Origin of the sequence: Glaciibacter kafniensis (genome assembly GCF_039538945.1) — a bacterium.
GTDB classification, from domain to species: Bacteria; Actinomycetota; Actinomycetes; order Actinomycetales; family Microbacteriaceae; genus Cryobacterium; species Cryobacterium kafniensis.
In genome coordinates, this window is the sequence record NZ_BAABCN010000015.1 from 115,100 (window position 1) to 172,770 (window position 57,671).

The 57,671-nt window shown below is 65.5% G+C and carries 32 protein-coding genes and 1 pseudogene (2 of these 33 running past the window's edge); 17 read left to right on the forward strand and 16 right to left on the reverse strand.

Annotated features, from left to right (window positions below):
* Positions 1 to 781 carry the 5' portion of a dienelactone hydrolase family protein gene (locus ABD791_RS18335; RefSeq protein WP_345069323.1) on the reverse strand. It extends 95 nt beyond the left edge of the window, so 781 of the gene's 876 nt are visible here — the first part of the coding sequence; the start codon lies at positions 779 to 781; its stop codon lies beyond the left edge, outside the window.
* 400 nt (positions 782 to 1,181) lie between these two features.
* Here ABD791_RS18335 and ABD791_RS18340 point away from each other — a divergent pair, with 400 nt between their 5' ends.
* Positions 1,182 to 1,955, forward strand: a complete 774-nt coding sequence (locus tag ABD791_RS18340; protein WP_345069324.1) for an ABC transporter permease — start codon at positions 1,182 to 1,184, stop codon at positions 1,953 to 1,955.
* A gap of 101 nt (positions 1,956 to 2,056) precedes the next feature.
* Here the strand turns inward: ABD791_RS18340 and ABD791_RS18345 are convergent, their stop codons facing one another.
* Positions 2,057 to 2,494, reverse strand: a complete 438-nt coding sequence (locus ABD791_RS18345; protein ID WP_345069325.1) for an Lrp/AsnC family transcriptional regulator — start codon at positions 2,492 to 2,494, stop codon at positions 2,057 to 2,059.
* 215 nt (positions 2,495 to 2,709) lie between these two features.
* Between ABD791_RS18345 and ddaH the strand changes: the two genes are divergently transcribed.
* The gene (gene ddaH / locus ABD791_RS18350; protein ID WP_345069326.1) at positions 2,710 to 3,567 is read left to right on the forward strand and encodes a dimethylargininase; all 858 of its coding nucleotides are present in this window, start codon (positions 2,710 to 2,712) and stop codon (positions 3,565 to 3,567) included.
* 544 nt (positions 3,568 to 4,111) lie between these two features.
* Here the strand turns inward: ddaH and ABD791_RS18355 are convergent.
* Together ABD791_RS18355 and ABD791_RS18360 are read right to left on the reverse strand one after the other, a co-directional pair.
* A pseudogene (locus ABD791_RS18355) lies at positions 4,112 to 5,359 on the reverse strand (alpha-hydroxy acid oxidase); the annotation flags it as partial.
* A gap of 3 nt (positions 5,360 to 5,362) precedes the next feature.
* Positions 5,363 to 6,190, reverse strand: a complete 828-nt coding sequence (locus ABD791_RS18360) for a FadR/GntR family transcriptional regulator (RefSeq protein ID WP_345069327.1) — start codon at positions 6,188 to 6,190, stop codon at positions 5,363 to 5,365.
* A gap of 230 nt (positions 6,191 to 6,420) precedes the next feature.
* Here ABD791_RS18360 and ABD791_RS18365 point away from each other — a divergent pair, with 230 nt between their 5' ends.
* Positions 6,421 to 7,383 (forward strand): aldo/keto reductase, encoded by a 963-nt coding sequence (locus tag ABD791_RS18365; protein WP_345069328.1) that lies wholly within the window; start codon positions 6,421 to 6,423, stop codon positions 7,381 to 7,383.
* A gap of 58 nt (positions 7,384 to 7,441) precedes the next feature.
* Here ABD791_RS18365 and ABD791_RS18370 read toward each other — a convergent pair whose 3' ends face one another.
* On the reverse strand, positions 7,442 to 8,239 hold the full coding sequence (locus ABD791_RS18370) for an SDR family NAD(P)-dependent oxidoreductase (protein WP_345069329.1): 798 nt from the start codon (positions 8,237 to 8,239) through the stop codon (positions 7,442 to 7,444).
* A 54-nt stretch (positions 8,240 to 8,293) separates the two neighbouring features.
* Between ABD791_RS18370 and ABD791_RS18375 the strand changes: the two genes are divergently transcribed.
* A complete protein-coding gene (locus ABD791_RS18375) occupies positions 8,294 to 8,914 on the forward strand; it encodes a TetR/AcrR family transcriptional regulator (RefSeq protein WP_345069330.1) in 621 nt (206 codons plus the stop codon).
* Positions 8,915 to 9,009: 95 nt separating this feature from the next.
* On the opposite strand, the gene ABD791_RS18380 is transcribed toward ABD791_RS18375, so the two are convergent.
* The 4 genes from ABD791_RS18380 to ABD791_RS18395 form a co-directional block, all read right to left on the reverse strand.
* On the reverse strand, positions 9,010 to 9,936 hold the full coding sequence (locus ABD791_RS18380) for a 2-hydroxyacid dehydrogenase (protein WP_345069331.1): 927 nt from the start codon (positions 9,934 to 9,936) through the stop codon (positions 9,010 to 9,012).
* Positions 9,937 to 10,261: 325 nt separating this feature from the next.
* Positions 10,262 to 11,773 (reverse strand): rhamnulokinase, encoded by a 1,512-nt coding sequence (locus tag ABD791_RS18385; RefSeq protein WP_345069332.1) that lies wholly within the window; start codon positions 11,771 to 11,773, stop codon positions 10,262 to 10,264.
* 145 nt (positions 11,774 to 11,918) lie between these two features.
* On the reverse strand, positions 11,919 to 14,012 hold the full coding sequence (locus ABD791_RS18390; RefSeq protein ID WP_345069333.1) for a bifunctional aldolase/short-chain dehydrogenase: 2,094 nt from the start codon (positions 14,010 to 14,012) through the stop codon (positions 11,919 to 11,921).
* 139 nt (positions 14,013 to 14,151) lie between these two features.
* Entirely contained in the window at positions 14,152 to 14,910 is a 759-nt protein-coding gene (locus ABD791_RS18395) for a DeoR/GlpR family DNA-binding transcription regulator (RefSeq protein WP_345069334.1), read from the reverse strand.
* A gap of 260 nt (positions 14,911 to 15,170) precedes the next feature.
* Between ABD791_RS18395 and ABD791_RS18400 the strand changes: the two genes are divergently transcribed.
* Together ABD791_RS18400 and ABD791_RS18405 are read left to right on the forward strand one after the other, a co-directional pair.
* Positions 15,171 to 15,971: an SDR family NAD(P)-dependent oxidoreductase gene (locus ABD791_RS18400; protein WP_345069335.1), complete on the forward strand. Its 801-nt coding sequence runs from the start codon at positions 15,171 to 15,173 to the stop codon at positions 15,969 to 15,971.
* Between the two features lie 68 nt (positions 15,972 to 16,039).
* Positions 16,040 to 17,479 carry a rhamnulokinase gene (locus tag ABD791_RS18405; RefSeq protein ID WP_345069336.1) on the forward strand — a complete coding sequence of 480 codons (1,440 nt, stop codon included), beginning with the start codon at positions 16,040 to 16,042 and terminating at the stop codon, positions 17,477 to 17,479.
* A 292-nt stretch (positions 17,480 to 17,771) separates the two neighbouring features.
* Here the strand turns inward: ABD791_RS18405 and ABD791_RS18410 are convergent, their stop codons facing one another.
* Positions 17,772 to 18,752, reverse strand: coding sequence for a sugar-binding transcriptional regulator (locus ABD791_RS18410; RefSeq protein WP_345069337.1), 981 nt, complete (start codon positions 18,750 to 18,752; stop codon positions 17,772 to 17,774).
* Positions 18,753 to 18,932: 180 nt separating this feature from the next.
* On the opposite strand from ABD791_RS18410, the gene ABD791_RS18415 reads away from it, so the two are divergent.
* The 6 genes from ABD791_RS18415 (at position 18,933) to ABD791_RS18440 (ending at position 25,396) form a co-directional block, all read left to right on the forward strand.
* Positions 18,933 to 19,952, forward strand: coding sequence for an NAD(P)-dependent alcohol dehydrogenase (locus tag ABD791_RS18415; RefSeq protein ID WP_345069338.1), 1,020 nt, complete (start codon positions 18,933 to 18,935; stop codon positions 19,950 to 19,952).
* Positions 19,949 to 21,586, forward strand: coding sequence for a sugar ABC transporter ATP-binding protein (locus ABD791_RS18420; protein WP_345069339.1), 1,638 nt, complete (start codon positions 19,949 to 19,951; stop codon positions 21,584 to 21,586). Before ABD791_RS18415 ends, ABD791_RS18420 begins: the two co-directional genes overlap by 4 nt.
* Complete coding sequence (locus ABD791_RS18425; protein WP_345069340.1) at positions 21,583 to 22,599, forward strand: ABC transporter permease; 1,017 nt, start codon at positions 21,583 to 21,585, stop codon at positions 22,597 to 22,599. The genes ABD791_RS18420 and ABD791_RS18425 overlap by 4 nt, the downstream gene beginning before the upstream one ends.
* A 109-nt stretch (positions 22,600 to 22,708) precedes the next feature.
* Positions 22,709 to 23,779 carry a substrate-binding domain-containing protein gene (locus ABD791_RS18430; protein ID WP_345069341.1) on the forward strand — a complete coding sequence of 357 codons (1,071 nt, stop codon included), beginning with the start codon at positions 22,709 to 22,711 and terminating at the stop codon, positions 23,777 to 23,779.
* 139 nt (positions 23,780 to 23,918) lie between these two features.
* Complete coding sequence (locus ABD791_RS18435; protein ID WP_345069342.1) at positions 23,919 to 24,530, forward strand: TetR/AcrR family transcriptional regulator; 612 nt, start codon at positions 23,919 to 23,921, stop codon at positions 24,528 to 24,530.
* Positions 24,531 to 24,634: 104 nt separating this feature from the next.
* Positions 24,635 to 25,396, forward strand: a complete 762-nt coding sequence (locus ABD791_RS18440; protein WP_345069343.1) for an SDR family NAD(P)-dependent oxidoreductase — start codon at positions 24,635 to 24,637, stop codon at positions 25,394 to 25,396.
* Between the two features lie 357 nt (positions 25,397 to 25,753).
* On the opposite strand, the gene rhaI is transcribed toward ABD791_RS18440, so the two are convergent.
* The 6 genes from rhaI to ABD791_RS18470 form a co-directional block, all read right to left on the reverse strand.
* A complete protein-coding gene (rhaI, locus tag ABD791_RS18445; RefSeq protein WP_345069344.1) occupies positions 25,754 to 26,923 on the reverse strand; it encodes an L-rhamnose isomerase in 1,170 nt (389 codons plus the stop codon).
* Positions 26,924 to 27,023: 100 nt separating this feature from the next.
* Positions 27,024 to 27,395, reverse strand: coding sequence for an L-rhamnose mutarotase (locus ABD791_RS18450; protein ID WP_345069345.1), 372 nt, complete (start codon positions 27,393 to 27,395; stop codon positions 27,024 to 27,026).
* Positions 27,396 to 27,557: 162 nt separating this feature from the next.
* Positions 27,558 to 28,619 (reverse strand): rhamnose ABC transporter substrate-binding protein, encoded by a 1,062-nt coding sequence (gene rhaS, locus ABD791_RS18455; RefSeq protein WP_345069346.1) that lies wholly within the window; start codon positions 28,617 to 28,619, stop codon positions 27,558 to 27,560.
* A 59-nt stretch (positions 28,620 to 28,678) separates the two neighbouring features.
* Complete coding sequence (locus ABD791_RS18460; protein ID WP_345069347.1) at positions 28,679 to 29,746, reverse strand: ABC transporter permease; 1,068 nt, start codon at positions 29,744 to 29,746, stop codon at positions 28,679 to 28,681.
* Entirely contained in the window at positions 29,739 to 30,800 is a 1,062-nt protein-coding gene (locus ABD791_RS18465) for an ABC transporter permease (protein WP_425562272.1), read from the reverse strand. The genes ABD791_RS18460 and ABD791_RS18465 overlap by 8 nt, the downstream gene beginning before the upstream one ends.
* A complete protein-coding gene (locus tag ABD791_RS18470; protein ID WP_345069348.1) occupies positions 30,797 to 32,320 on the reverse strand; it encodes a sugar ABC transporter ATP-binding protein in 1,524 nt (507 codons plus the stop codon). The genes ABD791_RS18465 and ABD791_RS18470 overlap by 4 nt, the downstream gene beginning before the upstream one ends.
* A gap of 377 nt (positions 32,321 to 32,697) precedes the next feature.
* Here ABD791_RS18470 and ABD791_RS18475 point away from each other — a divergent pair, with 377 nt between their 5' ends.
* From ABD791_RS18475 to ABD791_RS18495, 5 genes are all read left to right on the forward strand, one after another.
* A complete protein-coding gene (locus tag ABD791_RS18475) occupies positions 32,698 to 36,816 on the forward strand; it encodes a family 78 glycoside hydrolase catalytic domain (RefSeq protein ID WP_345069355.1) in 4,119 nt (1,372 codons plus the stop codon).
* A 272-nt stretch (positions 36,817 to 37,088) separates the two neighbouring features.
* Positions 37,089 to 43,697: a family 78 glycoside hydrolase catalytic domain gene (locus ABD791_RS18480; RefSeq protein ID WP_345069349.1), complete on the forward strand. Its 6,609-nt coding sequence runs from the start codon at positions 37,089 to 37,091 to the stop codon at positions 43,695 to 43,697.
* A gap of 7 nt (positions 43,698 to 43,704) precedes the next feature.
* Positions 43,705 to 49,293 carry a family 78 glycoside hydrolase catalytic domain gene (locus tag ABD791_RS18485; RefSeq protein ID WP_345069350.1) on the forward strand — a complete coding sequence of 1,863 codons (5,589 nt, stop codon included), beginning with the start codon at positions 43,705 to 43,707 and terminating at the stop codon, positions 49,291 to 49,293.
* A gap of 197 nt (positions 49,294 to 49,490) precedes the next feature.
* Positions 49,491 to 56,663, forward strand: a complete 7,173-nt coding sequence (locus tag ABD791_RS18490; RefSeq protein ID WP_345069351.1) for a family 78 glycoside hydrolase catalytic domain — start codon at positions 49,491 to 49,493, stop codon at positions 56,661 to 56,663.
* 354 nt (positions 56,664 to 57,017) lie between these two features.
* Positions 57,018 to 57,671 carry part of the coding region annotated (locus ABD791_RS18495) for a GDSL-type esterase/lipase family protein (protein ID WP_345069352.1) on the forward strand (this coding region is incomplete at its 3' end). The annotated region continues 1,384 nt past the right edge of the window, so 654 of the 2,038 annotated nt are shown.

Consider the following 57,671-nt stretch of genomic DNA (forward strand, 5'->3'; position numbering starts at 1 on the left):
TAAGCAGCGAGTGAGCGCCGGTTGTGAAACCGGCCGGGTTGCCAGGGGAGGAGTCGAGTTCGATGACCTCGAAGGCGTCGCCGAGCCGTGCGCGCAGGGTGTCGAAACGGGCGCGGGGCGACGTGACGTCCTCGCTGAAACGCAGTCCGAGCACGCAGAGGTTGTCGTTCTTCGTGCGCTCTGCGATGCGGTCGAGCGCGGCCGGGCTCACCCCCGGGTCGAGCTGGCGGGCTCGCCCGACGGGGAACGGAACCGATGGTTGGCTGACCACGGGAGCCAGCACAACGTCATCCACTGCCGTGGCCAAGGCGAAACCGCCGGTGAAGCACATGCCGATCACCCCGACACCTGGCCCGGGGGTTCGAGCGGCGAGGTCGGCGGCGACGGCACGCAGGTAGCCGGTGATCGGGCGCTCTGCACCCACCGCGAACGCGCGGAACTCGGCCGAAACGCACAGGCGGGTGATGACCTTGGCGATGTAGCCGGGGGTACCCAGTCGGCCTGGCGTGCCGAAAGGGGAGGGAACGACAACGGTGAAACCGTTGGCGATGAGGTGGTCGGCGAGGGCGAGCACCTCTGGCGTGATCCCGGGGATCTCCGGGATGAGCACCACCCCCGGACCACTGCCCTTTTCGAAACAGTCGTGGGTCAGGCCGGCTGCCGTGAACGGCGCGCGGCTCCAGCCGGTGAGATCAGACCGGGGCGGCGTGCTGCTCTGGGCGCTCTGATCGCTGCTCTGATCGGTGCTCTGATCGCTGGCGGATGCGGCGCTGTCGGTCATAGGAGTCCTGTCGAGTGTCGTGAACAGCAAGGTCGTGAAACTGGGAGGCTCTGAAATGCAATGCCAGTGAACAACAGCGTTCGTGATGAGCATCGAGTCGAATTCCCTAGTGTTGCAGCGATCCCGCGGATCTGGGAGGAATCGTGCGGGTGAACCTTGAGAATCGAACCCCCCGTTCTGGGCCCCGGCGTCCTCGGTCCGCTCGCCGTTTGAGGTAGCGCCGTCGAGCTGCGCGGGTGCGGTGCCGGCGCGCGGGTCGGATGCCTCGTCACTTTCGCGCAGAATGACGTCGCGCGGGTCCGGTGCCGCTGCGCTGGTCGGCCCCAGCGCGCGCGCCGGCACCCGACCCGCGCAGTGGCCTATGGCGGGCAGAGGGACCGCCGCTGAGTAGTCTCAAACCATGACGTGGCCGGCCGAACTGCTCGCTCAACTGGGCGTGCTCCTGCCGACCCTGCTGGGGCTGCTGCTTCTGATCGCGATTGTCGTGATCGTGCTGCGCGGCTATCGCACGCCGAAACCGTTCGCGCCGGCGTGGGCGCTGCTCCGCGGCATCCTGCAGCTCGGGGCGATCAGCCTGATTCTCGGCGGCGTCATCTCCAGCCCGCTCTGGGTGGCAGTCGGCCTGACGGTGATGTTCGCGGCGGCGGTCGGCACCGTCACACGGCGCATCGGATGGTCGTGGCCGCACCTCGGCGGGGTCACGTTCGCGATGGGGCTGGGCATCGCAGTCACCCTGACCATCGTCTTCGCCACCGGGGCGATCGACTTCACGCCGCGCTATGTACTGGCCTACGGCGGAATCGTGATCGGAAACGCCATGTCGATCGCGACGATCGCCGGGCGCCGCTTCGGTGAAGCGGTCGGCGAGCACTGGGACGAGGTCGAGGGCTGGCTCGCGCTCGGCGCGACCCCGCGCCAGTCGACCCGCGAGCTGGCGTCGCGCGCCGTTCATTTCGCGATGATTCCGTCGACCGACCAGACGAAGACCACGGGACTGGTCACGCTTCCCGGCGCGTTCGTCGGGGCAATCTTCGGCGGGGCCTCGCCGCTGGAAGCCGGGCGGTTTCAGGTCGTGGTGCTCGCCGGCATCCTGTGCGCCGGGTCGATTGCCGCTGTCGCCCTGATCCACGTTCTGTCGCCGGTGGCGCAGAAACCGGTGCCGGTCACGAATTAGAAGTCGGCCGACCGCGTCTCGACACGCTCGACCAACGCGTCTCGACACGCTCGACCAACGCGTCTCGACACGCGGTCGGCCGACGGGGTGGCCGCCGAGGCTTAGTCGACGGTGCGGTGAATCAGCCGGGTGAGAACGATCGCGCTGCGCGTGTGGTCGACGTTCGGCGCCATCCGTACCTTTTCGAGCGCTGCCTCGAGGCCGGGGATGTCGCGCGCCCTGATGCGAACGATGGCATCGGCACTGCCGGTGACCGTGCCGGCGTCGACGACCTCGGGAACCCCCGACAGGATGCGCAGCAATTCGTCGGGGGCCACGGTGCCGCGGCAGAACAGCTCGACGTACGCTTCGGTGGCCATGCCGTCGACCGCCGGATCGACCTGGATCGTGAAACCACGGATGACTCCGTCAGCAACCAGGCGGTCAACTCTTCGTTTCACGGCCGATGCCGACAGGCCGACCGTCGAACCGATGTCTCCGTAGCCGGCCCGCGCATTTTGGCGGAGGAGGTCAAGGATGCTGCGGTCGAGGTTGTCCATTAGGTGAGTATAGCTAGATCCTTGCGCTGTCCCCATGCATTGCGCGGATAATCTGCGCGAATGTGCGCGAAACGTTGAATCATGTCGTGTGAGACTGGTTCCGGCGTCTCGATGTGGCCGAGCAATCGGTGGCAACGGGCTCTCGTGAGTGACCTGGTCCGCCATCTAGTGAAGTCTGCAGCGTGAGCGCTGTCGACACCGATGAAGGAGTCGCTATGTCCATTGATCTCGATGAAGCCACCATGTCCGCCGTGCCGACGCGCATCCCCACCGCCCGCACGGTGCTGATGTGCAAACCGAGCTACTTCACTGTCGTCTACCGGATCAATCCCTATATGGACCCGGCGCTGCCCACCGACACCGCGCTCGCCGTCGCCCAGTGGCAGACCCTGTACGACACCTACGTCGGCCTCGGCTTCGACGTGCACCTGATCGACCCGATCGAGGGCCTGCCCGACATGGTCTACGCGGCCAACGGCGGCTTCGTCATCGACAACATCGCCTATGGCGCCAAGTTCACCTATCCAGAGCGCCAGCCGGAGGGGCCCGCCTACATGGACTGGTTTCGCAGCGCCGACTTCGACGTGCGCGAGCCGGTCGAAACCAACGAGGGAGAGGGCGACTTTCTGCTCGTCGGCGACGTCATCCTCGCCGGCACCGGCTTTCGCACGGCGTCGAACAGCCACGTCGAGCTGGCCGAAATCTACGGCCGCCCTGTCATCACCCTGAACCTGATCAACCCGAGTTTCTACCACCTCGACACCGCCATCGCGGTGCTCGACCCCGGCGCCGCCGACGGCAATATCGCCTACCTGCCGAGCGCGTTCGACGAACCGAGCCTCGAAATTCTGCGCACGCGCTATCCGGATGCCGTCATCGTCAGCGAAGAGGATGCCGCGATCCTCGGCCTCAATTCGTTCTCCGACGGCTACAACGTCGTGATCGCCTCTCGCGCCAAGGACTTCGAGCGCCAACTGCGCGAGCGCGGCTACAACCCGATCGGGGTCGACCTGTCCGAGCTGCTGCTCGGCGGTGGCGGAGTGAAGTGTTGCACGCTGGAGTTGCGGCGCTGATTTCGGCCGCTGCTCCGTGCGGATTCTGCGCATCGTGACCCGCGGCTTCCGCCGAGCTTGACAGTTGCGGTCGACTTTCCCTGCTGAGCCGGGGATTCTCGACCGCAAGTGTCAAGCTCGGCGAGGGGATGACGGGTGCCGAGATGACCCGTTCGTGCCGAGAATCGCCGCTGTAGCGGCGACTATCGGCAGCAGCGGCGACTCTCGGCGAGGGCGAGGGCGAGAGCGAGAGCGAGAGCGAGAGATCGCGGTGAGGTTACTCGGCGGCGTCGGCGGCGTCGTCGGCGTCGGGCGTCGGCTTCGGCATCGTGGCCTTCTTCGCGGCCAGCTTCTTCGGAGCGGCGGTGGTCGCGCCGGCGACCTTCGCGGCAGCGGTCTGGGCCGGCGCCTTCTTTGTCGCGGTCTGCGCGGCAGCGGAAGCCGTGGCAGCCGCGGCCTTCTTCGCCGCCGGAGCCTTCGCTGCTGCGGCAGCGGTGACGGTTGCGGCGCTGGTGCTGGCCGGCGCCTTTCTGACCGGTGCCTTCTTGGTCGGAACCGCGGCGACGGCATCCGCCATGGGCTGAGCCATCGGCATCAGACGAGCCAACTGCGTGACATGGCCAGGCTCGAGTTCGTCGAGTGTGGCGACGCCGAGCAGCTTCATGGTGCGGCGGATCTCCTCGGAGAGGATGGCGATCGTGCGGTCGACGCCCGGGCGGCCACCGGCCATCAGGCCGTAGAGGTAGGCGCGGCCGATGAGGGTGAAGCGGGCGCCCATGGCGACGGATGCGACGATGTCGGCACCGTTCATGATGCCGGTGTCGAGGTGAACCTCGGTCTCGGTTCCGACCTCGCGCACCACGCTCGGCAGCAGGTGGAAGGGGATCGGGGCGCGGTCGAGCTGGCGTCCGCCGTGGTTGGAGAGCACGATGGCGTCGGCGCCGAGCTCGACGGCCAGGCGGGCGTCGGCGACGGACTGGATGCCCTTGACGACGAGTTTGCCCTTCCAGGTCTCGCGGATGTACTTCACTTCGTCTGGGCCGACCGTCGGGTCGAACATGGTGTCGATGAGGGCGGCAACGGTGCCGGACCAGCGGTCGAGGCTCGCGAAGGCGAGGGGCTCTGTGGTCAAGAAGTTGATCCACCAGGCCGGGCGGGGGAGTGCGTTCAGCACGGTCTTCGGGGTGAGTGCCGGCGGAATCGAGAAGCCGTTCTTCACGTCGCGCAGGCGGGCGCCGCCGACGGGGGTGTCGACGGTGACCATCAGGGTGTCGTAGCCGGCGGCTGCCGCGCGGTCGACGAGCGCGAGCGAACGCTCCCGGTCGGCCCACATGTAGAGCTGGAACCAGTTGCGGCCGTTCGGGGCTGCGGCGGCGACATCTTCGATCGAGGTGGTGCCCATGGTCGACAGCGAGAACGGGATGCCCGCAGCCTCGGCGGCGGTCGCTCCGGCGCGCTCGCCCTCGGTCTGCATCATGCGGGTGAAGCCGGTCGGGGCGATACCGAACGGCATCGCGCTGACCTTGCCGAGCACCTCGCGGGTCGTGTCGACGTTCGACACGTCACGCAGCACCGAGGGGTGGAACTCGATGTCCTGGAACGCCTGACGCGCCCGCGAGAGCGAAATCTCGCCCTCGGCGGCGCCATCCGTGTAGTCGAACGGAGCCTTCGGGGTGACGCGCTTGGCGATCGTGCGCAGGTCGTCGATGCTCGTCGCGCTTGCGAGGCGGCGCGTGCGCGCGTTGAACTCTGGCTTCTTGAACTGCATCAGCGGCATGAGGTCGCGGGGCTTGGGGAACTGTCTCTTCACCATGGGTTAGTTTCCTTCTGTGCTGGCGGTGGGTTCTGTGCTGGCGGTGGGTTGGGCGATCGAGGCGATCGGTGATTCGGGGGTCGAGCCTGGCAAGGCACGGTTGGTCAGTGGGGCGTCGGTCAGCTGGGTCTCCGCGTAATAGCGGGTGATGTGGGACTGCATCGCGGCCCGGGCGAGCGCGGGGTCGGCCGCGGTGATCGCCGCGAGAATCTCGCGGTGCTCCTGCATCAGGCGAGCGGATGTCGCAGGCCACGAGGCGAGGCCGGGCACGCCCGCACGCACATAGCCCTCAATTGCGGTGCGGAGCCCGGCCATTGTCGCGGTGATGACCTGGTTACCGGATGCCTCGGCCAGCGACAGGTGGAACTGCGCGTCGAGGGCGAGAAACTCGGCCTCGGTGAGGTCGGGGGATTCCATGGCGTCGAGGAGGTGGGCGGAGTCGGAGAGGGCGGGCGTAGTGGCGTTTGGGGCACCCGCCGCCTCGGCGAGTTCCGTGACGATCGAGGCTTCGAGCACGAGGCGGGTCTTGACGATGTCGGCGACCGGGAATCCCTGCGCAGCGACCTGCAGGCGCATGAGCGCGGACATCCCGCCGCCCGGCAGCGCGACGATAATGGCCCCTGAACTCGGCCCGGAACCCGTGGCCGTGCGGATGAGCCCGAGCACCTCGAGCACGCGGATGGCCTCACGCACGCTGGATCGGCCGACGCCGAGATCGGTGGCGAGGGCGCGCTCGCCGGGCAGGCGGTCGCCCGGGCGCAGGCGACCCTCGAGCAGGTCACGCTCGATGCTCTCGAGCACAACTTGCCAGGCGCGGCGGTCGTCGCTCACGGGCGCCTCCTTCGGTGGTCGGGTTGTCGGTGAATTCAGTGAAATCTGCGATTTCACCCTGCTGTGGTCGGACCACAGTGGTCAGACCACATAGTTTACAGAGTGTGACGGTTTTTTGCACGACATTCCTGCCAGTGGGAATCTTCTCGGCCAGGCTTGGTTATGACCAGTGCGCGGATGCATCCCGTCCGTTCTCAATCTGAACTTGCTCAATCTGAAGGAGACATGTCATGGCAGGGACCTCGCTCAGCGCCACCACGACCAGGATCGGCGACTCGGATCTGGAGGTGTTTCCACTGGTGCTCGGTGGCAACGTCTTCGGCTGGACGGCCGACGAGCCGACCTCCTTCGACGTTCTCGATTCCTTCGTCGAAGCGGGCGGCAACTTCGTCGACACCGCCGACGGCTATTCGGCCTGGGTGCCCGGCAACACCGGGGGCGAGAGTGAGACGATCATCGGCAACTGGGTGTCGGCCCGCGGCAACCGCGACGATGTCGTGATCGCGACGAAGGTCAGCACCCACCCGCAGTTCGCCGGGTTGGCGGCCGACAACATCCGGCTCGCGGCCGACGCCTCCCTGGCCCGCCTGAGGACCGACCACATCGACCTCTACTACGCCCACTTCGACGACGCGTCGGTGCCGCTTGAGGAGACCATCGGCGCGCTGTCCGAGCTCGTCGACGCGGGCAAGGTGCGTTACATCGCCATCTCCAACTACTCGCCGGAGCGCATCGACGAGTGGTTCGACGTGACGGCGGCAAACGGGTTGCACCGTGCTGTCGCTCTGCAGCCGCACTACAACCTGGTTCACCGCGACTTCGAGCACGGCCTCCGCGAGCGGGCGGCGCGCGAGAATCTCGCCGTGTTCCCCTACTTCTCGCTGGCCAAGGGGTTTCTCGCGGGCAAATACCGGGACGACACGGTGTCGGACTCCGACAGCCCTCGCGCCGATGGCGCCCGTGCCTACCTCGATGAGCGGGGTCTCCGCGTTCTCGGAGCGCTCGATGCCGTCGCTGCCGCGCACGACGTCTCCGTCGCGTCGGTGTCGTTGGCATGGCTTCGCCAGCAGCCGACGATCACGGCTCCGCTCGCCAGTGCGCGCACCGTCGAACAGCTGCCGGATCTGGTGGCATCGGCCGCGCTGACGCTGACGGATGCCGAACTCGCGTCGCTCGACGCGGCATCCGCTTAGTTTGTGCGCCGGACCGGCGCGAGACGTCACCTCGCCTCCGCCGGTCATTGTGCGTGGCTCAGCCGACCCGGGTGTTGACGATGCCGCCGTCGACGTCGAGCAGGATGCCGTGCACGAAAGACGCTTCGTCTGACACGAGGAAGCGCACCGCGAACGCAATGTCGACCGGACGAACTGGACGCCCGGCGACGGTTCCGGCAGTCATGGCTGCGAGCATGTCTGCACCGTCTGCATTGCCCGGAGTGCTCGTCACGCCCGGTGCGACGGTGTTCACGTTGACCCCGTTCGGCCCGAACTCGGCCGACCAGACGCGGGTCATCTGTTCGAGCGCGGCCTTCGAAGCGCTGTACGCCGAGCCGAGGGGCAGGCCGACCCGCGACGTGAACGAACCGATGTTGACGATCGATCCGCTGCCGCGCTCCGCCATCGCGGGGGCGAGCTCGGCGACCAGAACGTGAGGCGCGCGGATGTTTGTGGCCAACACGGAATCGAGCTCGGCATCGGTCAGGGTGACGGTGGGCACGGTCGGGTAGATGCCGGCGTTGTTCACGAGGATGTCGACCCGGCCCCCCAGGGCGGATGTCGCACCGACGACGATCTGTCGGATGTCGGCATACGACCCGCCGAGGTCGCCGACGACCGCGTGTGCGGTGCCGCCGGCGCCGACGATCGCGTTGACGACCGCCTGAGCACGACCGGCGTCGCGACCGTTCACTGCCACCTCCGCCCCGGATGCGGCGAGCACGTGGGCGATGGCCTCGCCGATGCCGCTGGTGGATCCGGTGACGAGTGCCGTGCGGCCGACGAGCCGGGAATCGCGATGCAGGGTCTGGATTTCTTCGCTATTGGACTTCATGGTCCATTCGTAGCACACTATGGACCACTCGGTCCAATGCGCTACCATCGATGTATGGGCGAAACGAAGATCACTGACCGCGGCAGGGTCACGCGACAGCGGATCATCGAGGCCACCGGGGAACAGATTCTCGCCGCCGGGATCGGCGGGACCACACTCGACACCGTGCGTGCCGCCACGCTCACGAGCAAGAGCCAGCTTTTTCACTATTTCCCCGGAGGGAAGTCCGAACTGGTGCGCGAGGTCGCCAGCTGGGAATGGACGCAGCTGGTCGCAGCGCAGGAGCCGTTCATTCGCGACCTGAGCACGTGGGAATCGTGGGATGCCTGGCGTGCAGCGCTCGTGGACTACTACCTCGGGCTCGGCAGATGGGCGTGCCCGATCGGTTCGCTCGCGACGCAGGCGGCAACAACAGATCCCGAACTCGAAATCCAAATAGGTGCGGCCATGGAGATGTGGCGCAATTGGCTGGCCAGCGGTGTCGAGAGAATGCAAGCGGCCGGCCGCGTCGAAGCGTCGGTCGATCCTCAGCGCATCGCTATCGTCATGCTCGCAGCGATCCAAGGCGGGCTGGTTCTCAGTCAGCCGCTGCGGTCGGCGTGGCCACTTGAGGCGGCCCTCGAGGCGGCTCTCGGTTCTCTGCATCGAGCATCCACAACCTCCGCCGGCTCATGACGCCGTGAACGTGCCCGGAGTGCGGCGATGGTCGAGGTGGAGAACTCTGCGTTATTGTGACAGCGCGCACAATCCGACTCAGCGGACCGACTCAGCTAGCTGCGCACGACCACATTGACCGGTGGCTCTCCGGCCAGCATCAGGTCGATTTGACGACGCAGCAGCCGGGCCATCCGCGGCATCATGGCGGTGGATGCGCCGCCCACGTGCGGGCTGATCAGCACGTTGGGTAGGGCGAAGAGTGGGTGACCGGCGGGCAGCGGCTCTGGATCGGTCACGTCGAGGGCGAGACGCAACCGGCCGGATGCTGCGTGCCTGAGCAGGGCATCCGTGTCGGCGACTTTGCCCCGCGCGATGTTCACGAGCAGAGCGCCGTTTGGCATCAGGGAGAGGAACGCCTCGTCGACGAGGTGCGCCGTCGCCGCGCTGAGCGGAACACCGACGACCACGATGTCGGCCTGCGGAAGGAGTTCGGAAAGCTCGTCGAATCCGTGGATCGGGCCGCGCTCATCGGTGCGTGCCGTGCGGGCGACGCGCACGACGTTCGTCTCGAAGGCGAGCAAACGCGTCTCGATGGCTTGACCGACGCCGCCATAGCCGAGCAAGAGCACAGTGCGGTCGGCCAGGCTTTCGTGGCGAGCCGGCGCCCAGCGGCCTTCGCCCGCGGCGCGCACGAAGTCGGGGATGCCCCGCTGCGACGCCAGAATGAGAGCGAGGGTGAGCTCGGCGGTGGACGTCTCGTGCACGGTTGCGGCGTTCGCGAAGACCTGACCGGCCGGGAGTACTGCCTCGACCCCGTCGTAGCCGATCGACTGGCTCTGCACGAGGCGCGTCGTCAGGCCATCGAGCTGTACGAGGCGTTTCGTCGCCCCCATGTACGGCTGCACCACGATGTCGATCGACGTGACCGGGGCCGGACCGGTCATGTCCCATTCGACGATCTCGACGCCGTCGGGCACCTCGCCGAGTGCGGCGCGCAGCGCGTGTCCGGGGAGGCTGACGAGGAGTCGTGGTGTGGTCATGGTTCGAGCCTAAATGGATGAGGCGCCGGTGCGCGCGAGTGGGTGTGTGTGTGTGTGTGTGTGTGTGTGTGTGTGTGTGTGTGTGTGTGTGTGTGTGTGTGTGTGTGTGTGTGTGTGTGTGTGTGTGTGTGTGTGTGTGTGTGTGTGTGTGTGTGTGTGTGTGTGCGTGTGCATGCGCGGCGGCATCCGTGGTCAGTGTCCCCTGTCGCAGAAACCGCAACTGTCACCGGATGCCGCACGACCGGTGGGGTTTTCGATGACAGTTGCGCAATCCCAACGGTTTTTGCTGACACTCACGATTGGTCGGAGCGTGCGCCGAGCTGTCCTAGCCGCGCCGCTCAGCCGCGACCCGCGGCTGGTACCGCACCGGTGCGAAGGTGCGCGCGACGAGGCCGCGCAACGATTCGAGATCCCCGGTGACGAGACCCTGCGTGCGCGCCTGCACGAGCACATTGCCGATGGCCGTCGCCTCGACCGGGCCGGCCAGCACCGGCACTCCGAGGCGATCGGCTGTGAGCTGGCAGAGCAACTCGTTCTGCGACCCGCCACCGACAATGTGCACGACATCGACGCGGCGACCCGAGAGTTCTGACGCGGTGCGCACGGCTGAGCCGAAGGCATCCGCGAGGCTCTCGATGATGCTGCGCACGAATTCGGCGCGACTCTGCGGCACCGGCAACGCGTGTTCGCTGCAGTAGTCGGCGATGCGTGTCGGCATGTCGCCTGGCGCCATGAACCGGGGGTCGTCGGCATCGAAAATCGCTACCGGCGTGGTCACTGCCGCTGCCGCAGCGAGCAGCTCGGTCAGACTGATCGTCTCGCCGCCGCGTTCCCAGGTGCGCACCGATTCAGAGAGCAGCCAGAGGCCCATCACGTTGTGCAAGAAGCGCACGTGTCCGTCGACGCCGCCCTCATTGGTGAAGTTCGCTGCGCGGCTGGCCTCGGTCAGCACGGGGTGCTCGAGCTCCAGCCCGACCAGACCCCAGGTGCCGCACGAGATGTAGGCCGAGTTCTCCGACTGCATCGGAACGGCGACGACAGCGGATGCCGTGTCGTGCGACCCGACGGCGACCACGTCGAGCGGGCGGCGCGCTCCGATCTCTGCGGCGACTGCGGGCAGCAGGGAGCCGACCGTTGACCCGGCGTCGATAAGCGTCGGGAAGATGCTGCGTGGGAGGCCGAGGCGTTCGATCAGGGTGTCGTCCCACTGACCGGCACCGGTGGTCGAGCCGGCCGCGGCCGAGCTTGCTCCGATTCGCAGCAGCCCGGTGGTCGAGGCGTTCGTGCGCTCGGCTGCCCGGGTGCCGGTCAGCCAGTAGTTCAGCAGATCGGGGATTAGCAGCATTGAGTCGGCACCGTCGAGGCCGCCGCTCAGGCGCTCGGCGGCGAGCTGGTACAGCGTGTTGAAGTGCAGAAACTGCAGGCCGTTTGCGGCGTAGAGTTCGGCCGGATCGATCAGCGCATGGGTGACGGCGACGCCGTCGGCCGAGCGCTCGTCGCGATAGTGAAACGGGTTGCCGAGCATCCGTGAGCCGCGCATCAGCGCGTAGTCGACCGCCCAGGAATCGACACCGACACTCGCGATTCCGGGCTCATCGCGCAGGGCGCTGGCCAGGCCGGCCACCGCGTTGCGGTAGAGCTCGAGCACGTTCCAGTGCAGGCCGTCGATGGTGCGCACCGGGTTGTTCGCAAAGCGGGCGACCTGGCGCAGGTGAAGTTCGTTGTGGCCGACGTGGCCGAGCATCACGCGTCCGCTGGTGGCGCCGAGGTCGATCGCGGCGACCGAGCCGGCTGCGGTGCCGGTGCCGCGGGAGATGCTCGTTCCGTCGGCGCTCACGCCACACCTCCGGCTTTCGCGACGCGGGCAGCGCCGAGTTTGACTGTTCCGGTCCAGTTTGCCCGGTGTGCCGGGGTATCTCGACCGCAACGGTCAAACTCGGCGAGTGCGACGGAGGCGCGCGCCATCTGGGGGAGCGAGCGAATCATCGGAGGAAAGCCGCCGCCACACCCGCGTCGACGGGAATGTGCAAGCCGGTCGTGTGCGAGAGGTCGCTGGAGCAGAGCGCGAACACGGCGTTGGCCACGTTCTCGGGCAGCACCTCGCGCTTGAGCAGCGTGCGCTGCGCGTAGTAGGCGCCCAGTTCCTCCTCTGGCACCCCGTAGACCGCGGCACGCTTGGCGCCCCAGCCACTGGAGAAGATGCCGGAACCGCGCACAACACCGTCGGGGTTGATGCCGTTGACCTTGACGCCGTGCTCGCCGAGCTCGGCCGCGAGCAGTCGCACCTGGTGCGCCTGATCGGCCTTGGTCGCCGAGTACGCGATGTTGTTCGGGCCGGCGAAGACCGAGTTCTTCGAGGAGATGTAGACGATGTCCCCGCCGAGCTTCTGGTCGATCAGCACGCGCGCCGCGGACCGCGACACCAGGAAAGAGCCCTTGGCCATCACGTTGTGCTGCAGGTCCCAGTCGGCGACGGTGGTCTCCAGCAGTGATTTCGAGAGCGAGAGTCCTGCGTTGTTCACGACGAGGTCGAGTCCGCCGAACGCGAGAACCGCGGCGTCGACGGATGCCTGCACCTGGTCTTCGTCTGTGACGTTCGCCTGCACGCCGATGGCGACATCCGTGCCGCCGATCTGGGCCGCAGCAGCCTGCGCGTTCGCGAGGTTCAGATCGGCGATGACGACGCAGGCGCCCTCGGCGGCCAGGCGTGTGGCGATGGCCTTGCCGATTCCGGATGCGGCGCCGGTCACGAGAGCGACACGGCTCGCCAGCGGCTTCGGTTTCGGCAAGCGCGCGAGCTTGGCCTCTTCGAGGGCCCAGTACTCGATGCGGAACTTCTCGGCCTCATCGATCGGGGCGTAGGTGGAGAGGCCCTCCGCGCCGCGCATCACGTTGATGGCGTTGACGTAGAACTCGCCGGCCACGCGGGCGGTCTGCTTGTTCGCGCCGTAGCTGAACATGCCGACGCCGGGGATCAGCACGATCAGCGGGTCGGCGCCACGGATGGCCGGCGACGCGGCATCCGCGTGGCGGTCGTAATAGGCCTGGTAGTCGACGCGGTACTGCTCGTGCAGTTCCTGCAGGCGTTCGATCGACTCCTCGACCGACGCGTCGGCGGGCAAGTCGAGCACGAGCGGGGTGACCTTGGTGCGCAGAAAGTGGTCGGGGCAGCTCGTGCCGAGCGCGGTCAAACGCGGGTGTTCGGTGCTGCCCAGAAAGTCGAGAACCACTGCGTCATCATCGAAGTGACCCACCTGCGCGCGGTCAGTCGAGACCAGGCCGCGGATGGTCGGGGCCAGGGCCACGGCCTTCGCGCGTCGTTCTGCCTCGGGTAGGGCGCCGTAGCCGTCGAGGGCCGGGCCGAAGGGCTCTGCCTTCGAGTGCGCGGCGATGTAGGCGGCGGCGGTGTCGATGATGAAGAGCGAGTTCGTCTCGGCCTCGGCCGAGGTGTCGCCCCAGGCGGTGATGCCGTGGCCGCCGAGGATGCAACCGATGGCCTGCGGGTTCGCCTCTTTGATGGCGGCGATGTCGAGGCCGAGCTGGAAGCCAGGGCGACGCCAGGGAACCCACACCACCGTGTCGCCGAAGATGGTCGCGGTGAGTGCTTCGCCGTCGGCGGCGGTCGCGATGGCGATGCCGGAGTCGGGGTGCAGGTGATCGACGTGGGCCGCGTCGACGAGACCGTGCATGGCCGTGTCGATCGAGGGGGCAGCGCCGCCCTTGCCGTGCAGCGTGTAGTCCAGAGCCGCCACCATCTCGTCTTCGCGGTCGAGACCGGGGTAGACGTTGACGAGCGAGCGCATCCGGTCGAGGCGCAGAACGGCCAGGCCGTTCTCGGTGAGCGTGCCGAGGTCGCCGCCGGAGCCCTTGACCCACATCAGCTCGACCGATTCGCCCGTGACCGGGTCGATCTCGGTGCCCTTGGCCGAGGTGTTGCCGCCGGCGTAATTGGTGTTCTTGGGGTCGGTGCCGAGGCGGTTCGAGCGGGCGATCAGCTCTGCTGCGGTCGGGTTCGTGGCGCCGAGGTGCGTGGCGGCGAGGTTCACAGCGGCGAGGTTCGTGGGCGTGCCGGACATTCGTACTCCTTCGTCGGCGCACACGAGCGCCATAGTCATACTGTTCAATCGTGTTAAGTATCACAAGAAGCAACTGAATGCGCAATGAGGGGTCCGCTGTCGTCGTGGCCACGCGGGGACGACTGGCGAAAAGGGGGTGCTAGAGCAACTCGACGAGGCCGCGATACGGGTCGAGGAGCGGGTGCGCGATGTCGAGCTCGGTGACGAGAAGGTCGACGCCCTCGAGCGCGAACCCGACGGCCATCGCCCGCTGCCCGAGCTTCGACGCCGTGGCCAGGAGTACGGTTTCGTCAGACGCCCGCGCGAACGCCTGCTTCACCTGGGCTTCCTCGAGGGTGACCTCCGAGCTGCCGACGATCGGGTCGACGGCCGCTGCCGAGAAGAAGAATCGACGGTAGAGGAGCGATCCCGCTGCCTGGCAGGCGATGGGTCCGATGAAGCTGTCGGTGCGCGACTCGGCCTGGCCGCCGATGAGGATGGCGGTGACGTCGCGGTTCTCATCGGCGAGCAGAAAGTTCGGGTAGGAGTTGGTGGCGACAGTGAGGGCGGATTCGCTCAAAAGCCGGCCGATCCCTCCGGCCGTGCTCGATGCATCGATCGCGATGGCGCCGTCTGTCGGGATGAGCGTGCGCACCTTCTCGGCGATGATGCCCTTTTCGCGGATGCTTGTCGCCGAGCGCTCGGTGAACGTCTTGGGGCGGAGCGTCGGGATGGCCCCGCCGCGCACGCGACGCAGGATGCCGGCCGCTTCCAGATCGGCCAGGTCACGGCGCACGGTCATCGACGAGACGTCGAGCTCCTGGGCTGCGTCGTCGAGACGGATGGCGCCCTCGCGTTCGAGAATTGCGGTGAGGTGGGCGCGGCGGTCCTCAGCCCCCAGTGTGCCGGTTGTTGCCATCGTGTCCCTCTGATCTTCTCTGCCGATGCGCTGCCACGTCGGCCCGTGCGCATCCTGTGCATCGGCTGCCGCACTTTCGCACACTGCCCGGGTGGGTGACTGGCGCGTCGCGTCGTTCAAACCTGTGCGCTCCAACAGAATGTCACATCGTCGACATCGGTCCAGGGGGCATCTCAACTCAACCGGCCCGAGCACGTGAGCGAGTTTGCTCAAATGAGCGGCGAATGTTTGCGTATGAGCATTGTGCCTACACTGACGGTATGTCAACGATCGAACCATTGCTCGCCGGCCGACGTGCCGTGATCACCGGTGGGGCGCGGGGCCTCGGCTATGCCATGGCGAAGGCCATTGCCGCGTCAGGGGCCTCCATTGCCCTTCTCGACCGACTCGACACCGTCGAGTCCGCGGCCGCCCGGTTGGCCGACGAGACGGGTGCCGACGCGATCGGCGTCAACGTCGACGTGACCGACGAAGCATCGGTCGAAAGCGCGTTCGACGCCGTGACAGCACGATTTGGCACCGCGGACATTCTGGTCAATAGCGCGGGGATGACCCTTGGGGCGCCGGCCATCGACACCGAAGTGGCCGACTGGAACCGGCTGTTCGAAGTCAACGTGGCCGGCACGTTCCTCACCTCGCGCACCTTTGCGCGGGCGTTCGTGGCTGCCAACGCCGGCCTTCCGGGCGCCGAGCGCGGAGTCGCGAGCATCGTGAACGTCTCGTCGATGTCGGCGTTCGCCGTGAACATCCCGCAGACCCAGGCCGCCTACAACACCTCGAAGGCGGCCGTCTCGATGCTGACGAGCAGCCTCGCGATCGAATGGCTGCCGCTCGGGATCCGCGTCAACGCGATCGCACCCGGCTACTTCGCGAGCGACATGACGCGTGACTTCGTGGCCGAGAATCCTGACATGGCCGAGGCGTGGATCTCGAAGATCCCGTCAGGGCGGATGGGGCAGCCGGATGAGCTGGGCGACCTCGTCGTGTACCTCGCGAGTGAGCGCTCTGCGTATGTCGTGGGTCAGAGTTTTCGAATCGACGGCGGCTACACCGTCGTCTGATCGGGCACGCCGGTCGCCGGTGTGCGGGGGGCTCAGAGCGGGCCGTGGCGTGCGGCTACGCTTGATTCATGCCGAAGAAGGGTCGACCAGCTGCCTCGACCCGCGTCGCGGCGTGTGACTTCGGCGGCTCGAGCGGGCGGGTCGTTGCGGGGCGGGTGAGCTCTGACGCGATCGTGATCGAGGGCCTCCACCGCTTCCCGAATGTGCCGCTGGTCACGCAGGGCGAGTTGCGTTGGAACCTCGACCGGCTCCTCACCGATGCCGCCGCTGGGCTGCGCGAACTACGGGGCGGCGAGGGGTTCGCTTCGATCGGCATCGACTCCTGGTCGAGCGACTATGCCCTGCTCCGAGACGACCGTTTTCTCGAACCGCCCTACCACCAGCGCGAACCGCGCACGCTCTCGGCGTTCCGAGACGTACATGACCGAATCGGGCAACGCGAACTTTTCGAGCGCACTGGCCAATGCGCCTTGCCGTTGATGACTCGATACCAGCTCGTCGCCGATCGTGATCGCGGGGCTCTCGAGCGAGCAGATCGGATGCTGCTGCTGCCGGATGCGATCGCTTTCCAGTTGACGGGCACGGCCGCCGCCGAGTCGACGAACGCGTCAACGACGGGTCTCGCCGACTGGCGCACTGGTTCGTGGGACGCCGAGCTGCTCAGGGAGCTTGGCCTCCCGCTGCGATTGTTCGCGCCGGTCATCGCGACCGGCTCTGACTATGGAGTGGTAAACGCGGCAGCGGCGGATGCGTTCGGCCTGGATGCGGGGACGGCCGTGATCGCGGTCGCCACGCACGACACGGCATCCGCCGTCGCTGCGATTCCCACCCCCGATGACGACGTGGCGTTCGTGTCGTCCGGCACCTGGAGTCTCGTCGGAGTCGAGACGAGGAGTCCGGTTCTGAGCGAGGCGGCGAGGCTCGCCGGGTTCACGAACGAAGGCGGTGTCGATGGCCGCAACCGCTTTCTCAGCATCTCTCCCGGCCTGTGGATTCTCAACGAATGCCTGCGGGAGTGGGGTGTCGGTCGGCCAGGGGAAAGCGCCGCTGCCGACGCGCTGCTGACCGCCGCCGGGGCTGCACCCTCGGCCGAGGTGCTCATTGACCCACGGTCCCCGGTCTTCGTGGGGCCCGGATCCATGCTCGATCGCGTGCGCTCCGAGCTCGCCGCGCAGGGTGCGCGGATACCCGACGAACGCGCCGAGCTCGTGCGCATCGTGATCGAGAGCCTCGCTGACACCTTCGCGCGGGTCGCCCTGCAGGCGGCGAGTCTCGCGGGCAAGCGTGTGCGGGCGATTCACATCGTGGGTGGCGGGTCGCGCAACGCGCTTCTCTGCAGAATGGTGGCCCAGCGCAGCGGACTGCCCGTACTCGCCGGCCCTGCCGAGGCCACGGCCATTGGAAATCTGGTGGTCCAGGCGCGGGCCAACGGTGCCATCGAGGGCGATATCACCGAGCTGCGTGACCTCGTGCGGCGCAGTTTTCCGCCCATCGTGCACGCGCTCTGAGGGGCGCCTGGCCACGTCGTTGGTCGAGGAACGAGCGCCAGCGAGCGTCTCTGAGGCAAATGGCCACTTCGTTGATCGAGGAGCAGCCGACGAAGGAGGCCGCATCTCGAGATCTCGCGAGCCAATCCTTGAACTCGGGTTGACTTCGAACATCGGCTCGCGAGGTCTCGAGACGGCCGCGGGCGGCCTCCTCGACCAACGAAATGGTCTCATTCGCCCACCACCATGCCGCGTAGCGGCCGACTCCGTCGGGCGCTACGCGATCAACGAAATTGAGTCGTCTGACCGGCTCTCAGCGTCGAGAGCGACCGGATGCGCGGGGCTCAGGTTCGCTGAGCAGCCGCTGGGCGAGCGCGGCATCGGTGATGAGCGAGGTGACAAGCCCCGACCGAAGCGCCGCGGCAACGGCCGCCGTCTTCAAGGTGCCGCCCGCGACGGCGATGACGTCAGCGATCCCACGCAGCTGGTCGGTGCCGATCGCAATCGACCGATCTTCGATGCCCTCGACCACGTTGCCGTCGCTGTCGATGAGTGTGGAGCAGATCTCAGCTTGCACGCCCTGGGCCAGGAGCTGGTCCAGGATGCCCACCTGCCGTGCACTCTCGTAGAGCTGTGAGTCAGGCGGACTCCAGCTGCCGATGGCGACGACGGCCTTCGTGACCGCGGGGAACCGCCGCATCGTATTGCGAATGCCCGGTTCGTTGCGGAGGGCGCGAGCGGTGGTGGCGTTGTCGACGATGAGCGGGGCGAAGATGGCATGCGCGCGTCCGCCAGACACGCGACTGAATTTGCCCATCACCTCGACTCCGTTCTCCGGGGTGGCCGCGGCGACGCCGGCGAGCTGCACGACCTCGCAGTCCGCGAGCGTCATGAGATGGGATGCCGTCGCGGTGAGAGTGCGCCCGGCGGTGACCCCGAGAACGTCGCCGTCGACGATGATTTCTTGCAGCAGTTCCGCCGCCGCGCGACCCAGGGCATCCTGAATGGTTTCCGGGCGCTGCTCCGGCGTGATCACGGCGAGAGCGCGGTTCAGCCCGAATCGGTCGCGGAGCCCGATCGAGAGGTCGAGGTCGACGGAGGCGTGCGGTTCGATCGTGATCGTCACGATTCCATGCTCTCTGGCCGATTCGAGCATGCGCGCGATCTTGAACCGGGAGACCCCGAGTTCATCGGCGATCTCCATGCGGCTGAGTCCGTCGATGTAGTGGCGTTTGGCCGCATAGGCGATCCGCACCCGTTCATCCGGACCCATGGTCGTCCCCGTTTCGCTCATCAGCACTCCATCGTGGTGCGCCCTCTGCCGGGCACTCCCCTCAGTCTATGCGCTCATACGAGCGCACCTCAATCTCATTCGTGAAATTGTTCTAGAGTGACCCGTTAGCACCGGCGCTTCTGCCCGGTGTGACAGCACCACTACCGACGCAGGCGGCCCCGGCCGTGAAGGGACATCGCTATGACGACACCGGTGAACATGAGGGCGAGCATCCTCGAACACACCCGATCGCTGATCGTGGCCGACGTTCCGGTGCCGGCGCTCGCCACCGACCAGGTTCTGGTCCGCATCGCCGCGGTCGGTGTCTGCGGCTCGGATGTGCACTACTTTCACGAGGGCCGGATCGGCGATTTCGTCGTCGAAGAGCCGCTGATTCTCGGCCACGAAGCCTCCGGCACCATCGTCGCGGTCGGAGCGGATGTCTCGGCTGACCGGGTGGGCGAGCGGGTGTCGATCGAACCCCAGCGTCCGTGCCGTCGCTGCCGATTCTGCACAGCCGGCCGGTACAACCTCTGTGATCGCATCGAGTTCTACGCGACTCCGCCCATCCACGGCGCCTTCGCCGAGTACGCCGTGATTCAGGACGACTTCGCACACTCCGTGCCCGACAGCATCAGCGATGACGCGGCGGCCCTGATGGAACCGCTCTCGGTCGGCATCTGGTCCTGCCGGAAGGCGGGCATCGCGCCGGGCACGAGCGTGCTGATCGCGGGCGCCGGCCCGATCGGGATCGTGATTGCCCAGGTGGCCCGCGCATTTGGGGCGACCGACATCGTGGTCAGCGATCCCGTGGCCGAGCGCCGCGAGCTTGCCCTTCGTTTCGGCGCGACGCGCGCGATCGATCCGATCAATGACGGCATCCCCAGCGCCGCGTTCGATGCGTTCATCGACGCCTCCGGTTCGTCCATCGCGGTGAAACAGGGGATCGGATCCCTTCGCGGCGCGGGCATTGCTGTACTCGTCGGGATGGGGGCAGACGACGTCAGTCTTCCGGTCTCCACCATTCAGAATCGTGAACTCGTCGTGACCGGCGTCTTTCGCTATGCGAACACGTGGCCGACGGCGATCGCGCTCGTCGCCTCGGGCGCCGTCGACCTCGACGCACTGGTCACCGGGCATTTCGGCCTCGACGACGTCGAAGCGGCACTTGAATCCACGAACTCGCCGGCCACTCTCAAGAGCATGGTGGTGCCGTCGTGACAACCGCAGCCACCGTCACCAGTGAGCACGCCACGCCCGCGCTCTCCGACGACGCACCGGTCATGCTCGAGTGCATCGATCTGCAGAAGTCCTTCGGCGGCGTGCCGGTTCTCCGTGGCGTCTCGCTTTCCCTCGCGCCCGGCACGATCACGGCGCTGTCCGGCGAGAACGGCGCCGGCAAGTCCACCATGATGAAGATCGCGTCAGGTCAATACAAGCCGGATGTGGGACGCGTGCTCGTGCGCGGGCAGGAGCTTTCGGCCGGCAACCCGAGCGCGGCGGTGGGGCTGGGCATCGCGATCGTGCCACAAGAGCTCGCCTCCGTACTCGACACGACCGTCTACGAGAACATCTTCCTGGGCCGTGAGTTGCGCACCCGGCTCGGATTGCTCGACCGCTCGCGCATGATCCGCACGGCCCGTGAACTCCTCGCGGCGTTCGGCGTCGACATCCGACCCACCGCGCGGATGGGTTCCCTGCCCGTCGGCCTCCGCCAGATCGTCGAGATCGTGAAGGCCACCAATACGGGTGCCCGGGTGCTCCTCCTCGACGAGCCGACGAGCGCGATCGCCGAACGCGAAGTCGCGCGCCTGATCGGGGTCATGCGGCAACTGCGCAACCGCGGTGTCGCCATCCTGTTCACGACGCACAAGATGGAAGAGATTCGTGAGGTCGCCGACCGTGTGATCGTTCTGCGCGACGGTGGGCTCGTGCTCGACGAGGCGCTCGTCGATCTCAGTGACGACGACATCGTGACCGCCATGATCGGCCGCGAACTCGAGGATCTCTTTCCCGAACTGCCCCCAGCCGGCACCGAGACCGTGCTCAGCCTCCGCGGCTTCGCCGTCGCCCCGAGTGGGGCGCCGCTCGACCTCGAGGTGAAGCGCGGTGAGATCGTCGGTCTCGCTGGTCTCGTCGGCGCCGGGCGCACCGAGCTCGTCGAGGCGATCTTCGGCACCCGGCCGGTCAGGGCGGGAACGATCACCGTCAATGGCCGGAATGTGCGCACCGGCAACCCGGCGGCGGCGATCGGCGCCGGTATCGCCCTCGTTCCAGAGGACCGCAAGGGTGCAGGCGCCGTGCTCTCGATGAGCATCCTGCAGAACGCGACGTTGCCGCGCCTCGGCAAGTTCAGCACCCTCGGGTGGCTGCACGGCGCGAGCCGCCGGGATGCGATCGGCGCGAGCATGAAGTCGGTCAGTCTGCGCAGTCGTGGCCTCGATCAGGAGATGGAGACTCTCTCCGGCGGCAACCAGCAGAAGGTCGTCTTCGCCCGCTGGCTCACCGACGACGTCGACGTTCTCCTCCTCGACGAACCCACCCGCGGTGTCGACGTCGGCGCGCGGAGCGAGATCTACCGGATCATCACCGAACTGAGCGCATCCGGCATGGCCGTGATCATGGCCTCAAGCGACCTGCCCGAGATTCTCAGCCTCTCCCACCGGGCGCTCGTGATGCGGGAGCAGACGGTGGTGGCCCAACTCGATCGGGCCGACCTCGCAGATCCGAACGTGCAGGACCGCATCTTTCGGCTCGCTTCCGGCATGACCCCGGCAACGACGAGCATCCCGACTTCCGGCACCCCACTCACCCCGAACGCAGACGCACAGGACTCAGAAAGCTCACGCTCATGACGAAGACAACATCAGAGATCGAACAGGCGATCCCGGCCACATCGATTCCCGGCGAAACCAGACGGTTCAGTGGCACCTGGTTCGCGGACCTCGCCATCCGCTACGCGATGGTGATCGTGATGCTCCTCATCATCGCGTTCTTCCTGTACCGGAGCGCGCGGTTCGGCACGCCGGAGAACCTCACGACGATCCTTGTCGCTGCGGCGCCGTTCGCGTTGATCGCGCTCGGGCAGACGCTCGTGATCCTGACTGGTGGCATCGACCTCTCGGTCGGCAGCGTCATCGCCGTCGCCGCTGTCTATGGAAGCATCACGGCGAAAGCCTTTCCCGATCAGGTGTGGCTGGCCCTCGTCACCGGTATGGGCGTCGGTCTCCTCGCGGGTGCCATCAACGGATTTGTCGTGGCCGTGATCAAGGTTCCACCCTTCATCGCGACCCTCGGGATGCTCACCGCGGCATCCGGGTTCGCCTACGTCGCCGGCAACGGTGCTCCGATCACCGGCCTACCGCCTGCGTTCTCGAGCATCGCGAATGCGCAGATCTTCGGCCTCACCCTGCCCGTCATTCTCATGATCGTCGGCATCATCGGCTTCGCGGTGCTCATGCGCCGCACCGCCTACGGCATGCGCGTCTACGCGGTCGGAGGCAACCCGGTGGCCGCGCAGATCGCCGGAGTGAAGGTGGGCCGCACGCTCTTCAGCGTCTATGCCATCAGTGGAGTTCTCGCCGGCATCTCCGGTGTGATGCTCGCCAGCCGGGTCACGCTCGGCGCGCCCAACCTCGGCCAAGGCTACGAACTCGACGCCATCGCGGCCGTCGTCATCGGTGGTGCCAGCCTCCTCGGCGGACGCGGCAGCGTCTGGGGCACCGCGCTCGGCCTGCTTCTGATTCAGACACTGAACAACGGCCTCGACATCTTGACCGTTCCCGCCTATTGGCAGGACGTCATCAAGGGCGCACTGATCGTCACGGCCGTTGCCGTTGACGTCTGGTCGAACAAGAGGCGTCGATAATTTCCGGTCTCGGCCCCGCCCTTCGACAGGCAGCGGCCGAGGCCGATCCACAAGCCTGTCGAAGGGCATTCCTCGCACGACCCCACTGCACACAGGAAAGAAGAATCCTATGAAGAAGAACCGCACCATCTGGCTCGGCGGCATCGCAGCCGCGGGCATCCTCACGCTCGGCCTCTCGGGGTGCGGCGCCGGCGATCCCACCGCGGGCGCCGTCAGCACCAATGCGAGCGGCCAGAAGCACCTCACCATCGGCGTGAGCGTCTACGACATGTCGTCGTTTGTGACCGAAGGCAAGGAGGGCATCGACACCTATGCCGCCGAGAACAACATCGACATCCTCTGGAACTCCGCTGGACTCGACGTCAACACCCAGGCGAGCCAGATCGACCAGTACGTGAGTGCCGCCGTCGACGCCATTGTGGTGATCCCGGTGCAGGCCGACTCGCTGCAACCCCAGATCGCTGCGGCCAAGGCTGCGAAGATTCCGTTCTTCGACGTCAACGCCTCGCTCAACAGCACAGATCTCACCGGTTCCGTGCAGCCAGACGACGTCGCCGCCGGAGAGCAGGAAGCTCAGATGATGATGGATGCGATCGGCGGGAAGGGCAACGTCATCATCCTGCAGGGTCCGCTCGGCGGCTCCGGCGAACTCAACCGCGGCAAGGGCATCGACAACGTGCTCGCGAAGTACCCCGACGTGAAGGTGCTCGCGAAGGACACCGCCAACTGGAAGCGTGACGAAGCCGTCAACAAGGTGAAGAACTGGATCTCGGCGTTCGGCGACGACATCTCAGGTGTGATCGCGCAAAACGATGACATGGGCCTCGGTGCGCTGCAGGCATTCAAGGAAGCCGGCAAGACAGGTGTCCCGATCGTCGGCATCGACGGCATCGCGGACGGCCTCGCCGCGGTGAAGAGCGGAGACTTCATCGGCACCTCGCTGCAGAACGGTACGGTCGAGCTGTCGGCCGGGGTTGCCTACGCGGCGGCCGTGGTGCGGGGCGACGAGGTGAAGAAGAACCCGATCTACCTGATGCCGGCCATCACGAAGGACAACGTTGACCAGGCGATCGACCATGTCGTGTCGAAGCGTGAAGACTTCCTCGCCGGCCTCACGACGATGACGAACGACAACCTGAAGTCGGGCGACATCGCGAACGAGGGCCTGCCGGGCCAGTAATAGCAACAGCAATGTGAAAGGCCGGGCGTCAGCGCCCGGCCTTTCTTCTGTTGCGCTCCTGCACGCTGGAGTTGACCGGCCTGAGGTCGCCGCATTCCCTCGGTTCCACTCGCGGGCCCCGGCGGGCTACTCTTCGTGAATGTCTAACACTCCTCGAGGGCGCCCGCGCAGCGAATCGACCCGGGTCGCGATCTTGACTGCCGCACGGGATCTCCTCATTGAAATCGGCTGGGACGCATTGAGCATCGAACAAATCGCGATCCGCGCGGGCGTCTCGAAGCAGACGGTGTATCGATGGTGGCGCACCAAGGGTGACGTTGTCGCAGAAGGCATCGTCGAGGGAACTATTTCGTTCTTCACCATCACGGTGGCTGACTCCGCAGACATCGCTTCCGACCTCAAGTCGACCCTGAGCGCGATGTCGACGGCCCTGACCGCACCGGGAGTCGACCCGCTACGCCGGGCCCTCATCGCGGCCGCTGCGGCGAACGAGGAAGTTGCGCTCCGGCAACACGATCTCCTCGTTGCTCCCGTGCGTGAGGGTCTGAAGCAGCGTCTCGCGCGCGCCGTTGTGTCGGGAGAGCTCAAGCCGGGAACGGATGTCGACACGATGGTCGACGCGTTGGTCGGCGCCATCTTTCACCGCATCACCAACGCGCGGGCGACGGGCGGCGACGTGTCGGAGGGACTTGCCGACCTCATTCTGTATGGCGCAGCGACAGGCACGGGGCCGACGACGCACTCGAGTTGATCGCCCTGTGATCCCTGCGTATTTGCCAGCCCGTTGTTCGATCGATACCTTTCTATTTGCGAGACTTTTTGTCTCGTAAATACTGAGGACAGAGGGTCGGACGAATGAAGAGACTTGACGGTAAGACGATTCTGATTGCAGGATCTGGCGGCATTGGCGCCGGGCTTGCGCAGCGCTGCGCGGCGGAGGGCGCGAATGTCGTGCTCGGCGATATCGATATCGCCGGGGTCGAAGCGGTGGCCGCGGGCATCCGCACTGACGGTGGGTCGATCGTCGCGACGCGACTCGACGGGGCCGAGGAAAGCTCAGTGGGCGAGGCGGTCGCCCTGGCGGTGTCGACATTCGGCGGCCTCGACGGCCTCCACGTGAACTTCGCGAGCCTGTCGGGCAATTCTGAAGACGGACTCCTCGACATGACGATGGATGAGATCGACGCGAGTCTGCGGGTCAATCTGCGCGGTTACGTGCTCTGCACGCGCGCGGCACTTCCGCCGATGATCCAGCGTGGTGGCGGGTCCATCGTCTACACGAGCTCAGGATCCGCCTATGTGGCCGAGCCCGTGCGTGTCGCGTATGCCATGGCGAAATCCGGTGGACACGCGCTCATGCGACACGTAGCTTCTCGCTACGGTGTCGACGGTATCCGGGCGAACTCAATTGCGCCCGGCGTGATCGTGCATGACCGGTTCCCGGCCGAGATTCGCGCGGCCATGGAAGAAATGACCATCGAGGCGACGTTCGTCAAGTCCCGGGTCGGGCGTCCCGAAGACATCGCCGCAGCCGGCGCATACCTTCTGTCAGATGACGCCGGTTATGTCACCGGCCAGGTCATTTCTGTCGACGGCGGACGAACGGTTCGCGCCTAGCAATTCCCGCCTGCACCTCAGCAACACTGCTGCGCAGAGACAGGAAGAACCCGTCACCGACTGGTGTCGGGTTCTTCTCTTCCACACTCCATCGCCAAGTTCACGCGACCCGATGTCAGGACTGCGTACGAGGTCTCGACGGCATCCGACCCGCGCGACGGATGTGCGGCAGAGGCGCTGACGGGCGAACTGTGCGCTGCGCGCGTTGGGTGCCGCTGCGCGCATTGGCGCCGACCCGCGTGCCGGCACCGGACCCGCGCAGCGGATGCGGCACGGCGACGGGCTCAACCAGCGGTGTGGTCGAGCCCGTCGCACCCTGAGTTCATTTGAGGGGGTGCGGGCGAGGAGAGTGCGCTCCTACGCTCCCCAACTTGCCTGCTGGCCGCCGACGCGAGCGGCCGCGATTTCTTGCTGGTACCCAGATGCAGCGTAGGCCGCCATGGGGTCGGCCGGCAGCCCGCGCGACTCACGCCAGGCGGCGAGGTCGGGACGCACATCGGTGTAGAAGGCATCCATCAGGATGCTGTTGGCGCCGAGCACATCGCCGGCGTTCTGTGCTGCGGTGAGCGCAACGGTGTCAACGAGCAGCACACGGGCCGTCATCTCCTGCACGTTGAGCACCGAGCGGATCTGGCCAGGGATCTTGTCCTCGACGTTGTGGCACTGGTCGAGCATGAACGCGACAGGGCTGTCAGCGTCGAAGCCGCGGCCGCGGTTGACCTCGTAGAGGATACGGAACAGCTGGAACGGGTCGGCCGCACCGACGATGAGGTCGTCATCGGCGTAGAAGCGCGAGTTGAAGTCGAACGAGCCGAGCTTGCCGAGGCGCAGCAGCTGCATCACGATGAACTCGATGTTGGTGCCGGGCGCGTGGTGGCCGGTGTCGAGGCAGACCATCGCCTTGTCGCCGAGCGCGGTGACCTGGGCGTATGAGGTTCCCCAGTCGGGAACATCCGTGTGGTAGAAAGCCGGCTCGAAGAACTTGTACTCGAGCACCATGCGCTGGTCGTCGCCGAGACGGGCGTAGATCTGCTCAAGCGAGTCGGCGAGGCGGTCCTGACGGCCCCGCAGGTCGCCCTGACCCGGGTAGTTGGTGCCGTCGGCGAGCCAGATTTTGAGGTCCTGTGAGCCGGTGGCGTCCATCACATCGATGCACTCGAAGTGGTGGTCGATGGCCTGCTGACGAATCGCCGAGTCGGTGTGGGTCAGGCTGCCGAACTTGTAGTCGTCGTTCTGAAAGGTGTTCGAGTTGACCGTGCCGAGCTCGACGCCGAGGTCAGCCGCAACGCCGCGGAGTGCCTGGTAGTCATCGACCTTGTCCCACGGGATGTGCAGCGCCACCTTGGGGGCCAGCGCGGTGAGTTCATTCACCTTCGCGGCATCCGCGAGCTTCTCCTGAATGGTGCGAGGGGTGCCGGGAGTTCCGAAGACCTTGAACCGAGTGCCCGAGTTGCCAAAAGCCCAGGAGGGAAGCTCGATGGCTTGCGCCTCAAGTTGAGGAGCGATGGAGGTGAAGCTGGTGGTCATGTGCGTTGTCACTTTTCTAGACGTGTCGATGATGCTGACGAGGTTTCAGTTGCACGGGCCGTGGGGGGAGTGCAACGGTTGAATCAATGAATGAATCGTTTCAATTGGCAGTGGGAAAACTGTATCCCGTGGAATGCGCCAGGTCAATCTGGTCTTCCAGATGAAAGATCTCGTCGAGAACGAGAAAGCCTTCATCGGGTTTTACGTCGCCCAAGTCTTCGAAATACTCGGCCATCTCGGCTTGCCAGCGGGAATTGACATCCGTGGCGTTCATGCCGGCTTGAGCGGCAGCGAGTGAGGGAGTTTCGAAGTAGCCGATCAGCAAACCGTCGGGGCGCAGAAAGAGCGAGTAGTTGTGCCAGCCCGTGGTCTTGAGCGCGGCGAGCATCTCGGGCCAGACCGCCGCGTGACGCTCGCGGTAGGCGTCTAAACGGTCGGCTCTGACCTGCAGTTGAAAGCACACGCGCTGCATGTGGTTGGTCCTTTGAACGGTGGTGTGGTGGTGGTGAAGCGGATGGTTCAGGTGAAGCGGATGGTTCAGGTGAAGCGGATGCTGCGGGTGGTGGTGAGCACAAAACACGAGGGTCCGGCCGACGGACCACCTCCGCCGGCCGGACGTTTCGGGGTCGGGGACTTAGAAGTCGAAGTCCGCGATGTTGTCCTTGTTGAACTCGTACGGGTCGCCGAGGAGCACGACGCCGTCCTTGCCAACGGTGTAGGAGCCGAGTTTGCCGGCTTCGAAGGTGTCGCCGTCCTTGCCGGTGATGTCACCGACGATGAGTGCCTTCGCAGCGAACGCGGCGAGGTAGCCGAGGTCTGCCGGGTTCCACAGCGCGAACGCGGTGACGGTTCCGTCGGTGACGTAGTCGCGCATCTGGTTCGGCGTGCCGAGACCGGTCAGTGCAACCTTGCCCTTGAAGTCAGACGTCTGCAGGTAACGAGCTGCCGCAGCGATTCCGACGGTCGTGGGGGAGATGATGCCCTTGAGGTTCGGGTGGGTCTGCAGCAGTGCGGCAGTCTTGTCGAACGAGGTCTGGTCATCGTCGTCGCCGTACACGGTCTCGACGAGCGTGATGTTCGGGTGGTTCTCGGCGAGGTCGGTCTTCATGAGCTCGATCCAGGCGTTCTGGTTCGTCGCGTTGGCGCTGGCGGAGAGGATGGCGACCTCGCCGGCGTCACCGATCTGCTTGGAGATCATGTCAACCTGCACCTTGGCGATGCCGGCCGAGTCAGCCTGGTTGATGAAGACATCGCGGAACTGCGCTTCGGTGTCGGAGTCGTAGGTGACAACCTTGACGCCGGCGTCGCGCGCTTCGTTCAGCGCGTCGCCGATGGCCTTGGGGTCGTTGGCCGAGACCACGATAGCGCCCACACCCTGCTGGGTGAGCGTGTTGATGTAGCTGACCTGTGCGTCGGGGCTGGCCTCTGCCGGACCGACCTGCGCGAAGGTTCCGCCGAACTCCGTGATGGCCGTCTCGCCGCCCTTGTCGGACGTGTCGAAGTACGGGTTTCCGAGGTTCTTCGGCAGGAAGGTGATCGCCAGGTTGGCGTCTCCGGAGCCCGAGCCGGCGCCGTCTGTCGAGCCGCCCTCTGTGGGGTTGGCTGAGCAGCCGGATGCGACGAGTGCAAAGGTCACGGCAAGAGCTGCGACAGCACCTACACGGGACTTGCCCGTGAGACGTTTGTGAAACAACATCGTTGTTCTTCCTTTCATAGTGTGAAGCCGATGTGTGATTGCATCGACGAGAAGGTGGATTACGCCTTGGCTGCGCGTGTCCGACCCCGTTTGAGTCCCCCGGGTCCCTGCCGCTTTTTCTGCAGCCAGGCCAGGAAGCTTGCTGACACCACCGAGAGCACCAAGAGCACTCCGGTGATGATGTTGATGACGTCGGAGGTGACGTTGGCCAGGCGCAAGGCGCTGGCGAGCACTCCGATCAGGAGCACGCCGGCGATGACGCCGTGCAGTGCTCCGCGGCCACCGAAAATTGAGACTCCGCCGAGCAACACCGCGGCGATGACCTGCAGCTCGAGCCCCGTCGCATTGTCACCACGGGCGCTGCCGAAGCGCAGCGTGTAGTAGATGCCGGCGAATGCCGAGACGACGCCGGTGAGCATGAACAAGATCATTTTGGTGCGGTTCACGTTGACGCCGGAGAAGGTCGCCGCGTCCGGGCTCAACCCGATCGAGAAGATGCCACGGCCGAACGGAGTGAAGTGCAAGACGATCGCGAAAATGATCGCGAGCACCACGAATGGAATCATGATCGACGGAATGCCCGTCTCACCGATCTTCGACTTGGCGAGCGTTGTCCAGAACTCGTCGAAGTCGGTGACGGCTGTGGTGCCGAGGATGCCGACGGCGAGTCCGCGATACAGCGCAAGCGTTCCGATGGTGACCGCCAGTGAGGGCAGGCCGACGACGGTGATCAAGAAGCCGTTGATCGCGCCGCCGATGACGCCGACGACGAGAGCGATCAGGCCGGCGACCGCGAGGGGGAGCCCGGCCTGGTGCAGTGTTCCGACCAGCACGCTGCTCAGGCCCACCATGCTCGCCACCGACAGGTCGATCTCGCCCGTGATGATCACGAGGGTCATCGGCAGGGCGATCAGCAGAATCGGGGCCACGTCGAGCAGCAGGTAGGTCATGGTGATCGGGCTGCCGAAGTTGCGCACGCTGAGCGAGGCGACGAGGATCACGATCAGCAGCAGGCCGATGACGGCGCTCTCGCGGGTGAAGAGGATGCGACGCCAGGCCGGCTGGCCATAGTCGCGGTAGACGCGGGGTGCGACGACGGGGGTCTGAACAGTTGCGGTGCTAGACATTGGAGTCGTCCCTCTCTTCCAGGAGCTTGCGGGTTTGTCGGAGCGAGAGCACCCGGTCGAGAACAATGGCGCCGATGATCAGCACGCCGACGACGGCACGCTGCCAGAAGTCGGGAACGCCGAGGATGGGCAGTGCGCGGTTGATCGTGAGCAGCAGGGTCGCGCCGAGGGCGGCGCCCCAGACGGTGCCGCTGCCGCCGAAGATGGCGACGCCACCGATGACTGCCGCACCGACGGCATCCAGCTCGAAGCCGCTGCCGGCCTGCGAGTTGATGGTGCCGTAGCGGGCGGCGTAGAGCACGCCGGCCAGGCCGGTCAGGGCGCCACAGGCGATGAAGGCGATCAGGATGCGCTTGGTCACACGCAGCCCGTAGAGCTCAGCCGCGGCCGGCTCGGAGCCGATCGCATAGAACTCGCGTCCGCCGCGGGTGTTGCGCATGTACCAGCCGGCCGCCACGAGCACAACGAGGGCGATGATGGTCAAGAGCGGGATCGACAGCACCGAGCTGGTGCCGAGGGCGAGAAAGTCCTTGGGCATGTCGGAGGCATTGACGCGGTCGCTGCCGGCCCAGAGCACGTTGATGCCGCGGTAGGCATAGAGCGTGCCGAGGGTGATCACCAGGGCCGGCACCTTCGCGAAGGCCACCAGGGCACCGTTGATCAGGCCGAGCAGCCCGCCGAGCACGATTCCCGCGGCGAACACGACGATGATCGGGATGCCGGGGATGTCGATGAACAGGCGGCCGGTCAGGTAGGCGGTGAGGCCGAGAACCGAGCCGACCGACAGGTCGACGCTGCGGGTGATGATCACGATCGCCTGACCGACGGCCACGAGGATCAGGATCGACGGGGTGAGCAGCAGGTCGCGCCAGCCGTCTGGACTGAACAGAAAGTTGGGGTTCTTCGCCGTCGTCACCACGATCACGAGAATCAGGGCGAGCAGGATGCTCGTCTCCCTGGCCCGCATGAACGAGTACAGGCCGAGCGTGAACCCGTTCTGGCTGCGAGCCTGGGGTGGCGTGGGGGCTGGTGTGGGGGTCAGCGTCGTGGTCACGAGTGGTGCTCCGTTGCGTGCGTCGCGGCGTACATAACTGTTTCTGAGGTGGCGTCGGCCCGGCTCAGTTCGGCGGTGAGGCGGCCTTCGCGCATGACGAGCACACGGTCGGCCATGCCGAGAACTTCGGGGAGCTCCGACGAGATCATCAAGATCGCGAGGCCCTTGCCGGCAAGCTCGGAGAGCAGGCGGTGAACTTCAGACTTGGTACCCACATCGATGCCGCGGGTCGGTTCGTCGATGATCAACACCCGCGGGTTCGTGGCGAGCCACTTCGCGAGCACGACCTTCTGCTGGTTTCCGCCACTCAAGGTGCCGACCACGGTGTCGAGCGCGTTGGTCTTCACCTCGAGACGGCTCGCCCAGATGCGGGCCGCGGCGTTCTCGGCGCTCGCCGTGAGCAGACCGAACTTCGTCAGCTGCTTCTGAATCGCCATCGTCGTGTTGCGGCCGACGGTCGAGTCGATCACGAGGCCCTGTTTGCGGCGGTCCTCTGGCACCAGTGCCAAGCCGAGGCTCATAGCGGCGGCAGGATTGCGCCGCGGGATGGGGGTGCCATTGATGCGCACCGATCCGGAGTCGTACTTGTCGACACCGAAGACGGCGCGGGCAATCTCGCTCCGGCCTGCGCCGACCAGGCCGGCCAGGCCGACGATCTCGCCGGCACGCACGGTGAAGTTGATGTCATGAAAGACGCCGGCCGAGTTGAGGCCGCTGACCTCGAGCACCGGCTCGCCGATCTCAGCCACCTGCTTCGGAAAGAGGTCTGCGACGTCGCGCCCGACCATCCGGCGCACGATCTCAGAAACGGATGTCGACTCAATGGCGTCGGTCGAGATGTATTCGCCATCGCGCATGACGGTGATGGTGTCGCAGAGTGCGAAGACCTCGTCGAAGCGGTGAGAGATGAAGACGAGGGCGCGGCCTTCGTCGCGCAGGCTGCGGGCGACGGCGAAGAGGCGGTCGACCTCGACTCCGCTGAGAGCGGCTGTCGGCTCGTCCATGATCAGCACGCGAGCGTCGAGCGAGATGGCCTTGGCGATCTCGATGATCTGCTGGTCGGCGATGGAGAGGCCTTCGGCCGGCCGGTCGGGGTTGATGCGCACGTCGAGGCGAGCGAACAGTCCCTGCACCTCTGTACGCATCCGCTTGCGGTCAATCTTGCCGAAGCGGTTGGTCGGCTGGCGTCCCATGAAGATGTTCTCGGTGACCGAGAGGTCGGGGAACAGCGTCGGCTCTTGGTAAATAACGGCGATGCCGGCCGCCTTCGACTCAGCGGTCGAGGTGAAGTCGACGCTCTCGCCACGCAGCAGAAAGTCGCCGGCGTCGCGGCGGTAGAGGCCGGCGACGATCTTGACGAGGGTGGACTTGCCTGCGCCGTTTTCTCCAACCAGGGCATGGATGGAATTCATCTGCACCGTGAGGCTGGCGGACTTCAGGGCGACGACGGCACCAAATGATTTGGCAACGTTTCGAAGCTCCAGGGCAGCGGGGCCGGTGGTACTGGGGCTAATCGACATTGACGGACCTAACCTCCACATTGAGGAGTTATTGAATCGTTTTAATATTTGTGAACGTGAGCAATCTACGTGGGTCGCGCGATCGTGTCAAATTTCTGTTGCATGTCAACGCGAGGTGCCGTACCTCCTGCTCGATCGGCACCGGAATCAACGTGCTCCTGCGCGCGCTCGCGCGCTATCGAGTGGGGGCGGCGTCAGCGTCGCGCGATATGAAACCTTTCATTGACAGAACGTGAATCGTTCCAATAGGGTCGGCTCACCACCACGCCTCTTGCTCATCGTCGAGATCATTCGGAGACCATTCAGTGTCGATTGCCCCACGTGTTGCGTCGTATTCCCCCCAACGTTTGCAACGTCGTAAGCGCGGGTTCGTGACGATGGGAGTCCTGGTGGCCCTCGTTCTCGACCTTGGCTTCGTCGGAATGATGCCGGCATTGGCCGCGCCGGATGCCGCGGGGCCCGACAGTCCGGTTGCCGCGGCATCCGTCCTGTCGGTCAGCGCGTTGAAGACCGACGAGCTGGTGAACCCGCTGGGAATCGACAACCACACGCCGGCGCTCAGTTGGAAGTTGACCTCGAGCGTCAACGGTCAGCGGCAGAGTGCCTATCGAGTGCGAGTGGCCAGCAGCTCCGCGGCGCTGTCGGGATCAAGCCAGGGCGATATCTGGGACAGCGGAAAAGTGGATTCCGCCGATTCGGTCGGGATTGTCTACGGTGGTCCTGCGCTCACGTCGCAGACTCGCTACTACTGGACTGTCCAGGTGTGGGGAGCAAACGGCGACATCGCCTCGGCGAGCGAGCCGTCGTGGTGGGAGATGGGCCTTCTCAACCCTGCTGACTGGCAGGGGGCTGATTGGATCACTCCCCGTCTGGACGACAGTGAGTCCTGGTCCGACTTCGTGCTCGACTCGGACTTCACGATCAAATCGGGTGCGGCGAGCTTTCTCTTTCGTGCTCAGGACTCCAACAATTTCTACATGTGGCAGGTGAACTCCGGTCTGACGCCGGGAAAGGTGCTTCTTCGCCCGCACGTTAACCGCAACGGCAACTTCGCACACGTAGTGCCAGACATTGATGTCAGTCAGGTCATCGCTCCGGCGAACGCAAACAAGCAGCATCACATCACCATTCGCGCAGAGGGCTCTGTGATCACCACCACCATCGACGGCGTGCTGGTCAGCACGGTGACCGATAGCACGCTCACGAAGGGCACCATCGGCTTTCGGGTGGGCGACTCCGTGGAACACTCCCTCTACGACAACGTCGTCGTGACCGGCCTCGCCGGGCAATCGCTCTTCGCCGATGACTTCTCCACGTCACCGGATCCCTGGTTCGGTTCAACCAAGATCACTGACGGCCAGTTGGATCCCGGGAACGGTATTGTCCTGATCGACCCCACCCCGAGTGCCCCGATCCTCCGCACCGATTTCACCCTCGGCAAGGAGGTCTCAGAAGCACGGGCCTACGTCTATGGTCTCGGCCTCTACGAGCTTCATCTCAACGGCGATAAGGTCGGCGACCGCGTGCTGACCCCCGCGAGCACCCCGCACGCCACCCGAAACCCATACGACACCTACGACGTCACCGATCTGGTGAAGCAGGGCGGAAACGCCGTCGGAATCTGGCTCGGCGACGGCTACGACAGCAGCTACAGCTCGTACGCGTTCCGCTGGCTCGGCCCGAAACAGGCAACCATGCTCATCGATGTGACATACACCGACGGCACGCACCAGTCGGTGAAGACAGACAACAACTGGCGCTGGTCGACCAGCCCCATCACCTCCAACGGCATCTACGCCGGCGAGAGCTACGACGCGCGCCTGGAGAAGGCCGGCTGGGACACGGCCGGGTTCGACGCCTCGTCCTGGCTCCCTGTCAGCGGAGCATCCGCTCCCGGAACGGGAGTTGTCGCCAATGCCATGGAACCGATTCGGGTCACCCAGACGATCACTCCGGTCGCGATGACCGAGCCGAAGCCGGGAGTTTTTGTCTACGACCTCGGCCAGAACATCGCGGGTTGGTCGCGTCTGCACGCCCAAGGTGACAGCGGCACCACCATCACGATGCGCACCGCGGAGGAAGTCGGAACGGACGGGATGCTGGACACGTTCACGAACCGTGCGGCTGCGGCAACTGACCGCTTCACCCTCGCCGGCACCGGAGCGGTGGAGGAGTACGAACCTCGGTTCACGTATCACGGCTTCCGCTACGTGGAGGTCACCGGTTTCCCTGGGACTCCGACGATCGACAGCCTCGAAGGCCGAGTGGTCCATGCCGATGTGGTGTCGACGGGCAGCTTCGATTCATCCGACTCGCTTCTCAATCAGATCTGGGAGATGAACCGTTGGGGAATCATCAACAACTCGATGAGCACTCCCACTGACACTCCCGTGCGCGATGAGCGCACACCACCGGGAATGGATGTGCAGGCCTATCACAGCGCCTCCACGCGCGAGTTTGGAATGGACCGTTTCTACGCCAACTACCTGCTCGACATGCCTGCGGGCACGGCTCTGCCGAGCGACGACGCGAAGTCGCAATATCCCGATATGGCCGGAGACGGCGTGACGCTGGCCTGGACCCTCTATGAGCAATACGGCGACGCGGCCACTCTGGCGACGCACTTCGAGGCGATGAAGAAGTTCGTCGATACCAATGCCGCCTCCCACCCGAGCTACACCTGGGGAAACGATGGCTTCGGCGACTGGTGCCCGCCAGACAAGAGCGCGAACGCCAACGGTGGGATGGGTAATCCGAGCGCAGGGGACTGCACCAGCGAGGTTCCGATTGTGAATACGGCGCTCTGGTATCTCCAGGCAAAAGACGTCGCTCTGGCGGCGACGGCGCTGGGTCACCCAGACGAGGCCGCGCACTACACCGAGATGGCAACGAGAGTGAAGAACGCCTTCAACGCCACGTTCTTGAACAGCGCGGGCGACACCTACGGCGACGGGCGTCAGACCACGAGCGTCTTGCCGCTTGCCCTGGGGATGGTGCCCGATGACAAGATCGCCGCCGTCGGAAACCAGTTCGTGAACAGAATCTTGACCACGGATAAGGGTCACCTGGACACGGGAATCTTCGGAACGCGCTACCTCATGGATGCGCTCGCCGCCGTCGGACGCATGGACGTGGCGATGACCATTCTGGGGCAGACCTCGTACCCGAGCTACGGCTACGAGATCAGCAAGGGTGCAACAACTCCGTGGGAGCAATGGACCTATTACTCCGGGATGGAGACGCATGATCACGCCATGTTCGCCGGGATCAACACGTCGTTCTACACGCAGCTGGCGGGAATCCTCCCCGCAACGGCCGGGTACCAGACCATAACGATCGATCCACAGGTGCCCGCAGGGCTGCAGCACGTCGCGGCGTCGATCGACACCGTGCGCGGAACGGTCAGCTCCTCGTGGCAGCAGACCGAAGACGGATTCGCGCTGGATGTCGAGGTTCCCGTCAATTCGACCGCAACGGTGCACGTGCCTCTCCAAGGCTTCGCTCACCTGAGCGCGACCGACGGAGCTCAGCTCGTCTCCCGTGACACCACCGAAGCCGTCTATACCGTCGACTCCGGCCTGTGGAAATTTGCGAGTGGAACGGCGGACCAGACGATCTCGTTCGACGCGCTGCCTGACAAGAAGACGACGGACGGTGACTTCACCCTCTCGGCCACTGCGTCCTCCGGTCTGCCGGTCTCGTTCGGCGCTGCGGGGTCTTGCACCGTGGCGAGTACCACGGTGCATCTCACTGGAGCAGGGGACTGCACCCTCACCGCCTCTCAAGCGGGGAACGCTGAGTACCACCCTGCGGCCGCTGTCGCCCGCACGTTCGCGGTGAAGGAGACTCCGACGCCGATCGTCAAGTCGACAGTCCGCTTCGATTCGCAGGGCGGCAGCAAGGTGGCCGCGGTGAGAGTGGACAACGGCACGGTCATCAAGGCGCCGAAGTCTCCGACGCGCACCGGCTACACCTTCGCGGGTTGGTACACGAAGGCGACCGGCGGCAGCAAATGGAACTTCACCGCCAAGGTGATGTCGAACGCCACTGCCTACGCGCACTGGACAGTGCAGAAGCGCACGGTCACGTTCAGTTCGCAGGGTGGCAGCAAGGTTGCCGCGATCAGCACGAACTACAACACGGTGATCAAGGCACCGAAGTCTCCGACGCGTAACGGTTACACCTTCAAGGGTTGGTACACGAAGGCGACCGGCGGCAGCAGGTGGAACTTCACCACCAAGGTGACCACCAGCACCACTGCCTACGCGCACTGGACGGTGCAGAAGCGCACGGTCACGTTCAACGCGCAGGGCGGCAGCAAGGTGGCCGCGGTGAGCACGAACTACAACACGGCGATCAAGGCGCCGAAGTCGCCGACGCGCACGGGTTACACCTTCGCGGGTTGGTACACGAAGGCCACGGGTGGCAGCAAGTGGAACTTCACCACCAAGGTGACGGCCAACGCCACCGCCTACGCGCACTGGACGAAGAAGTAACCCACCGGAATCGGGCGGCCGCCTCGCACGAAGGCGGCCGCCCGATCCGGGGCGGACAGCGGTCTTCGCGGTGGCGCCAATGCCGCATAAATTGAAACCTTTCATTGACAGGGAGTGAATCGTTCCAATAGGGTCGGGCTACCACCACGCCTCATTGCTCATTGTCGAGATCATTCGGAGACCTTTCAGTGTCGATTGCCCCCCGTGTTGCGTCGTTGTCCCCCAATTTTTCGCATCGTCGTACCCGCAGGGTCGTGGCCGTGGGAGCTCTGGTGGCCCTCGTTCTTGAACTCGGCTTCGTCGGAATGACACCGGCATTGGCCGCGCCGGTTGCCGCGGCATCCGGTCTGTCGGTCACCGCGCTGAAGGCCAACGACCTGGTGAATCCGCTGGGCATCCCGCAGGGTGACCCTGAGCTCAGCTGGCAACTGCAGAGCGGCGCTCGCGACGTGACGCAGAAGGCCTATCAGGTGCGTGTCGCATCGAGTGCGACCGAACTTGCTGCCGACCGCGCGGATGTCTGGGACTCCCACACGGTCGAGTCAGGCGTCTCGACGGGCATTGTCTACGGTGGGCCGGCGTTGGATTCTGCGACGCGCTACTTCTGGCAGGTCAGAACGTGGAGCAACGACGGGTCGGAATCGGGCTGGAGCGGAGCATCCTGGTTTGAAACCGGGCTGCGCGGCTCCGAATGGAGTGCCGACTGGATCGGCGGCACCTCGCAGGCCGATGCGCTGTCCAGTTGGGACAACTACACGGTCAGCACCACGCTCGACAAGGTCTCAGGCGCTGTCGGAATCTTCTTCCGCCAGCCCGATGCCAACAACGGATTCATGTGGCAGCTGTCGAATTCCGGTGCCACCGACACACTGCGCCCACACATCAGGGTGAACGGCAACTACCAGGTGCTCGGCGATGTACCGATTCCCGCCGGGGTTCTGCACGCAGGAGGTCTCGCCGGCGCAGGCAACGTCGTGGCCATCACCGTGGCGGGCTCGCAGATCACCACCTCGATCAACGGGGTGCAGATCGATCGGCGCACTGATTCTCGCCTTCCGCTCGGCCGTGTCGGCATTCGCACCTCTGGCGTTGAGAACGGGGTCCTCACCGCCTTCAGTGTCACTCGCGCCAACGGCGACACCCTCGTTTCCACCACCTTCCCGGCAAACGACCGCACCTTCACCGGCGGCACGCTCCTCGCGCCGGGCAGCTTCAAGGTCGGTGCGCCGGCCGGTGACCTCTTTCTCAACGGACTCGACGCCAACCCCATCTTCCGCACCGAGTTCACCGCTGCGAAGACCGTGAAGAGTGCGCGACTCTACGCGTCGGCACTCGGCGTCTACGCGTTCAGTCTCAACGGCAAGCGGGTCGGCGACGACGAGCTCGCTCCCGGCTGGACCGACTACGAGAAGCGGGTGCAGTACCAGTCCTACGACGTGAGCGACCTCGTCACCACTGGCAAGAATGCGATCGGAGCGATGCTTGCTCCCGGTTGGTATTCGGGAAACCTGGGCTGGTTCGGTCCCGACCAGTACGGCACCGACCCGCGCCTGTTCGGGCAGCTCGTGCTCACCTACACCGACGGCACCACCCAGACGGTAGACACGGACTCCGACTGGGCGACAACTGCGGGACCGGTGCTCTCAGCCGACCTGTTGGACGGCGAGACGTACGACGCCACCCGTTTTCAGGCCGGCTGGGACACCGTCGGGTTCGACGACTCTGCCTGGGGCGCCGTCGCCAACGACGGCGACCTGGCGACCGCCAAGCTCCTGCCGCAGGCCGACCCACCCGTACGCGTCACCGAGACACTGCAAGCCCAGAAGCTCTCAGAGCCGACCCCAGGAAGCTACGTCTTCGACTTCGGCCAGAACATGGTCGGCAAGGTCGAGTTCACCCTGGATCTGCGAGCCGGCCAGACGGTGCGGCTCCGGCATGCCGAGGTTCTGCATGCCGATGGCACGATCTCCATGGAGAACCTCCGTTCGGCGAAGGCAACGGACTACTTCACCGCCGCGGTCGATGGCCCGGTCACGTTCTCACCGGACTTCACCTTCCACGGCTTCCGCCATGTCGAACTCACCGGGCTCACCGAGGCACCGACCACGGATGCCGTGCGCGGCCTGGTTCTGCGCACCGACGGCGACCTCATCAGCACGTTCACGACATCCGACCCCCTGGTGAACCAGCTGCAGAGCAACATCGTCTGGGGACAGAAGGGCAACTTCCTCTCGATTCCCACCGACACCCCTGCCCGTGATGAGCGGCTCGGCTGGACCGGCGACATCAACGTCTTCGCCGGCACCGCCGCGTTCAACATGGACTCGGAGACTTTCCTGCGCAAGTGGATGGCCGACATGCGCGACGCCCAGCACGCCAACGGCGCCTACCCGGAGGTCGCCCCGCAGTTCTGCCAAGACGCCGCGGTTCACTCGTCGTGCGGCGCCGGTTCGACCGGCTGGGCCGACGCCGGAATCACCGTGCCATGGACCCTCTGGAACAGCTACGGCGACACGCGCACGATCCGCGAGAACTACGACTCGATGCAGGCCTACATCGACTACCTCGAGGGCATCAGCCCCGGATTCATCCGCCCCAACGCCGGCAGCTGGGGCGACTGGCTGAACATGGGTGACAACGTTCCGGGCAACGTGCTCGCCACCGCGTTCTACGCACACAGTGTCGACATGATGGCGCAGATGGCTGCGGCGATCGGCGAAGACACGGATGCCGCCCACTATCGCACCCTGTTCGACAACATCAAGACCGCGTTCGCCACGAAGTTCGTCAGCGCCGACGGCACCGTCTCCGGCGGGAGCCAGACCGGGTATTCAATCGCCATCATGTTCGATCTGGTTCCCGACGCGCTGCGCACCGCAGCAGGGGCCAAACTGGCCGGCGCCGTCGCCGCACGCGGCGGCCACCTCGCCACCGGCTTCCTCGGCACGCCGTTCCTACTTCCCGCGCTGAGCGCGACCGGGCAGCCCGCCGTCGCCTACCAGCTGCTGCAGAACCGCACCTTCCCGTCGTGGGGCTTCCAGATCGACCGCGGCGCGACAACGATGTGGGAACGCTGGGATTCGATCAAAGAAGACGGCAGCTACGGCGACATCGGTATGAACTCCTTCAACCACTACGCCTACGGTGCGGTCGGCAACTGGATGTACACGACGATCGGCGGCCTGACCGCGACCTCCGCCGGCTACCAGACCTTCACAGTGGCGCCGCAGCAGGGTGGTGGCCTCGGCTTTGCGAAGACGAGCCTCGACTCGGTCTACGGACCGATCGTCTCCGACTGGGACGCCCGTGGAGAGAACTTCGCCCTCGATGTCACGGTGCCGGCCAACACGACAGCCACCGTGAAGATTCCCGCGAATGCTCTCGCCAGCGTGCTGGAGAACGGCGCCCCGGCCCAGGATGCTGACGGCGTGCACGACGCAGAGTTTGCCGACGGCGTCGCCTCGATCGAGGTCGGGTCGGGCAGTTACAGCTTCGTCGTCGACGAGACGGTGAGCGAGCTCTCCGCGCTTGAGCAGGCGAGTGCCGACTTCGGCGCAGAGATCGGCGCGCTGTCGGACGCCGGAAAACTGACTCGCCCACAGTCGACCTGGCTCGCTGCTCAGACGGTGCAGCTGCAGAACTCTGCAGCAGAGGCCTCGCGCGCCTATCTCGCCGGTGACGCAGTGGCTGCGGCAACGGCCACACACGGCGGGCTTGCCGCGCTCGCGTCGATCGCCGACTATGTGACAGCCGGGCTCGGCGAGAAAACAATCGACGCCGACACCGCTGCAGCGCTCCAGGCCAGCGCGAACGGACTCGTCGGCGACTACTCCACCCTGTCAGCACGCCTCCTCGGCATCGATGCGTCGGTGACGAGTGATGCCGATGGTGCAGTCGCCGGCCAGAAGATCGGTGCAGAGGTGCTGCTCACCAACTCCGGTCAGAACGCGGTCACCGCGATCAGCGCAGCGCTGACGAAGCCGGCCGGGTGGGATTGGCAGGCGCTCTCGGCCCAGCCGGTCAGCACCGCCCTGCCGAACGGATCGGCGAGCCTCACCTTCGACGCCACAGTTCCGCACGACGCGGGCCCGGATGCGATCACGATCGCCGGCAGCGCGAGCTACCGTTTCGCCGGTTCCACCGCGACAGTCCCGATCTCGGGCGAAGCCCGGCTCGGCACCGCCGTGCGCTTCGGAACGATCGCCGTCGACCCGGCTGTGGCAGCGCCTGAACAGAAGGTGAGCGTGCACGCCACCGTCGTCAACGACGGCGACACCCCGATCACCGGAACGGTGCGCGCCGATGCGCCGACCGGCTGGCTCCCCGCACGGGGCGAGCTCGAAACGGAGATCGCCGCTGGCGCATCCCGAGACTTCGTGGTGACTCTGACGGCACCGTTGTCGGTCAGCACGTCGAGTGTGAGCGTGCCGCTTCGCTTCGCAAACGGTGAAGTCAGCTACGCCACCGCGACCGCGACAATCGGCACGAGCCTGCCGGACTTCGCCCCGACCCCGTTCGATCACATCGACCTCGGCAACACGGCCTCGGAGACCGCCCACGCGCTCACCGCCTCGACGAAGTCAGGCACGAACACTGAAGCCGGATTGACGCGACGCTACACCGATCGGTCAGACCCCACCGGCTTCTTCGAGTTCACCGCCGACGTCGAAGCGGGTTCCCCGTTCACGCTGCGTGCCACGGAGACCTACGACCGGGCCCAGACCAAGGAATACGACATCCTCGTCAACGGCGTGGCGGTGAAGCGCAGACTCAACACGAGCACCGGCGCGGGGACCGTGACCTTCGACCTGCGGGTCAGCGACCCGGCGCTGTCGGCAACCGGAACGGTGACGGTGAGGTTCCAGAATGTGGCGGGTGCGAACTACGACCCGTCGATCGCCGATGTCTGGACCGAGTCTGCGTATGACCATGTCGATCTCGGCAACGACGCATCCGAGAAGGCGCACGCCCTCGTCGCCTCCTCACAGTCGGGCACGAACGTCGAGGCCGGGCTCACTCGCCGCTATGCCAATCGCGCCGACCCTTCCGGCTTCTTCGAATTCACTGTTGCCGTCTCTCCGGGCGAGCCGTTCCTGGTGCGTTCAATCGAGACCTATGACCAGGCTCAGACCAAGGAGTATTCGGTCTTCGCCAATGGAGCCCTGGTGCACAGCCGGTTGAACTCGCACACCGGCGGACTCGGCACCGAGTCCTACCAGTTTCTGGTCGACGACCCGGCGATTTCCGCCACCGGGCAGGTCACCCTTCGCTTTGCCAACAACGAGTCAGGGCGCAACTACGACCCGTCCATCGCCGATGTCTGGGTCAGCACACCCGGCGCCGACGTCATCGCGCCAGTTGTCACCGCCGACGTCCTGGCCCTGGCCGGTGTTGGGTCAAACGGCTGGTTGCTCGGACCGGCACGAGTGACGCTCACCGGTCACGACGACCGCGCCGGCGCCGTTGCCATCGAGCAGCGCATCGGCGACGACTCCTGGGCGACCTATGTCGACCCGATCGTGGTCGAGCACTCAGGTCGCACCGAGATCTCATTCCGGGGAACTGACGCGGCGGGCCTCATCGGTGAGCCGCAGACGGTTCGCGTATTGATCGACTCCGACGCGCCCGTCACCTCAGCGACAGTCTCGCCGGAGGGCGGGGCCGGAACGACAACCGAGCCGGTGAGCGTCGCGTTGACCGCGAGCGATGAGACCTCGGGTATCGCCCGCACCCAGTACCGTCTCGACGGCGGACGCTGGGCCGACTCCGACGGATCCGCGGTGGCCGTGGCGACCGAAGGTGAGCACACGCTGACCTTCAGGTCGACCGACATCGCGGGCAACCGCGAGGCAGAGCAGACGATCCCGATCACGATCACGCTGCCCGAGTTCGTCGACACCGTGAAGCCGACGGTGTCGGTGCAGATTTCGAATGCCGGAAGCAACGGTTGGTACCGGGCCGGGGCCGCCGCAGTCGTCACCGCCGCCGATGCCGACAGCGCGATTGCTTTGATCGAGTACAGCCTGAATGGCGGAGCCTGGCTGGCCTTTTCGGCCGAAGTCCCGTTGCCCGACGGCGCGTACACGCTGCGCTACCGGGCGACGGATGCCGCGGGCAACGTGAGTGATGTCGGTTCTCGTCAGGTGAAGGTCGATGGGGTCGCGCCAGGGCTCTGGGGCACGCTCGGTGTGGATGGCCGGGTGACCGTCGTCGTCTCTGACGCACTCTCCGGGATCGACCGGCTTGACTACTCGACCGATGGTGGAAAGAGCTGGAAGCGTGGCCTCTCCGCGGTGATCGAGACTGTCTCGCCTGCCTCGACCGTGCAGTTGCGCGGCACCGACCGCGCGGGAAACACCGCAGCGATCCAATCGATCTCACGCACAGCGTCCCCGGTCACGCTCAACGTCGCCCCTGGAGACCAACTGATCGTTGAGTCCAGCGGCTTCGCATCCGGCCAGACGGTGCGGGTCGAGCTTCACTCCGACCCGATCGTGCTCGCCGAGGTTACAGCGGATGAGCGCGGCGTGATCAGCGCGCGCGGCACAGTTCCGGCCGGGGTCGCCGCCGGCAGCCACGAGCTCGTTCTCGTTCCGCTCACGCCGACCGATCCGGAGACGCCGACCGATCCGGAGACACCGACCGGTCCGGAGACGCCGTCCGGTCCGGAGACGCCGTCCGGTCCGGGCACGCCGGCGGATCCGGGCACCGACACCGTGACGGTTCCACTCGACGTGCTCGCCGGAACCGGTGCGAACCCCACCCCGCTGGCGCTTTTTGCGCTCGTACTGCTGGCCGCGGGTGCCAGTGCTGCCTTCTTCATCCGTCGCCGTCGTTCAGGCGCCTCAGACACCTCCAGCTCCCATGCAACACACAGTTAGGACCACGATGGCAGAGCAGTTCGCTCAACAAAGTTATTCACCCGGCAGTCGCCGCAGTCGCCCCAGCCTCAGTCGCCCCAACCCCGGTCGCCCCAATCTCCTCGGCCTCGCTGCCGGGGCGACGGTGTTCGCGCTTCTTGTCGGCGGCTTCGTCGGCGGCAGCGTGCCCGCTTTCGCCGCCGACACCACCCCGGCAACGATGTCGGTGTCTGGCCTGCGGGCCAATGGCCTCATCAACCCGCTCGGCACCACCGGAGAAGACCCGGTGTTCAGTTGGAAGAACAATTCGACCGGTCGAGGCGTCACGCAGGAGGCCTACGAGCTTCGCGTGGCACAGAGCGAGAGCGCGCTGGGAACAGACGACGTCTGGTCGTCGGGCAAGGTCGACTCGGCCGAGCAACTGAACGTCGTCTACGCCGGCCCCGATCTCGCGTCACAGACCCGCTATGTCTGGCAGGTGCGCACGTGGAACGACGAAGGCACCCCCTCTGACTGGAGTGGAGCGGCCTCGTTTGAGACGGCCATCCTGAACAACAGCGAGTGGACGGCTGACTGGATCAGCGGCGCCGGCGAGGCCGCGCAGTTGGCTCGGTGGAAGGACTACACCGCTTCGGTCGACTTCACGATGGACAGCTTGGTCATGGGCCTCTACGCTCGTGCCGCCGACATCAGCAACGCCTACATGTGGCAACTCAGCGTGGCCGATGGCAAACCGCGATTCCGCCCGCACAAGAAGATCAACGGCGGATTCTCCCTGCTGGAGAACAAAGACCTCTCGTCGTTCATCAGCTTGGATGCGCTCAAGACGGGAACGCACAACTTCTCGGTGACCTTCTCGGGCTCGACAATCATTTCAAAGCTCGATGGTGTTGAGATCGACCGTCGCACCGACACTTCCCTCACGCAGGGCTATATCGGTTTTCGCCAGTCGACGGCCATTGAAGGCCCCGAGAATGCCACCATCCACAAGGTCAACGTCACCTCGTCGACCGGCGAGGTGCTGCTTGACACCGACTTCAGCAACGGCTTGAACCCGTTCACGGGCGGCACCGTGACCGGTCGGGGCCTGGAGCTGAAGTCGCCCACCGAGGCGATTTTGAAGACCGTGAACCCGGAACCGCTGCTGCGCAAGGAGTTCTCTGTCGACAAGACCGTGACCAGCGCGCGCATCTACGCATCGGCACGCGGCGCCTACGAGTTGAGCCTGAACGGCGAGAGGGTCAGCGATGAGCTGATGGCGCCGGGCTGGACCGACTACAACAAGCGCATCAAGTTTCAGACCTACGACGTCACCGACATGGTGAACTCTGGCGAAGAGAACGTCTTCGGCGCCATGCTCGCTGACGGCTGGTACTCCGGCCACATCGCGAGCTTCGGCCAGAACAAGTACGGCACCAGCACCTCACTGATCGCCCAGCTGCGCCTCGACTATTCCGACGGCTCACACGAGTGGATCGAAACCGACAACAGTTGGAAGGCCGAGACCGGCCCGCTGGTCGAGTCCGACATGATCATGGGCGAGACCTACGACGCAGGCCTGGCGCGTGACGGCTGGAACGATACGGGCTTCGACGCGTCAACCTGGACCCCCGCGGTGGTGGCCGGCACGTCGGCAACGAACCTGCTCGAACCGCAGACAGACCAGCCGGTTCGGGTGACAGAAGAGCGCACTCCGATCAGCGTCACCGAGTCCGCGCCGAACACCTGGATCTACGACATGGGTCAGAACATGGTCGGTGTCGCCGAGCTGCAGCTCGACGGTGTCGCCGACTCGACCGCCACCATCCGCTACGGCGAAATGCTGAACCCCGACGGCACTCTCTACACCGCCAATCTGCGCAGTGCGAAGGCAACTGACCACTACACGTTCGCGACAACGGGCACCGAAACCTACACACCCAAGTTCACGTTCCACGGGTTCCGCTACCTGGAGATCACCGGCGTCTCGACTCCGCCGACGGTCGACCAGGTCACCGGTCACGTCTGGGGCAGCGACCTGCCTGTGACGGGCTCGCTGACCTCGTCGAGCGACATGCTGAACCAGCTGCAGAGCAACATCACCTGGGGTCAGCGCGGCAATTTTCTGTCGATCCCGACCGACACGCCTGCACGCGACGAGCGTCTCGGCTGGACGGGCGACATCAACGTGTTCGCCCCGACCGCAAACTACAACCAAGACACCTTGACGTTCCTCAGCAAGTGGCTGGGCGATCTGCGCGACAGCCAGGATGCCAACGGCGACCTTCCCGGAGTCTCGCCGACTCCCGGTTGCTGCGGTGGCGGCACCGGCTGGTCCGACGCCGGAATCACCGTTCCGTACTCGCTGTGGAGCACCTTTGGCGACACCCAGGTCATCACCGAGAACTACGACATGATGACGAAGTTTCTGGCATCGGTCGAGAGATCAGCGGGCACCGGCCTCATCCGTGAATCGGGTGGCTACGGCGACTGGCTGCACCTCGACGACGCAACCAACCCCCGACTGCTCGGCACGGCGTACTACTCGTATGTCGCGAATCAGCTGAGCGAGATGGCCGCGGCGATCGGCAAGACGGCGGATGCCGCGCGTTACGCCGAGCTGTCCACGCGAGTACGCGACGTGTTCGTCTCCACCTTCGTGGCGGCAGACGGAACCGTGCAGGGCAACAGTCAGACCGGCTACGCCATCGCCATCGGCATGGGCATGATTCCCGCCGATCGACTGCAGGCAGTGGGCGACAAGTACGTCGCGAAGCTCGCCTCGAGGGACTACCACCTGTCGACCGGCTTCTTGGGTACGCCATGGTTGCTGCCCGCACTGACCATGACCGGACACCAAGATGTCGCTTACCGCCTCCTGAACAACGACACCTATCCGTCGTGGGGCTACGAGGTCGCCTCCGGTGCCACCACGATGTGGGAGCGCTGGGATTCGCTGAAGCCCGACGGCACCTTCGGTGACGTGGGAATGAACTCCTTCAACCACTACGCCTACGGCGCAGTCGGTGACTGGATGTACAAGAACATCGGTGGTATCACGTCGACCGGTGCCGGCTACAAGACGTTCGAGATCTCCCCATCAATCGGGGGAGGGCTCACGCACGGCACGGGAACCTTCGCGTCGGTCTACGGCGACATCTCGTCGGCGTGGAAGACCACCGACACCGGGATGACGCTGGATGTCTCGGTTCCGGTGAACACGACGGCGACCGTGCGCATCCCCGCGCTCAACAGCTCGTCTGTTCTGGAGGGTGGCACGGCTCTGGCCGACTCGGCCGGGGTGAGCGTCGTCTCCGAGGCTGCCGGTGAGGTTGTTCTCGCTGTCGGTTCGGGAAACTACGCGTTCTCGAGTGACCCGGCGAACAGCGGCGTCGTGGTCGACGTGGTCGGCGCAGCCGACGCCCTTCCCGGTACCCCGGTGAACGGCATCGTTCGCGTCACCAACACCGGTTCCGCTGCAATCAAGGGACTGACGGCGGACCTCACGGTTTCCGGAAATCTCGCGATCGATCCCACCCTGGTTTCGCAGCCCACCTTGGCTGCGGGCGAGAGCGTTGATCTTCCGTTCACCATCGCTGTACCGGTGACCACGCCAGCCGGGCCGATCACCGTGACCGCGGATGTCAGCGCAATCGTCGGCGGGGAGGCTCGGCAGTTCCAGATTGTGAAGACAGTCACCACGGTACTGCCCGCGATCGCGTTCGATGCGATCACGACGGTTTCGAGCAGCGGAGACCCCAGCGAGGTGGCGACGGTCACCTCCACGGTGTCGAACGCTGCGGCATCCGCTGTCACCGGACACTTCGTGGTTGACGTGCCCGCCAGCTGGTCGACCCCCGCGCCGTCGCGCACGGTGACGGTCAAACCGGGCGGATCGGCAACCGCCGATGTGGTCGTGGCCATTCCGCGCGGGGTGACTGCCGGCGACAACACCCTGCCGGTTCGATTCGTGCACGATGCGAACACGCTGGCTACGTCGAGCACCACCGTCACCGTGACGTTGGCGACTCCTCCCGTCGCATTCACCGACCATGTTGACTTCGGTGACGGCGCTTCGGAGGCCGCTCACACGGTGAAGTCCTCCGGAAACGGTGGAACGACCCTCGAGGCGGGGCTGAGCCGTCGCTACTCGGGCATCGGCACTGTCGGTTCGTGGTTCTCCGCAGGCCTGAAGGTCGAGAAGGGCAAGCCCTTCTTGATTCGTGGAATCGAGACCTACGACATGGCGCAGCTGAAGTCCTACGACATCCTGGTCAACGGCCAGCTGGTCGACGAACGTCTCTACCAGCGCACCGCAGGTGGGACGGGACTCGTGACCTACCAGGTGCTGGTTGACGCGAAGTATGCGACAGCCGACACCGTGACAATTCAGTTCCGATTCAATGGAAAGGGCTCGCACGACCCGTCGCTGGCAGATGTCTGGACGATGCCGGTACCTGCAGACACCCTCGCGCCGAGCGTGTCTGCGACGACTGACCCGTCCGATCCGAACACGGCGACCGGCTGGTTCACGCAGTCGCCGGTCGGCGTCACCTTGCAGGCTCAGGACGATCGGGTGGGCGACCTCGCGATCGAGTACGCACTGGGTTCCGGAGCGATGACGGGCTATTCGTCGGCGATTTCACTTGCCGACGAGGGTGAGCACGCGCTGAAATACCGGGCGACCGATGTCGCGGGCAATGCCAGCGTCATCCAGAGCCTGCGGGTGAAGATCGACACCGTTGCTCCGGCCACCACGGCCACGCGCGGCGCCGAGTTCGACGGAGAGTCGGCCCGCACCAGCGGAACGATTCGCTTCAGTGCGACGGATGCCACGTCGGGTGTCGCCGAGACGCGTTACCGGGTGAACGGCGGAGAGTGGAAGACGGGCAAAGCGGTCACGGTCACCACCGCAGGTGCGTTCACCGTCGACTACGCCTCGACCGATGTCGCCGGAAACGTTGAGAAAAAACGGTCGATCACGGGCACGATCATCATCGTGCAGAAGTCGACGGTTCGCTTCGATTCGCAGGGCGGCAGCACGGTCGCCGCGGTGAGCGTGGACAACGGCACCGTGATCAAGGCGCCGAAGTCTCCGACGCGCACCGGCTATACCTTCGCGGGGTGGTACACGAAGGCCACCGGCGGCAGCAAGTGGAACTTCAGCGCCAAGGTGACGTCGAACGTCACCGCCTACGCGCACTGGACGGTGCAGAAGCGCACCGTGACGTTCAGTTCGCAGGGCGGCAGCAAGGTGGCCGCGGTGAGCACGAACTACAACACGGTGATCAAGGCGCCGAAGGCTCCGACGCGCACGGGTTACACCTTCGCGGGTTGGTACACGAAGGCGACCGGTGGCAGCAAGTGGAACTTCAGCGCCAAGGTGACGTCGAACGTCACCGCGTACGCCCACTGGACCGTGCAGAAGCGCACGGTCACGTTCAACGCACAGGGCGGCAGCAAGGTGGCCGCGGTGAGCACGAACTACAACACCGTGATCAAGGCGCCAAAGGCCCCGACGCGCAGCGGTTACACCTTCTCGGGTTGGTACACGAAGGCCACCGGTGGCAGCAAGTGGAACTTCACCAGCAAGGTGACGGCCAACGCCACCGCCTACGCGCACTGGGCGAAGAAGTAACCCACCGGAATCGGGCGGCCGCCTCGCGGAGAGGCGGCCGCTAACCCGGGGGATCACCCTGTGCGACTCCCGGTCTGAGATCTTCCGGCCGGGAGCCACGCCGCTCTTCTTCCGGTTGCGCCCCTCCACCTCCCTACCGTCTCGAACAACGACCACTCCGACTCTGCACCCTTGATCCTCCTTCGATTGGAAACCCCGTGTCAGACCCCTCCACCTCGCGTCGATCGTGGCGATCACGACTGCACTCCGTCATCGCGCTCACCGTTGGAGTTGGCCTGGTCGCCAGCGGCGCCGCGCTCGGCACGCTCCCGGCTGCTGCCGCTGAACCCGCCGCGGGCATCAGCCTTGCCGATCTCAAGGTTGAGAATCGTGTGGAACCGCTCGGCATCGACAGTGCGAAGCCCCGGTTCTCCTGGGTGACGTCGTCGACCGCGCGTGATGTGCAGCAAAGCTCCTACCGGCTGCGCGTCGCGAGCTCGGCGGCCGAATTGGCTACGGGCGACGTCTGGGACAGCGGGGCCGTTGCCACCGCCGAATCGGCGAGCATCGAATACGCCGGAGCTCCCCTCGAGGCTGCGACGACCTACTACTGGTCGGTGGATGTGCAGACCAGCGCGGGTGCGGCATCCGCCTCATCGACCTTCGCCACCGGCCTGCTCGCCGACGCCGACTGGGGGAGCAGCGCGTGGATCGGACGCGACCGGGTGCAGCAAAGCGCCGATGGCCTGACGATGAAGCTCGATGGCGCCTCCTGGATTCACCCGCCCTATGGCGGCGGAAACACTCCGCCCGGATACTTTCGGCAGAGCTTCACGCTTCCGCTGGACAAGACAATCGAGCGGGCAGAGTTCGTGATGGCCGGAGACCGCGGCTTCACCGCCAACCTCAACGGAAGCCAGATCGCAACCGGCAAGTCGGTCGATGACGCCTGGAAGAAAGCGACACGGGTTCAGGTGTTTCCGAATCCCGGCACAAACCTCCTGGCTGTCTACCTGAGCAACACCGCGAAGGCCTACGGCGCCGTCCTCGGCAAGTTGACGGTGCGTTTCACCGACGGCACGACGCAGGATGTCGTCACCGACGGCACCTGGTTGAGCAATAAGACCGCGAATACCGGTTGGCAGTCGAACGGCTATGACACGACCGGCTGGGTACCGGCCACCGCCCGCGCCATCTACGGTGGCGACCCCTGGGGCTCCCAGGTCACCGTGCCGCCCGCGGCCACCGCCGACAGTCGACTGAGCTTCGACACGGCATCCTGGATCATTCCGGCCATCGGAACCCCGAGCCTGCCGTCAAACCCTATTCCCTCGACCGTGTTCCGCAAGTCGCTCACCGTGTCGGCCACGAAGGAGATCGCCTGGGCGCAGCTCGCTGCCACCGGCGACCAGATCTTCACCGCCTATTGGAACGGCACGAAGGTTGCCTTCAATAGCGGGTTGAACAACGAATGGCAGACCGCCCGCGTCACGAACATTGACGCCGTCGCCGGTGAAAACGTGCTCGGCCTCGTTCTGAAGACGCCGGGCAACAGCGTGAACGGCGGAGTGCTTGCGACAGTGCGCGTCGGCTACACCGACGGCACCAGTGAGCAGATCATCACCAACAGCGGGTTCACAGCCCTGGCTACTGCTGAAGACCAGGCTCCGGCCGGGTGGAACATCGCCGGGTACACCGAAACCGCCGCCTGGAAGAACGCTCAGTCCAGCCTGCTCTACCGCAACGGCATCTATGGCGCACAGGTCACCATCCCCGAACTGTCCGCCAATGCCGACGCGCTCACTTTCGCCAACTCCGACTGGATCTGGACGCCGGAGGCCGGCGCCCCGGTCGCCCCCGGCGAGGACCGCGCCTTCCGCAAGCCCCTCGATTCGCCTGCGGGCAAACAGGCCAAGAAGGCCGAGATTTTCATCACCGCCGACGACTCCTATCAGCTGTGGATCAACGGGCGCCTGATCGCCCGCACCGAGGGCGCCAGCAACGAATGGCAGGGCTCGAAGCGCTACGTCGTCGACCTCGACGGCTCGAAGAACGTCATCGCCGTGCGCACCACCAACGGCGCCGGCTCTGCCGCCGGCCTGCTGATGGTGGGCCGGGTCAGCTACGACGACCTCTCGAGTACCGTCTTCACGACGGATGCGAGCTGGAAGGCATCCAAAACCATCACAGACGGTTTCGAGAAGCCCGGCTTCAACGACTCCGGCTGGGCCGCCGCTGCGGTGCAGGCTCGCTATGGATCGGGCCCGTGGGGCGGCGGAGTGCGTCTCCCGGTTGCGGCCCCGGCGGCAGCCCCGCTGATGCGCAAGGAATTCACTGTCGATCAGCAGGTCACCTCGGCCAAGATCTACACCGCGGCCGGCGGCTATGCCAACGTGAGCCTGAACGGCGCACCGATCAACGACGAGATGCTCTCGCCGGGCTTCACCGACTACGACGATCACGCGCAGTACACCGTGACCGACCTCACCAGTCAGCTCAAGCAGGGCGGCAATGCGCTCGGGATCGAACTCGGCCGTGGTTTCTACGGTCTGACCAACGGAAACGTCTGGAACTGGGAGAAGGCTCCGTTCCACGATGAGCCGGTCGCGAAGGCCGTGCTGCGCATCGAATACGCCGATGGCACGACGAAGGATGTCGTCACCGACGGCAGCTGGACCCTGCACGATGGGCCGACGGTGCTTGACGACCTCTATGGCGGCGAAACGTACGACGCCTCCCACGAGCAGACCGGCTTCGATACTGTCGGATTCGCGGACTCATCGTGGGACAAGGCAGCAGTCGTCGCCGGCCCGAAGGGCACGCTCGTCAACCAGAGTCAGCAGCCCATCCGGGTTACCGAAGAACTGCCGGCCGCCTCGGTCACCGAGGTCATCCCCGGCACTTATGTGGTGAAGTTTCCGCGCGTGCTCGCCGGAAACGTGCAGATCACGGCGACCGGCGACGCGGGAACGACCGTGCGCTACCAGTACGCCGAAAAGCTGCGCGCCAACGGCCGGTTGAATGCCGACAACAACGGCGGGTTCCAGAACGGATTCCAGACCGACCGGTTCATCCTGGCCGGCACCGGTGAGGCTGAAACCTGGGCTGCGAAGTTCTCATACAAGGGCTTCCAGTACATCGAGGTGAGCGGTTGGCCGGCAGGCAGTGTTCCGACGGTGGCGAACTTCACCGCGCAGGCGTTGCACACCGACACAGAGGAGACCGGATCGTTCGAGAGTGCGAACAGCACGATGAACGCCACTCACCGCGCCGTGGTCGACACTCTGCTCAACAACCTGCACGGCATCCCCACCGACACCCCCATGTTCGAGAAGAACGGGTGGACCGGTGACGCCGCCGTCGGCGCCGAAATGTTCATGATGAACCTCGACTCGCAGAACCTGTTCGCGAAGTGGATCGGCGACATCAACGACAGCCGTGACCCGATCACCGGCGCGCCCTACGTGATTGCGCCGAGCTCGGCGAACTGGGGCGACTGGGGCAAGAACCCGTCGTGGCACGCCGCCTACATCCAGGTGCCGTGGACGCTTTACCAGTACGGCGGGGACATCCGTGTCTTGCAGCAGTACTACGACGGAATGAAGCAGTACACCGACGCTGAGTTCGCTCGTTCACCGGGCGGCATCGCCGATGCCCGCCTGGGTGACTGGGTGAGTCCAGAGGCCAGCCCGGCCGGAGGCAACGCGCCTGAAGACGTGCACGTCAGTGCCACGGCTTTTCTCTACACAATGCTGAACACCATGGAGAAGACGGCGACACTGCTCGGCAAGCCGGGAGACGCCGAACACTTTGCCGGTCAGGCCAGCACGGTGAAGGACGCCTTCAACGCGGCGTTCCTCGACACGAAGAGTGGCTCGTACCGCGGTGCCGGTGACCGCGGTTACCGTCAGACCCACAACGTGCTCGCTCTTGCCTTCGGGATGACGCCAGACGCGGAGACGGCGACGCGGGTTGCCGCCAGCCTGGCTGCCGATGTGGTGGCCAAGGGCGACAAGCTCAACACCGGAACCCTGGGTACCAAGTACCTGCTGCCGATGCTCACCAAGTACGGCTACGCAGACCTGGCCTACCGGGTGGCCGTGCAGAAGGAGTACCCGAGCTGGGGCTACATGATCGAGAACGGTGCCACCTCAATGTGGGAGCACTGGTCGTTGGAGTCACGCTCGCTGGGGCACTACTTCCTCGGCACCGTCGACGACTGGTTCTACCACGACGTCGCCGGCATCCGCAGTTCGGAGACCACCGGCTACCGTGACGTGTCGATCGCCCCGCAGATCACCGATGAACTCGACTGGGCGAAGGCGACGACCAAGACGCCATTCGGCCCGGTCAGTGTTGATTGGAAGAAGACAGGCGACGCACTCAGCCTGAAAACGCATGTTCCGGTTGGCGCGACTGCGACAGTGACGCTGCCTGCTGTCAACAGCTGGGCTGTGTCGGAGGGCGGCAACGCGCTGACGGATGTCGCCGGCGTGCGGAGCGTGAGCGAGGACAGCGGAAACGTGCTGGTCACGATCGGCTCGGGTGACTACTCGTTCGACGTGAATCCCGGCGCCGGTGCCGTGGGCGCCGTGCTGCAAAGCATCGATGCCCTGACTGCGCAGATTGACGAGCAGCTCACGGCGAGAGAGCTGAACAACGCGCAGGCGTCGGCCGTCGCCGGTCTGGTTGCCGCGTCGCGGTCGCACGCCGCTGATGCGTTGACTCACCTCGTGAACGACGATGAAGATGCCGCTGCCCGCTCCCTCGCGAAGGCGATCGGCTCGCTCGACGCCGTCAACGAGTGGATTGCGGGAGAAACGCTGGGCGACGCAACGCGCGCGGCCCTCGGGTCAGCGGCGCAGGCCGCTCGTGTGGCGGCCGGCGCAACCGTGTCGACACTTCTCGGTGTGAGCACATCGGCAGCGCTGGTCAGCCCGGCATCCAAGCCGGGGGAGAAGGGCGCCGTCACGGCGACCGTCACCAACGGCGGACAAGGCACGATCTCGGATGTCGCCGCACGCCTCGATGGCGTTGGCGACGCGTGGTCGGCTTCGAAGGATCCCGTCGCCATCGCCGCCACCTTGGCAGCGGGCGCGACGAAGTCTGCCGCTCTCGAATTCGCGGTGCCGCTCGATCAGGTTCCGGGCGAGGTGGCGTCAACCGTCGCGTTCAGTTACCAGTTCGACGGCCAAACCATCGACCTGCAGCGCTCACTCGCGCTCGTGGTTGACTCGGCCGTCACGATCCAGAGCGCCGTGTTCGACCCGTCGACCGTGGCGCCCGGCCAGGCAAGCCAACTCACCGTCACGGTGAGCAACACCGGCTCGCAGGCCGCGGCAGGTCACCTTGAGGTGACGGCTCCGGACGGCTGGACGACTCCGCTGCCCACGGGTGACGTGCTCATTCCCGCGGCTTCGGATGCGGCGCTCACCGTGCCCGTCTTCGTACCGGTCGGTACGGACCGGGCGTCGCTGACGGCATCCGTCACGGCGCGCTTCGTCAACGACGGGGTCACCTTCGCACAGGCGACTGCCGAGCTCACAGTGGCGCTCGCTCCGGTCACCACGACGCCGGTCGGCTACGACCATGTCGACCTCGGAAACGCCACCGACGAGGCTGCGCACGGGCTCACTGCCTCGTCGTCGTCGGGGATCAACACCGAGGCGGGACTGACGCGTCGCTATGCCGGGCACCTCACCGACAACTCGTTCTTCGAGTTCAACGCGAAGGTCGAGGCGGGCAAGCCGTTTGTCATCCGGGCGATTGAGACCTACGACAGGGCGCAGACGAAGAAGTACAAGGTCTTCGTCAACGGCACGGAGGTCATTGAGCGAGTGTTCAGCCACACCGGTGGATTGGGCACTGAAACCTACGAGTTCCAGGTCGATGCGGCGCTCGCCGCCTCTGACACGGTGCGGATCAAGTTCCAGAACCTGACCGATCACGGTTTCTACGACCCGTCGATTGCCGACGTCTGGACGCTGCCGGTAGCGGCTGACACGGCCGCCCCTCAGGTGACCGCGACGGCAGATCCGTCGGTTCCGAACACGGCGACCGGCTGGTACACGCAGTCGCCGGTCGGCATCACTTTGCAGGCTCAGGACGATCGGGTGGGCGACCTCGCGATCGAGTACGCACTGGGTTCCGGGGCGATGACTGGCTATTCGTCGGCGATTTCACTTGCCGACGAGGGTGAGCACGCTCTGAAATACCGGGCGACCGATGTCGCGGGCAATGCCAGCGTCATCCAGAGCCTGCGGGTGAAAATCGACACCGTTGCTCCGGCCACCACGGCCACGCGCGGCGCCGAGTTCGACGGTGAGTCGGCCCGCACCAGCGGAACGATTCGCTTCGGTGCGACGGATGCCACGTCGGGCGTCGCCGAGACGCGCTACCGGGTGAACCGCGGAGAGTGGAAGACGGGCAAAGCGGTCACGGTCACCACCGCAGGTGCGTTCACCGTCGACTACGCCTCGACCGATGTCGCCGGAAACGTTGAGGCCGCGCGGTCGATCACGGGCACGATCATCATTCCCGATGTGCCGAAGTCGACGGTCAGCTTCGATTCGCAGGGCGGCAGCACGGTCGCCGCGGTGAGCGTGGACAACGGCACGGTGATCAAGGCGCCGAAGTCGCCGACGCGCACGGGTTACACCTTCGCGGGCTGGTACACGAAGGCCACGGGTGGCAGCAAGTGGAACTTCACGAACACAGTGACGGCCAACGTCACTGCGTACGCGCACTGGACGGTGCAGGAGCGCACGGTGACGTTCAACGCGCAGGGTGGCAGCAAGGTTGCCGCGGTGAGCACGGACTACAACACGGTGATCAAGGCGCCGAAGGCTCCGACGCGCACGGGTTACACCTTCGCGGGTTGGTACACGAAGGCGACCGGTGGCAGCAAGTGGAGCTTCACCGCCAAGGTGACGACGGATGCGACCGCGTACGCTCACTGGACGGTTCAGAAGCGCACGGTCACGTTCAACGCACAGGGCGGCAGCAAGGTTGCCGCGGTGAGCACGAACTACAACACGGTGATCAAGGCACCGAAGGCACCGACGCGCAGTGGCTACACCTTTGCGGGTTGGTACTCGAAGGCGACCGGTGGCAGCAAGTGGAACTTCGCCACCAAGGTGACGGCGAACGCCACCGCCTACGCCCACTGGGCGGTGCAGAAGCGCACGATTACGTTCAACGCGCAGGGCGGCAGCAAGGTAGCCGCGGTCAGCACGAACTACAACACCGTGATCAAGGCGCCGAAGGCACCCACGCGCAGCGGATATGTGTTCAAGGGTTGGTACACGAAGTCCACCGGCGGCACCGCCTGGAAGTTCACCGCCAAGGTGACGACCAACGCCACCGCCTACGCTCACTGGGCGAAGAAGTAACCCACCGGATCGGCGGCCGCCTCACCGGAGGCGGCCGTCCGATCCAACCCCGATCGGCTGGCTGGCACGCGTGTGATCACGGCAACGCTTGGTGAGGTTTTCACGGGGCAACAAATGGTTTCCGCAGAGGTTGCAGGCAGTCAAAACATTTGCTTGCGCCGGGTGGCGGGCATCAATAGAATGACCACCAGCTCCGTGAAACGATTCAATCTATTCTGACCCAAACATGGCGAGTGTTTGGTTCGGTTCGGTTCACACTTCATGTCGTCTGCAGATACGGGAACTCATCCCAGCAGACGAATCCCACCCACGAAGCGACGAGTCGTTCACTCCATCAATGACGATAGGAATGCAATGCGCGACAAACCTCACTCCGTTTTGCGGCAGATATCCTCGGCAGCACTCTCTCTGGCACTCGTTGGCGGGCTCTTCGCGCTCGGCAGTGCGCCCGCTTCCGCAGCGCCCGCCTCCGCTGCGACGACCGTCCCGGCGTCCAGCGCGGTGACCGCGGTGGCTGCGGCTCCCGACGGGTGGTTGAGCTCCTGGGCGCAATCGCAGGACCGGGTATCGGGCATCACATTCACGAATGTGACCTTCCGCATGATTACTCACCTGAGCCAGGGTGGTGACCAGCTTCGCATCCGTCTCCAAAATCAGTATGGGGCGGGTCCGATCACGGTCAACGCATCGTCCATTGCCCTCACCTCAAAAGGCATGGCGACCGTCGCAGGAACCCACCGTGCGCTGGCGTTCGCCGGTCAGTCCAGCGTGACCATCCCGAAGGGCGGCGAGGTCTGGAGCGACTCCGTTGCGCTTGAGACGAAGGCGCAAGATGACATCGCGGTGAGCATGTTCGTGCAAGGCCCCATGATCCCGAGCCTGCACAGCTATCCCTATATCAACAACTATTCCACCGTCGACGGCGCGGGCAACACGACCACGGACGAATCCGGCTCCCCGTTCACCCGAGAATTGCCGTACACCTACCTGGTGAGCGCGGTCGACGTG

Excerpts from the sequence above, each read along its gene's own strand:
- ABD791_RS18340 (WP_345069324.1), top strand. The coding sequence starts at position 1,182 with ATGACGTGGCCGGCCGAACTGCTCGCTCAACTGGGCGTGCTCCTGCCG.
- ABD791_RS18345 (WP_345069325.1), bottom strand. The coding sequence starts at position 2,494 with ATGGACAACCTCGACCGCAGCATCCTTGACCTCCTCCGCCAAAATGCG.
- ddaH (WP_345069326.1), top strand. The coding sequence starts at position 2,710 with ATGTCCATTGATCTCGATGAAGCCACCATGTCCGCCGTGCCGACGCGC.
- ABD791_RS18365 (WP_345069328.1), top strand. The coding sequence starts at position 6,421 with ATGGCAGGGACCTCGCTCAGCGCCACCACGACCAGGATCGGCGACTCG.
- ABD791_RS18370 (WP_345069329.1), bottom strand. The coding sequence starts at position 8,239 with ATGAAGTCCAATAGCGAAGAAATCCAGACCCTGCATCGCGATTCCCGG.
- ABD791_RS18375 (WP_345069330.1), top strand. The coding sequence starts at position 8,294 with ATGGGCGAAACGAAGATCACTGACCGCGGCAGGGTCACGCGACAGCGG.
- ABD791_RS18380 (WP_345069331.1), bottom strand. The coding sequence starts at position 9,936 with ATGACCACACCACGACTCCTCGTCAGCCTCCCCGGACACGCGCTGCGC.
- ABD791_RS18390 (WP_345069333.1), bottom strand. The coding sequence starts at position 14,012 with ATGTCCGGCACGCCCACGAACCTCGCCGCTGTGAACCTCGCCGCCACG.
- ABD791_RS18395 (WP_345069334.1), bottom strand. The coding sequence starts at position 14,910 with ATGGCAACAACCGGCACACTGGGGGCTGAGGACCGCCGCGCCCACCTC.
- ABD791_RS18400 (WP_345069335.1), top strand. The coding sequence starts at position 15,171 with ATGTCAACGATCGAACCATTGCTCGCCGGCCGACGTGCCGTGATCACC.
- ABD791_RS18405 (WP_345069336.1), top strand. The coding sequence starts at position 16,040 with ATGCCGAAGAAGGGTCGACCAGCTGCCTCGACCCGCGTCGCGGCGTGT.
- ABD791_RS18410 (WP_345069337.1), bottom strand. The coding sequence starts at position 18,752 with ATGAGCGAAACGGGGACGACCATGGGTCCGGATGAACGGGTGCGGATC.
- ABD791_RS18415 (WP_345069338.1), top strand. The coding sequence starts at position 18,933 with ATGACGACACCGGTGAACATGAGGGCGAGCATCCTCGAACACACCCGA.
- ABD791_RS18425 (WP_345069340.1), top strand. The coding sequence starts at position 21,583 with ATGACGAAGACAACATCAGAGATCGAACAGGCGATCCCGGCCACATCG.
- ABD791_RS18430 (WP_345069341.1), top strand. The coding sequence starts at position 22,709 with ATGAAGAAGAACCGCACCATCTGGCTCGGCGGCATCGCAGCCGCGGGC.
- ABD791_RS18435 (WP_345069342.1), top strand. The coding sequence starts at position 23,919 with ATGTCTAACACTCCTCGAGGGCGCCCGCGCAGCGAATCGACCCGGGTC.
- ABD791_RS18440 (WP_345069343.1), top strand. The coding sequence starts at position 24,635 with ATGAAGAGACTTGACGGTAAGACGATTCTGATTGCAGGATCTGGCGGC.
- rhaI (WP_345069344.1), bottom strand. The coding sequence starts at position 26,923 with ATGACCACCAGCTTCACCTCCATCGCTCCTCAACTTGAGGCGCAAGCC.
- ABD791_RS18450 (WP_345069345.1), bottom strand. The coding sequence starts at position 27,395 with ATGCAGCGCGTGTGCTTTCAACTGCAGGTCAGAGCCGACCGTTTAGAC.
- rhaS (WP_345069346.1), bottom strand. The coding sequence starts at position 28,619 with ATGTTGTTTCACAAACGTCTCACGGGCAAGTCCCGTGTAGGTGCTGTC.
- ABD791_RS18460 (WP_345069347.1), bottom strand. The coding sequence starts at position 29,746 with ATGTCTAGCACCGCAACTGTTCAGACCCCCGTCGTCGCACCCCGCGTC.
- ABD791_RS18470 (WP_345069348.1), bottom strand. The coding sequence starts at position 32,320 with ATGTCGATTAGCCCCAGTACCACCGGCCCCGCTGCCCTGGAGCTTCGA.
- ABD791_RS18475 (WP_345069355.1), top strand. The coding sequence starts at position 32,698 with ATGGGAGTCCTGGTGGCCCTCGTTCTCGACCTTGGCTTCGTCGGAATG.
- ABD791_RS18485 (WP_345069350.1), top strand. The coding sequence starts at position 43,705 with ATGGCAGAGCAGTTCGCTCAACAAAGTTATTCACCCGGCAGTCGCCGC.